This window comes from Ochrobactrum sp. P6BSIII (genome assembly GCF_014138065.1).
Lineage (GTDB): Bacteria > Pseudomonadota > Alphaproteobacteria > Rhizobiales > Rhizobiaceae > Brucella.
This window is the reverse complement of sequence record NZ_JACGXB010000005.1, coordinates 286,547-344,217: the sequence shown is the minus strand read 5'-3', so window position 1 is coordinate 344,217 and position 57,671 is coordinate 286,547. Positions and strand designations below refer to the sequence as shown.

Sequence of the window (57,671 nt, the reverse complement as noted above, 5' to 3'; positions counted from 1 at the left end):
CCATCGGCTTGCCCATAGCATCTGCAACCTCGGCCAGCGCCGTGACGATGCGGGTGTTGCGTTCGGTAAACAGCCCCAGCCCTTCGGCATTGTCGCGGTTCAGGCGGCCTTCGCCACCCGCACGATATTTGCCTGACAGAAGCCCCATGGCCAGCGGGCTCCATGCGGTGATGCCAAGGCCGAGATTTTGACCGAGCGGCACGAATTCCTGCTCGATGCTGCGCTCGACCAGCGAATAGGGCAGTTGAAGGCTGATCGGCTGCGAAAGCGCATGCGCTTCCGCCCAGGTTTGCGCCCGCGCCGCATACCAGGCAGGTACGTCGGAAAGGCCGCAGTAGCGGATTTTACCCGCACGGATCAAATCATCGAAGCCGCGCATTACCTCTTCCACGGGGGTCATCCCGTCCCAGGTATGCACCATATAGAGATCGATATAATCGGTCTTCAGTCGCTTTAGCGACTGGTCGACCGCCCGCATCATGTTCTTGCGGCCATTGCCGCCGGCATTGGGATTGCCCGGCTGCAGATTGTTCGAATATTTGGTCGCAATGACCACGCGATCCCGTGCGCCAGCTTCCTCGACAAACTTGCCGACCAGTGTTTCGCTGAGACCCGCGCCATAGGAATCCGCCGTGTCGATGAAATTACCACCCGCTTCCAGATAGCGGTCGAAAATGGCCCGCGCATTGTCCTCGTCGGTGCCCCACGACCCGCCGATCCCCCTGATCCCGGCATTGCCGAATGTCATCGTGCCAAGCGCCAGACGGCTGACACGAAGACCGGAACGACCGAGAAGGAAATAGTGATCGAGCGCCATGGCGGCACCTCCGCAAAATGCCATTATGCAGGTGGTTGCGGATGCGGCGGTCAGCCGCCGCATCCGGTCATGATGATGGGATTACTCGATGAGCTTCGGCGCACCGGTGTCACCGGCGCTTTCATCGAGACCGTAGGACTTCAGGATTTTGGCAATCGTGCCGTCCTTGTGCATTTCCTCGATATTGGCATCGAGTGCCGCACCGAAATCCGTCGCGCTCTTGGCATAAGGCAGGCTTGCCTGCGCCGCTTCCTTGGTGGCGCGGATGCGCGGATCAGGCTGCGCAACCTCGACCTTGATATCCTTGAGCGTGCCATTCTTGGCCGCATAAGCGCCGGTCGAATAGCCATCGATGCCGATGTCGATGCGCCCCGATGCGAGATCCTGATGCATGTTCACGGAGTTCGGATAAAGGCGCAGTTTCGCACCCAGAAGTTTCTTGGCATCGGTGACCCAGAGATAGCCCTGAACGGTGCCAACATTCTTGCCGACCAGTTCCTCGACAGTCTTGGCGCCATCCTTGGAATAAAGACCCATCTGGTCCTTATAGAGCGGATAGGAAAGGTTCATGACCTTGGCGCGTTCGGCGGTGCGATACCAGTCGCCGGTGGTGATATCGGCCTGACCCGACAGCACATACTGGATGGCCGCAGCCGGATCGACGGCGACCGGCTTGACGGTCAGGCATTCGCGCTTGGCGAATTCGGTTGCGATATCGCCATCGAGACCCTTCAGCTTGCCGCTCTCATCCATGAAGGAATGCGGTGCATAGGTGGTGACAGCAATCGTCAGCGTGCCCGGCGTGATGGTCTTGAACTCATGCTTCGGCTTGCAATCCTCTGCGAACGCTGCCGAAGACAGGCCCATAAGCAATGCGGCGCCGAGAACACCTTTACGTATCATCCCATTTTTCATCTGCTACTCCCCTTTATTGTTGTGGGCATTTATTGTTGCGTTGGGTTTTATCGGGTGGCGTAAGCGGATGAGCGCTTCTCCACATAGGAAACGATCCATGCTGCCGGAATGCAGATCGTGGCATAGAGCAAGCCGGCCAGCAGCAAGGCAGGCATATAGCGGAACGTGTTGGACCCGATTTCGTAGGCATTGCTGACGAGTTCCGGCAGGGCAATCGTGAAGCAGAGCGACGTGCCCTGAAAAATCAGGATCGCGAAGCCCAGGAGAGCCGGAAGCGCCACGCGCAGAGCCTGTGGCAGCAGGACAAAGCGCAGTTCGTCAAGCGCATTGAAGCCCATCGCCTCTGCCGCCTCGCGCTGGCCGTGATGGATCGATTGCAGGCTCGCGCGGATGATCTCGCTCGTGTAAGCGCCTGTATTCCAGGCCAGTGCCACCACGGCAGCTGAAAACGAGGTCATCGTCAGACCGGTCGCAGGCAGGCCGAAATACATGAACTGCAACAGCACCAGCGCGGGAGCCCCGCGCCCGATCTCGACCAGAAACAGGCTCAGATAGCGATTGAAGCGCGATTTTGCACCGACGCCCAGCGCCAGCAACAGCCCGAGCGGAATGCCGATGGCGAGGCTCAGCGCCGCCACCTGCAAGCTGACTTGCAACCCGCCGAGCAGCGCGGGCATCCATTCGTAGAATTCTTCAGAGGTCGGGAACATCAGCGCGCCACCTTTGCTCTCAGATAGCTGTCGGCAGAGCGCGACAGCCACGCGACGGGGAGGCTCAGGAAAATGTAGAACAGGCCGACCAGCGCGAAGACCTCGATGCCCTTGAAGGTAAGCTGCGACACCTGATTGCCCCGGAAGGCGAGGTCCGCGACACCGATCGTTGAGGCAACGGCTGTTTCCTTCATCAGCCCGATCAGATAGCTCGCCGCCGATGGCAGTGCGACACGAAAGGCCTGCGGCGCGACCACATCGACCAGCGTATGGCGGGTGCCGAAATTCAACGCCGTCGCCGCTTCCCACTGGCCATGATGAAGAGAGGCCAGCGCGCCGCGATAGATTTCAGCCATATTGGCCGATGCGATCAGCCCAAGACCGATCAGCGCCGCCACAAACGGATTGATCGGCATGATGCCCATGCCAATGCCGAAGAAGATGATGAACAGCCAGAGAATCGGCGGCAGGGCGCGCACGATCTGGATCAGCACGGCCGCGATCCACAGTACCGGCGCGAGACGCGCCTGACGCGCGGCGAGAAGCGGGACGCCGAGAATGCAGCCGATTGCGAAGGAACCCAGCGTCAGCGCTATGGTCCATGGCAGGCCGCTCAGGATGAGGAGAACATTGTCCGCTGTCATCGGTCATGCACCGCACGAAGAAACCGCTTCGTGCGTTCCTCTTGCGGATTGCGCATGACATCCTTCGATGCTCCCTTCTCGATGATGCGCCCATCGGCCATGATCATGACCGTATCGGAGACATTTTCCGCGAAACCCATTTCATGGGTCACCACGAGCATGGTCATGCCGCTTTCGGCAAGCTCGCGCATGACGGCAAGCACTTCAAGCCCCAGTTCAGGATCGAGCGCCGAGGTCGGCTCGTCAAACAGCATCACCTGCGGATTGAGCGCCAGCGAGCGCGCGATGGCGATGCGCTGCTGCTGACCACCGGAGCAACGGCCGGGATATTGTGTTGCCTTGTCAGCAAGACCGACGCGTTCGAGAAGCTGGATCGCCCGCTCCTCGGCTTCTGCGCGGCTGCGACCCAGCACACGTTCCTGCGGCAGGCTGACATTGCGCAGAACACTCATATGCGGGAACAGATTGAACGACTGGAACACCATGCCAACCGTATTGCGCAATTCTTTCAGCTGCGCAGTACGCGGCGCCTGCGTGGCGTCGAGCTTCACCTTGCCGACCGTCAGGAGACCGCCATCCGGCCTTTCCAGATAATTGATGCAACGCAGAAGTGTGCTCTTGCCCGAGCCGCTGGGACCGATGATTGCCAGCACTTCGCCTTGCGCAACTTCCAGATCGATATTCTCAAGGACGAGATGCGCCCCGAAATGTTTACTCAACCCCTCAAGGCGTATGAGTTTCGATGCGGAGGCAGGCGCATTTTCCACGCCAGCAGACCCTGACACCAAAGTCGGTCGCATTGCGTTCAATAACCGCACTCCCCTTTTTTATCGTTCATCGCGACAGTCCCATCTTTACGCGGATGCAGGCCGGAAATGCCTGCAAGACACGCTGGATCTATGCTCGTTCTGGCGGAACCTTGATTATTTATTATGCCGCCGACGTTCCCTTTATCTTCATCACGATAGTGACCGCTGGAAAGAATACAAAGGCAAAAAATGTCTACGACTTCATAACTCTTAGTTATGAGGTCATGCCTCTGACTACAGATCCTTGCCCAGCCTCAACCCGTCATAAATGGCCGCATGGGTGTTACGGGCCGCAACGGCATCGCCAATCCGATAAAGCTCGAAAGCGCCTTGCGCATTTCTGACGACGGCCTGCCTGCGCCCCTCGATCAGGGCTTCGTAATCCACCGCGCCGAGGTTGCGAGACAGGGGTTTCAGCTCAAAATACAGCGCATCCATCGGACGTGTACCGTCATTGACGACGATCTGGTCAAATTCGCGCTCGCTGACAGGCGCGCCATAATCGCTGCCGATCCGAGCAACGAACCTGTTACCGTCGCGGTGAATACCTTCCAGTCGATAGCCGACGGTGAAGGTGACATCCTTCTTTTGCAGGCTGCGCATATAGGGCACGAGGTTCATGCCCATAACTTCCGGTGCGAATGTGCGGTCGGCAGTCATGATTTCTACCTTGCCGCCCGCATTGGCGATAAATTCCGCGGCCTGAAGCCCGGCATGATCTCCCGCCTCGTCAAAGACCAGCGCATTGGTTCCCGGGCGCACATCGCCGGAAATGATGTCCCAGGCGGAAACGGCAAGCTCGTTGCCCGCGCCAAGCAGGCTCATTTCCGGCATGCCGCCGGTCGCGATGATCGCCACATCCGGCGCTTCCGCCGTTACCGTGTCGGCCTCGGCCCAGGCATTGAAGCGAAAATCGACGCCGAGCTTTTCACACTGCGCCATGCGCCAGTCGATGACGCCCATCATCTCGCGCCGGCGCGGGCTCTGCGCTGTCAGCCGCACCTGACCGCCCGGCTGGCTCGCCGCCTCGAAGACAACGACCTTATGGCCGCGCTCGGCGCTGACGCGCGCAACTTCCAGCCCGGCGGGACCGGCACCGACCACCACGATGCGGCGGCTTTGTTCAGCCTTGTTGACGACATGCGGCATCGAGGTCTCGCGGCCCGTGGCGGGATTATGGATGCAATAGGCTGCACCGCCCTGATAAATCCGGTCGAGGCAGTAATTCGCGCCGACGCAGGGGCGGATTTCCTCTTCCCGCTTTTCAAGGATTTTGCGCACGATATGCGGGTCGGTCATATGGGCACGCGTCATGCCGACCATGTCGAGTTTGCCGGATGCAATCGCATGGCGCGCTGTTGCCACATCCTGAATCTTGGAGGCATGGAACGTCGCCATTCCGGTGCTGGACCGGATCTCGCCCGCGAAATCCAGATGCGGCGCACTCGGCATGCCCTGAATGGGAATGACGTCGGTCAAACCGGCATCGGTTTCAATATGGCCGCGAATGACATTGAGAAAATCGACCAGACCGCTGTCCTTCAGCCTGCGGGAAATCTCCAGTCCATCCGCACGCGTCAGGCCGCCTTCAAGCGTCTCATCGGCCACATAACGGATGCCGACCAGAAAATCCGGCCCGACCCGCTCGCGAATGGCGCTCAAAACCTGAAAGGAAAACCGCAGCCGGTTGTCGAGCGAACCGCCGTAATCTCCATCAAGCTCATTGGTCAGCGGCGACCAGAACTGGTCGAGCAGGTGGCCATAGGCCTCCAGTTCCAGACCGTCGAGACCGGCAGCTTTCATCCGCTCCGCCGCATCGGCATAATCGCGGATGATACGCTCGATATCCCAGTCTTCGGCCCGCTTGGGGTAAGCGCGATGGGCCGGTTCGTGCTTTGCCGTTGACGAGACGGAGGGCAGCCAGTCGCCCTTGTCCCAACGGGTGCGGCGACCGAGATGGGTAAGCTGGATCATCACCGCCGCGCCGTGCTCATGGCACTCATCCGCCAGCATCCGCAACCAGGGCACAACCTCGTCCTTATAGGCCAGCACATTGTTGAAGGCAGGCGGACTGTCCTTCGACACCGAGGCGGAGCCCGCCGTCATCGTCAGTGCGATACCGGCCTTGGCCCGTTCGACGTGATAGGCGCGATAGCGTTCCTTCGGCATGCCGTCATCGGCATAGGCTGGCTCATGCGAGGTGAGCATGATGCGGTTACGAAGCGTCAGATGCTTGATGGTAAGCGGCTGCAACAGCGGATCGGCTGACATTTCGATCGTTCCCATTTGTTGTTTTCAGCAAGGCTAGCTAGAAATGTACATAACTGTCAATTTAATAATCACATATGTCATTTTACCGTACAAAACTGTTTAGTCTTCTTGCCAAATGCCGACTGTCTGGTAGAACTGACGCCATGGAACAACCGGTGACAAACGAAACGGGGTGGCGCGGATCGCCCGACCTCTGGCTTGAAGCGGCTTATGATGCGCTGATCGAAAGCGGCGTGGAGGCCGTGCGCATTTTACCGCTGGCCAAGCGGCTCGATCTGTCACGCACCAGTTTCTACTGGTTCTTCAAGGACCGCGAAGAGCTGCTTGATGCGCTGGTCAGCCGCTGGCGCGACAAGAACACCGGCGCGCTTCTCAAACAGACGGAAGCCTATGCAGAGACGCTTGAGGAAGCGGTTCTCAATGTTTTCGACTGCTGGCTCGATCGGGATATTTTCGATCCGGCATTCGAATTTGCGGTGCGCAGCTGGGCGCTGCAATCGGTGCAGGTGGAAGAGGAAGTGCGCGCCGCTGATGCAAGCCGTCTGGCCGGTCTGGCGCGCCTGTTCGAACGGTTTGGTTTTGAGCCAGTGGTTGCCGATGTTCGCGCCCGCACGCTTTATCTGGTGCAGATCGGCTATATCTCGATGCGCACGCAGGAAAACACCGCATTGCGGCTGGCACGCATTCCGCATTATGTGGCGGCCTTCACCGGCAAAGCCCCCTTGCAAAAAGAGATGGATCGCTTTCTGGCGCGCCACGTCGCGCCCCGGTAAGTATCTCCTGATCCGGCTAACTTCGATGGGCCATTTCAGGCTTTTACCCGGCGAATAGTCTTAGCAATTCCGGTTGGTCACAGGCCCGATTATCTGTCAACTTCCTGTCATACACACGTCATGCAATCCGAATAGAAGCGGCGAAACCGTTCAGATTGCAGGCAGATGTTACATAGTCGTCCACTATCCGCAGATATCGCCGTTCAGACAGCTGGCCTCAGCCTCGCTTATGGTCCGGCGACCATTCTGAACGACATCAGCCTCACGCTTCCCAAGGGCCAGACCCTTGCGTTGCTCGGGCCGTCCGGCTGTGGAAAAACGACACTTCTGCGTCTCGTGGCAGGCCTGCTCGAACCGACCAAGGGTTCCGTCACCATCAATGGCGTCACGGTTGCGGATGCCGACAGCCGCAGCTTCATTCCGCCGGAAAAGCGGCATCTCGGCATGGTGTTTCAGGATTATGCGCTCTGGCCGCATATGACCGTCTTCGGTAATGTCTCCTTTCCGCTCGAAATGCGCGGCGTCAATCGTGCCGAGCGGGAAAAGCGCGTCGCTGCCGCGCTGGATCGTGTTGGCCTTTCGGGCTTTGGCAATCGCTCCATCAGCGACATGTCCGGCGGGCAGCAACAGCGCGTGGCGATTGCCCGCGCCATTGTCGCGGAGCCGGGACTGGTTCTGTTCGACGAACCGCTGTCCAATCTCGACCGTGAATTGCGTGAGAACATGGTCACCGAAATCGGCCAGCTGGTTTCCAATCTCGGTCTGACGGCCATCTATGTCACCCACGACCAGAGCGAGGCTTTTTCGCTGGCCGATCAGGTTGCCGTCATGCGCGGCGGCGTGATCGAACAGCTCGCAGCGCCCGAACAGCTGGTTGCCCAGCCGAAGACGCCAGAAGTCGCCGATTTCCTGCGTCTGGGATGTGTCGTGCCCGTCGAACGTTATAACGACGCCTATCGCATCACCCGCACCGATATCCGCATCGCTCACAATACGGGAGCGGATGCCGCCCAGAATGCAGTCACGCATGTGCTTTTGCCGTCGCGATCCGTGCGCAGCGTGCCGCTCAATGACGAGGCAATCCCGGCCACCGTATTGCGCAGCCAGTTTCGCGGTGACGGACATCTGACGACGGTTCGGATCGGCATGGAAGATGCCGGACATGAACTGACCTATCTCGACGGTATTCGCCTGTCGCCGGGTGTTCCCGTCGGCATCGCCATCGATCCGGGCCAGCTGCGCTGGTTCTCGAAGTAAGACCCATTACAGGCAACATCTCAGGAGCTACAGATGAAGAAATCGATCCTCGGTGCCAAAGTCGCGGCAGGCTTTGCGCTCATGACCGCACTCTTCGCGAGCACGGCGGCTTATGCCGATATCACCGTCTATTCCGCCGGTCCCGGCAGCCTGATTGAAAAGCTCGCCACGGGCTTTACCGCCAAGACCGGCGCGAAGGTCAATGTCTTCCAGGCGACGACCGGCAAGATCATGGCCCGCATCGAGGCCGAAGCCGCCAATCCGGTGGTGGACGTGCTGATTTCGGCATCCTGGGACACGGCGACGGATTTCGCCAAGCGCGACTGGCTGGTCGCCTATACCAGCCCCAATGCCGAAAAAGTGCCGGATTTCCTGAAGAACGAAACCGCTGTCGCACAGGGTGTTTCGGCGCTTGGTATCGCATGGAACCCGGCCAGCAAGACCCCGAAGCCGACCGAATGGGCCGATCTCGCCAAGCCTGAATATAAGGATCTGGTGAACCTGCCCGATCCGGCACAGTCGGGCGCAAGCTTTGAACTGGTGGCCGCGCTTCAGTCGACACAGGGCTGGGATCTGTTCAAGAATCTGCACGCCAATGGCGCAACCGTTGCCGGCGCCAATGCCGAAGCGCTGAACCCTGTACTTCAGGGCGCCAAAGCAGCCGTGTTCGGCGCTGTCGATTACATCTCGCTTGCAGGCAAGGCCAAGGGTGAATCGATCGATGTGATCTTCCCGGCTTCCGGCACGGTTGTTGCGCCGCGCCCGGCCATGATCCTGAAATGGTCGAAGAACCAGGACGAAGCCAAGCAGTTCATCGATTACATGCTGTCCGACGAAGGCCAGAAACTGGTTGCTGCAACCTATCTGATGCCATCGCGCACCGACATTCCGGCCAATCGTCCGCTGATCAACGACCTCAAGGTCCTGACCATCGACGCCAAGGAAGTCTATGGCAAGCGCAATGAAACGCTGAAGGAATTCGGCGCGATTTTCGCAGCCAGCAACTAAGAAGCATCGTCATGAAGACAAATAGCAGCGCTGGCGCAAACCCGCTCGGACTTGTCGCCACCGCCGGACTGGCGCTGGTTGTGGCCGTCCCCTTTGTCTTCATCGTGCTTCAGGCTGTCTTTCCAAAACTGGGACAGGGCTCGCTGGCCGAGCCCTTCCTGCATCTTCCAGCCTTGTTCGGCGATCCGAAGCTCTTGCGCATGAGCGCCAATACGGTGCTGCTCGGCCTTTGTGTGGTCGTGCTGTCAGCACTGATCGCGGTGCCGCTCGCAGTGTTTCGCGCACTTTACAAGGTGCCCTTTGCGGTCGTCTGGGACGTGCTGATGCTCGTTCCCTTCATGATCCCACCCTATATCGCGACGCTTGGCTGGATCATGACCTTGCAGCCGCGCGGCTATCTCGAACAGCTGACCGGATTTCATCTCGCACCATTTCTGTTCTCGCTCGCGGGCATGACCTTCGTGATGGCGCTCAACACCTTCCCACTGGTCTATTTCGCCGTATCGCGGACCATCGAAGCGGTCGGCGCGCGCTATTCCGATGTGGGCCGCGTCTTCGGCGCATCGCCATGGCGGTCCTTCTTCCGCATCACCCTGCCGCTCGCCACACCGGGACTGGCGGCAAGCCTGCTTCTCGTCTTCGCCGCGGCAATCGAAGAATATGGCACCCCCGCAGCGCTTGGACGCCGCTCGGGCTTTGAAGTGCTGGTGACGGAAATCGACTTGCGCATTTCCGACTGGCCGATTGATCTGGCCGGGGCTTCCGTCTTTTCGCTCACGCTGGTCTGCCTGTCGCTGGCGGCCTTTCTGTTCCAGCGCTGGATCTTGACCCGCCGCTCCTATGAGACCACAGGCGGCAAGCCGCAATCGAAAGACAAGCGCCCGCTTGGCGCAATGACCGCGCCAGTGGTGGCGCTGTTTGCGCTGGTCGCTTTTGCGGCCACCGGTGTTCCGCTGCTGGCGATCCTCGCAACGGCGCTGTCCAAAACCGTATCCGGCGGACTGACGCCCGCCAATCTTGGCTTCGACAACTTCGCAGCCATCGCCGAAAACAGTGCTGGCGGCATGCGCGCCTTGTTCAACAGCCTGTCGCTCGGTCTCGGCAGCGCGCTGTTGACCGGGTTTCTCGGTGCCGTCGCTGCCTATGCCGTAGTGAAAATGCGGTTTCGCGGCCGCTTCTGGCTCGATGTGCTGACCGTTCTGCCCAACGCCCTGCCCGGCGTCGTCGTGGCGGTCGGCCTCATTCTGGCGTGGAACCAGCCGTCTTTGCCGATCTCGCCCTATAATACGCCGCTCATCCTGCTGCTCGCCTATTGCTGCATTCTGCTGCCGCAGCCGATCCGCTATGCGACCGCCGCTTTTCACCAGATCGGCGACAATCTGGAAGCCGCTGCCCGTGTTTGCGGCGCTAACAGCTTCACGGCTTTCCGTCGCATCATGCTGCCGCTGATCGCGCCAAGCCTGATCACCGCCATGCTGCTGGTATTTGCGGTCGCAACACGTGAACTGGTCGCCTCGGTTCTGGTTGCGCCTGTCGGCATGCAGACCATATCCATCTTCATCTGGCGTCAGTTCGAACAAGGTTCGGTCGGGCTTGGCATGGCGATGGCCTTCATCGCCATCGTGATTACGACATTCGTGCCGCTGGTGCTGCTGGGCGTGCTCAAGCGCTTTGAGCGCACGGGCGCTTAGACCCTAGAAGCCACTTCGCCAAGACCGCCGCGAACGCGCGTGATCACTGTCACCGCCAGAAGCAGGCACAGCAACGGTTGAACCCAGAAGGCCCAGCCTGGCAATCCACCGTCAATGGCGATCCATGCACCAAGAACGCCGAAGACCACCGCGCGGTCGCTCTTGCCCATCGGCCCGTCATAGCGTCTGCTCGCGCCCAGTGCAGCACCTGTGACGCCGACAAATTCGGTCAGAACTGCAAGCAGAACGATGGCGAACATCCACGCACCGGAGAACGGCGCGACAAGGACGAATGGCGCATAGAGTGCGGCATCGGAAACGACATCGCCAACCTCGTTCAGATAAGCGCCGAGTGTACTCTTCTGATTGTGCTCCCGCGCCAGCATTCCGTCCACCGCATTCAGCGCCATGCGCAGGAAAAGCCAGACCGGCACCAGCGCGAACCAGACCGCGCTACCGCTCCAGAAAAGCAGTGCGCCAAGTATGACCGACCCCAACGCCGCGCCTATCGTGACTTGATTGGCCGTTACTCCGGCACGGGCAAGTCGCACGACAACAGGCCTCAGTAAATTCTGGAATTGTGACTTAAGCTGATAGACGGACATCGAGAATCTCTTGGGAAATGGACAATATCGGACAAACAGCTATTTGCGGTTCGCATTTGCTCGTTTATTCAAACATTCTACTGCACTCAATACTAATTGGGATTAATTGAGTGCGGGCAGCTTAGAGCGCATCCCGAAAAGTGTGAAACGGTTTTCGGAACAGATGCGCGTTAAAATAGGGAACTAGAGCGCCGATCTGATCCAATCAGATCAAAGAGCGCTCTAGGCAATTGGGGAGGAAACGGATGAGCCAGCACGCTGAAATGCCGACGCACAAGACGGCACATCGCGAAGCGACAGAAGCCCAGTTTACAACCCATGACGGTACATCGCTGTTCTATCGTGTCTGGCCAGCCGCCTCGCCCTGCCCGAAAGGCGTGATCGTCCTGCTGCATCGCGGCCACGAACATAGCGGACGTGTTGCACATCTGGTCGATGAACTCGGCCTTCATGATTTCGCTTTCTATGCCTGGGATGCACGCGGCCACGGACGTTCGCCCGGCGAGCGCGGCTTCTCACCGTCCTTCGGCGCTTCAATCCGCGATCTCGACAGCTTTGTCGCGCATATACGCGAAGAAACCGGTGCTGCCATTGAAGATGTCGCCATTGTCGCGCAGAGCGTGGGCGCGGTGCTTGCCGCCGCATGGGTGCATGACTATGCGCCGAATATTCGTGCGCTGGTGCTGGCCTCGCCTGCCTTCGACATCAAGCTCTATGTGCCTTTCGCCAAGGAAGGCATTGCGCTTTGGCAGAAGCTGAAAGGCACGTTCTACGTCAATTCCTACGTCAAGCCGCAGTTTTTGACCCATGATCCCGAGCGGATCGAATCCTATCGCACCGACCCGCTGATCACCCGCCCCATCGCCTCGCATATTCTGCTGCAACTTTATGAAGCGGCCAAGCGCGTGGTGGACGACGCCCGCGCCATCACCGTGCCGACGCAGCTTCTGATTTCCGGCAGCGATTTCGTGGTGCGCCCCACGCCACAGCATCGCTTCTTTGAAAATCTCGGCAGCCGCATCAAGGAGCGGCATGTGCTGAAGGGCTTCTATCACGATACGCTGGGCGAGAAGGACCGCAAGCAGGCCATCGACAAGATCAAGACCTTCATCGACCAGCGCTTTGCCGAAGAGCCGCAGCGCGCCGACCTGACCGAAGCGCATATTGCGGGCTATACCCGCGACGAAGCCGACAGGCTTTCCAGTCCATTGCCGCTGTTGTCGCCGCGCGGGCTATACTGGGCGTCGACCCGCTCCTCCATCGCCTTCGGCGCGCTTTTCTCCGAAGGGCTCAAAGTGGGGCAGCGCACCGGTTTCGATTCCGGCTCGACGCTCGATTATGTCTATGAAAACGAGACACGCGGGTTCGGCCCGGGCGGCAAACTGATCGACCGCCAGTTCCTCGACGCCATTGGCTGGCGCGGCATCCGCCAGCGCAAGGTGCATCTGGAAGAGCTGATCGGCAAGGCGCTGACCCGCCTGAAAAGCGAAGGCCGCCCCACCAATATCCTCGATATTGCCTGCGGCCATGGTCGCTATGTGATTGATGCGGTGGCGCGTGCGGGCATCATGCCCGACAGCATTCATCTGCGCGATTATTCGCCTATCAATGTGGTTGCCGGGCGCAAGCTGATTGCCGATCGCGGGCTGGAAGCCATTGCCCATATGGAAGAAGGCGATGCCTTCGACGCGGAAAGCCTCGCCACCGTCGACCCCCGGCCCAATCTGGCAATCGTATCGGGCCTCTATGAGCTTTTTGCCGACAATGCGCTGATTAATCGCTCGCTATCGGGACTGGCGCGTGCGCAAAAGCCCGGCTCCCTGCTGATCTACACCAACCAGCCATGGCATCCGCAGCTTGAGATGATCGCCCGCGCACTGACCTCGCATCGCGGCGGCGAGGCCTGGATCATGCGCCGCCGCACGCAGGGCGAAATGGATCAGCTGGTGGAAAAGGCCGGTTATCGCAAGCTGGAACAGCGCATTGACCAATGGGGCATTTTCACCGTTTCAATCGCCGAGCGCATCGGAGAGCCGGAAGCGTGACAGCAGCATTGGGGGGAATCGATGGGTCATCGCGGCGTCCGGTCATCCGGCGCGCCATTCTGTGGCTGTTGTTTCTCGGTCCCTTTTTCTACCTGACCTATGGCACCGCCAACTGGCTCGCTTCGCTGCGCGGCGACGTTCCCAATCTGGCGCTTGGTTGGGAAAGCCACGTGCCGTTCATCGCCTGGAGCATCGTGCCCTATTGGTCGGTCAACCTGTTCTACGCCATTGCGCTTTTCGTCAATGAAAGCCCCGAACAGGTGGACCGTCTGGCAAAACGCTATCTGACAGCGCAGATTATCGCCGTCATCTGCTTCGTTGCATTTCCGCTGACCGCGACTTTCGTAAAGCCCGAGACTTCAGGGCTGCCGGGCTTCATGTTCGATGTGCTGGGCGGTTTCGACAAGCCGTTCAATCAGGCGCCTTCGCTGCATATTGCACTGTTGATTGTCATCTGGGACCAGATGCGCCGCATCATGAGCAGCGGTGTCCGCATCGTCTGGCATATCTGGTGCCTGCTGATCGGCCTGTCGGTGCTGACGACCTATCAGCACCATGCGGTCGATATTCCGGCGGGTGCATTGCTTGGATTTTTCGTGCTCTGGCTGTTTCCGCGCACCGGCTCTTCGCCGCTTGCCACGTTTCATCTGACAGACAATCCAAAAGCACGGCGTCTCGGCAGTTATTATCTGGCGGGCGCGCTTTTGTTGCTCGCGCTTGGCATCCATGGTCTCAGCCTGACCGGCTATGCGATTTTCTGGTTCTGGCCAGCCCTTGCTCTCGCCATCGTGGCGGCAGGCTATTTCGGTGCCGGTCCCGACATTTTCCAGAAACGAACTGACGGCACTGTCACCCTCGCGAGCCGCTGGCTGCTCGCACCCTACCGGCTGTTTGCACGCCTCAATATCCGTTTCTGGACGCGGAAACTGCCGCCCAATGTTGCTTTGACCGACACTGTGTTTCTCGGTCGCTTCCCCTCGAAGAGCGAAGCCCGCGCTTTCATCACCGTCATTGATCTCGCCGCCGAAATGGTCGCCCCGCGCGGTGTGGAAGACTGGAAGAGCTTCTGTGCCATGGACCTGCTGCTGCCGTCACCGGAAAAGCTTCGGCTCGCAGCCGATGCTGTCGAAGCCGCCCGACATAGCGGCCCGGTCCTGATCTGCTGTGCGCTTGGTTTCCAGCGAAGCGCTACGGTCGCCGTTGACTGGCTGGTGCAATCAGGTCATGCAACCAGCGCCCGTGAGGCCGAAAACCTCATCCGCGCCAAGGGCTGGCCACTCCGCCTGCACTCGCATGAGGTGCGGGAATGACCTCTCCAGCCGCAGATAGCGCCAAAGCCTTGCGCAGCCACGCCTTTATCGGGCTTGGCATCGCGATTGTTCTGGTCGGTGTCGCGCCGTTTGCGCGCGCGCAACACGACCTTGTCTTCTGGCTGATCTGGCCGGCGCTACTGGCAAGCACCCTGATTGTACTGGGCATTGCCGCGCATCTTCTGTTCGACGCCGCCTTATTTCGAATGATCGCCGCGGGCGACGATGAAAAGGCAGCCCTTGCGGAGGTCGATTCCATTCTGGAAAGAATGGGCCTGCGCGCAAAACAACCGACCGTGCGCCCGCTCTCGGGCCGCATTGCGGGATCGCGCCGCATTGCCCGCCGTCTCCATCTTTTTCTCGGACTGGCTATCGTCCTTTTCAGCCTGCTGGCGCTTTTGCCGCCGGGCGCGGAGTTCTGACATGCGCACCATCATTCGTCATCAGGTGCAATCTTTGTTCGGCTCGTTGCTCGCCATCCTGTCCCGCGGCATCACCGGCGTGCGACCGATCTGGAGCGGTACGGGGCCATCGCGCAACCAGCGCATCTATTATGCCAACCACACCAGCCATGGCGATTTCATCCTGCTCGCCTCCTGTCTCAATCAGGAGGAACGGGCGCGCACCCGCGCCGTGGCGGGCGCAGACTATTGGCGCGCCAATCGCGTGCGGCAATTCATGGCCGAAGTGCTGCTGCGCACGGTTCTGGTTGAACGGAACTGGGTGGAACGCACGCAAGACCCGATGGAAGTGATGCTGACCGCGCTGGCCGATGGGCATTCGCTGATCATCTTCCCGGAAGGCACACGCAACATGACGGACGAACCGCTGCTGCGTTTTCGCTCCGGTCTCTACAATCTCGCGCTGGCGCGGCCCGATGTCGAGTTCGTCCCCTGCTGGATCGAGAACATGTCGCGCGTGCTGCCGAAGGGCGCCGCCCTGCCGGTGCCTTTGCTGTGCCGCGTCGTTTTCGGTGCGCCGGTGCAGCTTGGCGACGGCGAGGACCGCAAGGAATTTCTGACGCGAGCCCGCCAGCAACTTCTTGATATACAGCCCAGAAACGGTAACTGCCCATGAGTGAAACAACTCAATTATTCATCGGCCTCATGGGCGTTCTGGGAACGGCGAGCCTCGTCGCCGCCGTTCTGTCCTGGCGCGCGCCGAAGCCGCTTTCATCCACACTGGTCAACCTCAATGCCCGTATCAAGGCATGGTGGATCATGGTCGCGGCCATGTGCATTGCCTTCCTGTTTGGCAAAGGCGGCGTGATCATTCTGTTCGCGCTCGTATCCTTCGCATCGCTGCGCGAATATGTGACGCTGACCCAGACCCGCCGCAGCGACCACCGCATCCTGCTCGGCATGTTCCTGCTGGTCATTCCGGTGCAATATTATCTGATCTGGATCGAATGGTATGGGCTCTATTCGATCTTCATCCCGGTCTATTGCTTCCTCGCCATGCCGGTGCTGACCGCGCTTTCCGGCGATACGTCGCGCTTTCTCGAACGCATCAGCGAACAGCAATGGGGCATCATGCTGTCGGTCTATTGCATCAGCCATGTTCCGGCGCTGATGACGCTGGATATCCCCGGCTATGACAGTGAAAAACTGCTGCTGATCGCCTTTCTGGTCGCAACTGTGCAGGGCAGCGACGTGCTGCAATATGTGTTCGGCAAACTGTTCGGCAAACATCGCATCGCGCCGAATATCTCGCCATCCAAGACATGGGAAGGCTTTGTCGGCGGCGTGGCCAGCGCATCGCTGCTGGGCGCAGGACTTGCCTGGCTTACGCCTTTCTCACCGCTTCAGGCGGGCGCGCTGGCGGCGGTCTCTTGCGTCATGGGCTTTTTTGGCGGGCTGGTGGCCTCGGCCATCAAGCGCGACCGGGGCGTCAAGGATTGGGGCCACATGATCGAGGGCCATGGCGGCATGCTCGACCGCGCCGACAGCCTTGTCTTTTCAGCGCCGGTGTTCTTTCACTTCGTGCGTTATTTCTGGACGTGAGGGCTAGAGCATTTCCAGCAAAAGTGCGAAGCGGTTTTGCGTAGGATAATGCGTAAAAACAAATGGATAGAGCGGTTCCGACAATTCCGTTAAACAGGAACCGCTCTAAGCGGATTGCCGGCTCAGCCATTCGTTGAGCTCGGCTTCCGCACGCTCCAGCGCGCTGTAATTCAACAATTTGCGCAACAGCGCTACGGTCACGGCACGGGCGCGAAAATTGAACCGCCCCTCGTCGGTATCGCTTTTTTCCTGATAAACGCCGAGCTTTTCATAAAGCTGCTGCAGGCGGTTCTGAACGCTGCGCAGCGACAGATTGCGACGGCGCGCAATCATCTTGTCCGTCAGGCCCAGCGCGATATCAATCAGGATTTCATATTCGCTCTCGGTAAAACCGCTGGCATGGCTGAGGCTCTTCTGCTGCAGGCCGCGCACTTCCCGGTCGACGACACATTGCGCCTCGACGAAAATGCTGCGCAGAGCCAGCCGCAGCTTGTCGTCGGAAGCCGATTTCAGCACATAGCCATAGGCCGCACCTTCCGGCACGATGCGCGACACCCCGCGCACATAAGCCTCATCGGCATAGTTCGACCAGAACAGAATGCGGGTTTCGGGGTTTTCTTTCCAGATGGTGCGCGCCGCCTCGATGCCGTTGCGACCGTTCATCTGCAAATCCATAACGATATGTGCATCGCGATGCTGGCGCGCCAGTTTCTCGCCCGCCGACCCGTTTCCAGCCTCGAATATGTCGCTGCATTCCGGCAGTGCCGCCCGTACCGCCTCGCCCAGATAAGTGCGATGCAGCGGGTCATCCTCAACGATCAGAACCTGCATCACTCTCTCCATTCATCGGTTTGCACATTTCCGGCGGCAAAAGCACCGTTACACTGGTTCCCGGGCCTGTCGCATTTTTTCGGATGGCGAAGCCTGCTGAAATCAGCCGCGCACGGGTACGCATATTGTCGATGCCGTGACCCAATGTGAGTTCGGGGGTGAGTTCGGGCGTCAGTTCCGCAGCCGAACCGGAACGCTGGGCCGGACGGTCGGTGCCGATACCGTTATCGATCACTTCCACCAGAAGCCGCCCGCTCCGGTCGCTCAGCTTCACCCGCAATTCGCTGGCATGGGCATGGCGGATGACATTGTTGATCGCTTCCTGAACGATGCGAAACAGCGATGTCGCGACCGTTTCTTCCAGCCTGTCGGCCATGCCGTCGCTCTGGTCATCCAGCGTCCATTCAATCGCCGCATCGCTGTCGCGCACCGAACGGTCGAGATGGTTTTCCGTGGCCTGAACGAAACCGAATAGCTGGAGAATGGAGGGCTTGGCCTCCTCGATGATCTGCCGCAGATCGCGCATGCAATGCTGGAGACCGCGAAACAGCGGCTCCAGCTGTTCACCGGAAAGATCCGGTGCGCGGGTGAGCCGCTCGACGTGGCGAGCAAGCCGGGTCAGATCGGCCAGTGTCTGGTCATGCAAATCCATGCCGATGCGGTGTCGTTCTGTCTCCAATGCCTCGGTCAGTTTCAGCGCGCCGGACCGCAAGCCCTCCTCGCGGGCGCGGGCTTCCGTTTCCACAATGGCCGAACGCTTGGCCTGCTCCGCGGCGCGAATGGCAAAAAAGTAAGGCGCCAGAAGATCGGCGATCGATTGCCCGTTCTCCACGTCGCGCATGGAATAGCAGGCAGGCGTCAGGCTGGAACAGCTCAGTGCACCGATGATATCGCCCTGCGCCTTCAGCGGAACATGGACCCGGCCCTTCAGATCGTGCTCGATGATCGGGCTGGAGAAGGAGCCTTCGAAATGAAAGCGCGGATCAACGCGCGCATCGTCGGTCAGGAGATATCCCGCCTCGCCGGACAGCAAGGTGCGGATCGGGCTGCCGGACAGAAGCGCTGGCGGATTGCGGCTCCAGGCGGTCGCAATACCGGCCTCATAGGCAATGTGGAACTTGCCATCGAGCATCTTGATGCAGACGTCGAGATGATCATAGGGCAGGATGCAGGCAATCTCGGCCGCCACCGCCTGAATGATGGAATCGAAATCGAGCTGCCCCGCCAGAAGCCGGGAAATATTCAGGTAGTGATCCAGAAGGCTTTCGGCCTGCCCGTGATCGTGCTTGCTATCCTGCTGTCTGGGCGCGAGTTCGGCCAAGCGTTTCTCCTCCAAACGCAAGTTACGCTCATCTGTACGAGACCTATGATACGCCGCGTTCTCCATGGCGCGTCTTGCGGGAAACCGCAATTTTGCTGCGGGAACCCGCAGCTCAGTTGCTGCATTCGGCCTTCACAGACCGCGCCGCTTCTTCCATCTTCGCTTCACCAGAAAATTGCCCGCAAGACAAGAGTGAAATCACGTCAATTGCGGTTGGTGCCGTTGAGGAGCGGCGGTGCGGGAGGCTTCGCACCAATTTCGAGTTTGAACGAACCGAAGCGCCGGGGCGCTGCGGGGCGGAATATTTGCAACCGGGAGGAAAGAATGAAGCTTGGGAAAATCCTTTTTGCGTCTGCGGCACTGGCAGGCGTTCTTGCGGCAGGCAGCGCGCTTGCCGACACTTCGTCGAAGAAGATTGCATTCTCGAACAACTATGCAGGCAATTCCTGGCGTCAGGCCATGCTGCAAAGCTGGGACAAGATCACCAAGGAAGCCGTGAAGGCTGGTGTGGTGGCCGCTGCCGACCCGTTCACGACCGCTGAAAATCAGGCAACTGAACAGGCTGCCCAGATCCAGAACATGATCTTGCAGGGCTATGACGCCATCGTCATCAACGCCGCTTCGCCGACCGCTCTGAACGGTGCCGTCAAGGAAGCCTGCGATGCAGGCATCACCGTTGTTTCCTTCGACGGCATTGTCACCGAGCCTTGCGCATGGCGCATCGCAGTCGATTTCAAAGCCATGGGCGAAGGCCAGATCGATTATCTCGCAAAGCGTTACCCCGATGGCGGTAACCTGCTTGAAATCCGCGGCCTCGCCGGCGTTTCGGTCGATGACAATATTCATGCCGGTATCGAAGAAGGCGTGAAGAAGCATCCGAAGTTCAAGGTTGTCGGTTCGGTCAACGGTGACTGGGCTGCCGACGTTGCGCAGCGTGCGGTTGCCGGTATCCTGCCGAGCCTGCCGAAAGTCGATGCTGTGGTAACGCAGGGCGGCGACGGCTACGGCGCTGCACAGGCTTTCGCTGCCGCCAAGCGCGAAACGCCGACCATCATCATGGGCAACCGTGAAGACGAACTGCAGTGGTGGAAGCAGCAGAAGGACGCCAACGGCTACGAAACCATGTCGGTTTCGATTGCACCGGGCGTGTCCACGCTGGCTTTCTGGGTCGCACAGCAGATTCTCGACGGCAAGGAAGTGAAGAAAGACCTCGTCGTTCCATTCCTCAGCGTCAGCCAGGAATCGCTCGACAAGGATCTGGCCAACACCCAGAAGGGTGGCGTTGCCAATGTCGAATATGCGCTTGAAGACGCGCAGAAAGTCATCGACGCCGCGAAATAAGCGGATCGGCCCAAAACATGAGGGGCGAGTTCATCCTCGCCCCTTCTTTGTCCCTTTACTTTGACGCTTTTCCGACGGCCAAGCCCTTTGCTGGCTTCGCCGGAAACGTCCAATCGTTAGTTGAGTGTATGACAGAAACAGCAGAGAAACAGGAGGTCGTCGCCGCGCGCAATATTCGCGTGCAGTTCGGTGCGGTAAAAGCACTGGATGGCGCCGAACTCGTGATCCGCGAAGGCGAATGTGTGGGGCTGGTCGGCCATAATGGCGCTGGCAAATCCACCATCGTCAATGTCATCAATGGCGGGCTTTCCCCGCATGAGGGCAGCATCTCCTATCATGGCGAAGCGGGACATGGCGTGGCAACGGCACGCAAGCATGGCATTCGCTGCGTGTTTCAGGAATTGTCGCTGTTTCCAAACCTCACCATTGCCGAAAATGTCCGCATCATGCAGCGCGACCTGACCGGCGCGAGCTGGCGCGGCAAGGCCATCGAACTGATTGCAAAAAAACTCGACGAGATTTTCCCCGGTCACAAGATCGACTGCGCCGCGACTATCGATGAGCTTTCCATTGCCGAGCGCCAGATGGTCGAAATCGCCATCAACTTCACCGCGCCCGGCACTGCGCCAAAGCTTGTCATTCTCGATGAGCCCACCTCCTCGCTCGACGCTGGCATTGCTGCGCAGCTTATGGCCTATGTGCGCCGTTTCGTCGGCACCGGAGGCTCCGTTATCCTGATTTCGCATATGCTGGGCGAAATCCTCACGACGTCTGACCGCATCGTCGTGATGAAGGACGGCAAGGTCGTCGCCAACCGTGCGGCCAGCGACTTCACCAATCGCAGCCTCGTTGAAGCCATGGGCAGCGTCGAGCGCGAGAAGACGGCGCGCCGCGTTGCAAAGACCGATGCGAGCGGCACACCCGTTCTGTCCTTTGCCAAGCGTGCCAGCGACATCAAGCCATTTCAGGCATTCAAGGGCGAAGTCATCGGTCTCGCCGGTCTGGCCGGACACGGGCAGACCAAGATGCTGCTTGATCTTTACTATGCGCGGCGGCCGAACTGGGTTCCGGCCCGCACATGCGAAATCGCATTCGTGGCAGGTGACCGCAGCCTCAACGGTACTTTCCCGCTGTGGAGCATTTTGCACAATCTTACCATCGGCTCGCTGGACCGGCTGTCCTCGGCAAAGCTCGTTGACCAGAAGCGCGAAGACACGCTTGGCAGCCAGTGGAAAGACCGCATCCAGATCCGCACGCCGGATATGGGCAACCGCATCCTGTCGCTTTCGGGCGGCAACCAGCAGAAGGTGCTTTTTGCCCGCGCGCTGGCAACCAGCGCCAACGCCATTTTGATGGACGATCCGATGCGTGGCGTCGATGTCGGCACCAAGCAGGAAGTCTATGAAATCCTGCGTCATGAAGCCGAAAACGGACGCACCTTTGTCTGGTACTCCACCGAAATGGATGAAATCGAACTTTGTGACCGCGTCTATGTTTTCCGCGACGGCGCTATCGTTGCGGAACTGACCGGCGAAGACATTACGGAAAAGAACGTGCTTGCAGCATCTTTTGAGGGAGGTCACGAATAATGCGCCTTTCCTCTTCTTCCATCCGCCTGCTGACACCGGTATTCTCGCTGGTCCTGCTGCTTGCCGCCGTCTTCTACATGCAGCCGCGCGCCATGAGCTATACGGGGCTGAACCTGCTGTTCAATCTGGCAGTGCCTATCGCTCTGGCGACCATCGCCCAGATGCTGATCATGGCCGTCAACGATCTCGACCTTTCGATGGGAACCTTTGTGAGCTTTGTTGTCTGCGTTGCGGCGACCTATCTCAACACGGCTCCCCTTATCGGTGTGCTGATCCTCGCAGCCGCAATTGCCGCTTATGCGGCGCTCGGCGCAATCATCCATCTGCGCAATCTGCCTTCCATCGTCGTCACGCTAGGCATGAGCTTCGTCTGGGGCGGTCTGGCCGTGTTGCTGTTGCCCTCGCCGGGTGGACAGGCGCCGGACTGGGCGCGCTGGATCATGACAGCCAAGCCGCCTTTCATCCCCATGGCGATCGTCGCCAGCATCGTGATTGCCATCGTTACGCATTTCATCGTCATGCGCTCGACCTTCGGCGTGCTGATGCGTGGTGCGGGCGGCAATACCCGCTCCATCGATCGCGCAGGCTGGTCGGTCACCGCAATTCGCGCCGCAACCTATGCGCTGGCCGCCTTCTTCGCCGTACTCGCCGGGATCGCACTGGTCGGCCTCACCACCTCGGCGGACGCCAATATCGCGTTGCGTTATACGCTCCTTTCCATCGCGGGCGTCATTCTGGGCGGCGGTGAATTCGTCGGCGGACGCGTTTCCCCCATCGGTGCCGTCATCGGCGCGCTGACGCTGACGCTTGCAGGTTCGTTCCTCTCCTTCATGCGCATTTCGCCGGACTGGCAGATTGGCGCGCAGGGCGGCATTCTCATCGTGGTGCTGGCATTGCGCCTCTTCCTCAACCGCCTCGAAAAGAGGGAGAAAAAGCAATGAACGCCATGTCTGTACTCACCAGCCGTCCGTGGATATGGTCGTTTATAGCGACCGCTGCGGTGTGGATCATTACCATCCTGTTCACCGGTGGAGCAGGCGCGCACGGGCTTTCCCATGCAGCCTTCACGTTCGCATCCTTTTCGGTGATCGTCGGGCTGGGCCAGATGTTCGTCATCACGCTCGGACCCGGCAATATCGACCTGTCAGTCCCGGCCAACATGACGCTCGCCGCCACACTGGCGCTGAAGCTCATGGATACGCAGGACGGCATGGTGCTGGCAGGCCTCGCCGTCGCCATACTGATCGGCCTTGCCATCGGCATCTGCAACTACGCGCTGATCAAGCTCCTGCGCATTCCGCCCATCATCGCCACCTTGTCGATGAGCTTCCTGATCCAGTCGACCGCCATCTGGAGCAATCGCGGCCTGCGCGTGAAACCGCCGGAAAGCCTTTCGCAATTCACCACATCCTCCACGCTCGGCATTCCCAATGTCGCCATCGTGGCGCTGATCCTCTCGCTGATCGGCTGGGTGCTTTTGAAAAAGAGTATCTATGGACGCTGGATTTCCGCAATCGGCCAGAACCCCTTCGCAGCGCGCATGGCAGGCGTTCCGGTCGATGGCACCCGCTTCGTCACCTATCTGCTCTGCGCGGTGCTCGCCTCTCTCTGCGGCTTCCTGCTGGCCTGTTTCTCGGGCGGCGCGGCGCTGAACATGGGCGCGGAATATCTCCTGATGTCGATTGCTGTCGTCATCATCGGCGGTACGGCGGTTGCAGGCGGCGATTCCAACATCCCCGGTATTTGGGGTGCCGCTCTCTTCATGTTCCTCATAGTCTCGATGCTCAACACCTACGGCTTCGGCGCCGGTGTTCGCCTCGTGCTGACTGGCCTCACCATCATCGCGGTGATCTTCCTCGCCAGCAGCCGTCGGGCAGAGCGTTAAAATTTCTCGGAGTATCTTCCTTGTCTCAGACTGTTTCGATCTACGAAATCCACGACGAACGTTTCAAGCAGATGATCGTGCCGAGCGCCGATCTGGACGAACTTTACAGCGGCTGCCGCTGGGCGGAAGGCCCGGTCTGGTTCAACGACCTGAACTGCCTGCTGTGGAGCGATATCCCGAACCAGCGCATCCTGCGCTGGGTGCCGGGAAGCGAAATTGAAGGCGAAACCGGCGGCGGCGTTTCAGTGTTCCGCAACCCGTCCAATTTCTCCAATGGCAATACGCGTGACCGCGAAGGGCGTCTCGTCACCTGCGAGCATGGCGGCCGTCGCGTCACGCGCACAGAGCCTGATGGCAGCATCACCGTGCTCGCCGACAGCTATCAGGGCAAGAAGCTGAATGCGCCAAACGATGTCATCGTGCGCTCGGATGGCACCGTGTGGTTCACAGACCCGACCTACGGCATTCTGGCGGATTATGAAGGCTATAAGGCCGACCCGGAGCAGCCATCGCGGAATGTCTACCGTCTCGATCCGAAGACCGGTGAAATCGATGCCGTCGTCACCGACTTCCACCAGCCGAACGGACTGGCCTTTTCGCCGGACGAAACCAAGCTCTATGTTGCCGACAGCGCCTATAGCCACGACGAGAACGCACCGCGCCATATCCGCGTCTTCGACGTTGTGGATGGCGGCAAGCGCCTGTCGGGCGGCAGTGTGTTCTGCACCATCGACAACGGCCTGCCGGACGGCTTCCGCTTCGATACGGACGGCAATCTGTGGACCAGCGCGGGCGATGGCGTGCATTGCTTCTCGCCGGAAGGCACGCTTCTCGGCAAGATCAAGACGCCGCAGACGGTCGCTAATCTGACCTTCGGCGGTCCACGCCGCAACCGCCTGTTCATCGCCGCCACGAAATCGCTTTACGCGGTCTATCTCACCGTGACCGGCGCACAATACCCCTGATCTGATTGTTGTCAGCCCATTAAAACAAAACCGCCGGAGTTTTGAACTCCGGCGGTTTTGTTTTGGACTATTGCGGGATTATTCCCACTCGATGGTGCCGGGCGGCTTCGAGGTCACGTCGTAGACGACGCGGTTGATGCCGCGGACTTCATTGATGATGCGGGTGGCCGCATTGCCAAGGAAGTTCATGTCGTAGTGGTAGAAATCCGCCGTCATGCCGTCGACCGAAGTCACCGCGCGCAGTGCGCAGACGAATTCGTAGGTGCGGCCATCGCCCATCACGCCCACAGTCTGAACCGGCAGCAGAACGGCGAAAGCCTGCCAGATGGCATCATAGAGGCCAGCCTTGCGGATTTCATCGAGATAGATCGCATCGGCTTCGCGCAGGATTTCCAGCTTGTCGCGGGTGATGCCGCCCGGGCAGCGGATGGCAAGGCCCGGACCCGGGAACGGGTGACGGCCAATGAAGCTGTCCGGCAGGCCGAGTTCCTTGCCGAGCATACGCACTTCGTCCTTGAACAATTCGCGCAGCGGCTCGACGAGCTGCATCTTCATGCGCTCGGGCAGGCCACCCACATTGTGGTGCGACTTGATCGTGACCGAAGGGCCGCCTGTGAACGAAACGCTTTCGATGACGTCCGGATAAAGCGTGCCCTGCACGAGAAAATCCGCGCCGCCGAGCTTCTTGGCTTCTTCTTCGAACACTTCGATGAAGAGACGGCCAATCGTCTTGCGCTTCTTTTCCGGATCGCTTTCGCCTTCCAGCTCGCCGATGAAACGGTCGGCTGCATCCACGAGGATCAGCGGAAGATTATAATGTTCGCGGAACATTTCCACGACCTGTTGCGCTTCGTTTTTGCGCATCAGACCATGATCGACGAGAATGCAGGTCAGCTGGTCGCCGATGGCTTCATGCGCCAGAAGCGCTGCAACAGACGAATCCACGCCGCCGGAAAGCGCGCAGATAACCTTGCCGCTGCCAACCTGCTTGCGGATTGCCTCGACGGCCTGCTCACGATAGGCGCCCATCGTCCAGCCCGGCTTTACGCCGACAATGCGATGAACGAAGTTCTGCAACAGCTTTGCGCCGTCCGGCGTGTGCACGACTTCCGGATGGAACTGCACGCCATAATATTTGCGCTTTTCATCGGCAATGGCCGCGAAAGGTGCATTCGGCGAGGTGCCGATGATGGTAAAACCGTCCGGGAGCGAGGTGACGCGGTCACCATGGCTCATCCAGACCTGATGGCGGGTGCCCTTGGCCCAGATGCCGGCGAAAAGCGGGCTGTCTTCCTGCACGTCGAGGAAGGCGCGCCCGAATTCGCGGTCATGGCCGCTTTCAACCTTGCCGCCCAGCTGGGCGCACATGGTCTGTTCGCCGTAGCAGATGCCGAGAACCGGAATGCCTTGGTCGAAGACCGCCTGCGGCGCGCGCGGCGAGCCGATGTCGGTTGTCGAATGCGGGCTGCCCGAGAGGATGACGCCTTTCGGCTTCAACCGCTGGAATGCCTCTTCCGCAGACTGGAACGGGACGATTTCGCAATAGACATTGGCTTCGCGTACACGTCGCGCAATCAGCTGCGTGACCTGGCTGCCAAAGTCGATGATCAGGATTGTGTCAGGATGTGCCGTGGTGCTCATGTGCAGCATCTATTTAAAAAGTGGTGAGGATGCAATGTTTATGTGGTGGGCATATACGGATTATATGCGCTTCCCTCAACAGCGCAGTGACAGGAATGAGGCCTATCCTGACACACCATTGTCAGGAGGTGGCAAAAGTCCACCGGCAATCGCCGCTTCCAGTTCTTCCACCGCAACAGCCATTTTCTCGTCGATGACATGCAGATATTGCGTCCAGTCGCCGACATGATGCAGCTCGTCCGCACCATCGGAAATGCCGCGCAGGCCGTAAAGCGGCACGCCATGAATCTGGCAGGCGCGCAGGCAGGCGAATGTTTCCATATCCACCATATCCGCGTCGATGGTTTCATAGACCTTGCCGGACACCACATTGGCGCCAGTCGACAGCGTTGCGCTGGCGAGGCCTTCCACCTGATACGGCAGCTTGATCATCTTCGGCAGATCGAGAAATGGCGTCAGTCCCTTCTCGAAGCCAAGCGGCGAAGCGTCCATGTCGCGATAGGAAACCGAGGAGACCTGAAACACTTCCGCCTGCGGCAGTTTCGCGGAACCCGCCGAGCCGAGCGAGACCACGAGATCGGGCTGCTCGCCGTCACGTTCCATGCGGAACAATGCACGGGAGAGGTTGATCGCCGCCTCAACCGGGCCGACGCCGATCATCAGCGGATCGAAGAGCTTGGCCAGATGACGCCCATATTCGGCGTCGGCAGCCATCACATAAAGCAGGCGTCGTCCGGCAACGGTCTTCAACATCCCTGTAGCCCTATCCTTGCAAACCTTTGCGATCCTGCACGACCATCATCGTGCCTGTCATTGTGGCAATGAGACGAACTTCCGTATCGGTTACGGCAAAAGCCTGCCCGTCGCTGACCATGATCGTGCGGCCGGGCTTGGTGACCTCGCCGCGAAACAGGAAGCGTTCGCCCTTACCGGGCGCCAGCAGATTGACCTTGAATTCGATGGTCAGCACCGCCGCCTCGGCGGGCATCAGCGTCAGCGCCGCATAGCCGCAGGCAGAATCGAGCGCGGCGGAAATCATGCCCGCGTGCAGAATGCCGTGCTGCTGGGTGAGTTCCTCCCGGAACGGCATTTCCACTTCAACAATCCCGGGTTCGCATCGCGTCAGCTCTGCGCCGATCAGTTTCATGGCGGCCTGCCGCCCGAAACTTTCCTCGACGCGTTCCTTGAAATCCGGTTCGGCTATGCGATGCGCTGACATTTATTCCCCGATTTAAGAAGCTTTCTTCATGACACTTACATAAAACCCGTCCGTGCCGGTGGACAATGGGGAAAACACACTGCCATGCTTCGGAAATACCGGTTCTGCGCCATCGGCATCCGTCACAACCGACTGCCACAGCGCTTGCGCGGGCATTTCCGTGAAATCGGGATTGTCGGTCAGAAAGCGCGCAACCTGCCGCGTGTTTTCTTCTGCAAACAGCGAACAGGTGACATAGGCCAGACGCCCGCCCGGCTTCACATAATGCTTGGCCGATTCGAGCACTTCTTGCTGGTCCTGAACCCGGCGTTCGAGCTGCTGGTCGTTGAGACGCCATTTCGCATCCGGCCTGCGCCGCCATGTGCCGGAGCCTGTGCAAGGCGCATCGGTCAGCACAAGGTCCATATGACCCGTGAGCGGGTCAAGCGCATCCAGATTGCCATGCACCTGCGTGTTGCGCACGCCAGCCCGCTGCAAGCGCTCATGCATAGGCGAAAGGCGCGCACGCTCCGCATCATAGGCGTGCACCTGACCCTTGTTCTGCATGGCTGCCGCTAGTGCCAGCGTCTTGCCGCCCGCACCGGCGCAATAATCGAGAACCTGCTCGCCGGGCTTGGCTCCGGCAAAAAGCGCCGCGAGCTGTGAACCCAGATCCTGCACTTCGAACCAGCCATCGAGAAAGGCCTGTTCGCCCTGCACATTCGGATGACGACCCAGCGCTTCAATCGGCGGAATGCGCAATGCCTGCGCCAGAAATGGTGCGGGAGCCGCACCAGCCTTTTCCAGGGCTGCGAGCGTCTGTTCAGGCTTCGCCTTCAGGCTGTTGACGCGCAGATCAACCGGCGGACGGGTGGCAAGCGCCTTGCCTTCCTCGACCCAGCGTTCACCGAAAAGCTCCCGAAGCGAAGCAGCGCACCATTCCGGCACATCGGCCTGAACATAATCGGGTGCGGCAGCGCTATCGCGGCTTTCCCAGGCGATACGGCGTGCCTGTTCCAGCGTTTCGGGCGCGAACTTGTCGCCATCCAGTGCCGCGTCGATGGCTGCAATTTCCATGCCGCCATCGGCCAGCAAAGCGCCAAAGGCCAGTGCGCGCGCATCGTCGGCGTCCATGCGCCATGCGATGGAGAGCTTACGGCGCAGTGCGTCATAGACGATGTTGCCGATCACCGCGCGGTCCCCCGCGCCTGCGAAACGATGAGCGGAACCCCAGTCCTTCAGCACATCGGAAGCCGGGCGTTTGCCTGCTTCGATATCGCCCAGAACCTCGATTGCCGCCTGCAGGCGTCCACCAAGCCGCATTGCTTCTCCTTAATAATTAGCTTTCACGGCATAGCCTTCCTTACAGGCAAAAGGCAATCGCCAAATCAAAACAAAAGCCGGAGCACGAGGCTCCGGCTTTCATCGGCTTCAATTGAAGCGAATTTATCTTACATGCCGCCCGGATAGTTCGGGCTTTCACGGGTGATGGCGACGCCATGCGAATGGCTTTCACGCAGGCCCGCATTGGAAATGCGCACGAAGGTTGCCTTTTCGCGGAACTCTTCCAGCGTCTTGGCGCCGACATAACCCATCGAGGCGCGCAAGCCGCCAGCGAGCTGGTGCAGCACAGCCGAGATGGGACCCTTATAGGCAACCTGACCTTCGATGCCTTCCGGCACGAGCTTCAGCTCGTCACGCACTTCCGCCTGGAAGTAACGGTCTGCCGAACCGCGCGCCATAGCGCCAACCGAGCCCATACCGCGATAGGATTTGAAAGAACGACCCTGATGCAGATAGACCTCGCCCGGGCTTTCTTCCGTACCGGCCAGAAGCGAACCAGCCATGGCAGCGACAGCACCGGCAGCAAGCGCCTTGGCAAAATCGCCCGAGAACTTGATGCCGCCATCAGCGATGACCGGAATGTTCTGCTTGTGGGCTACTTCCACTGCCGACATGATTGCCGAAAGCTGCGGCACGCCAACACCTGCAACGATACGCGTGGTGCAGATCGAGCCCGGTCCGATACCGACCTTGACGGCATCCGCGCCGGCATCGATCAATGCCTGCGTGCCGCCCGCAGTGGCGACATTACCAGCCAGAATGGCGACATTCGGATAGGCCTTCTTGATGCGGGCGACGGCGTCGAGAACGCGCTGCGAATGACCATGCGCCGTATCGACAACCAGAAGATCGACGCCTGCTTCGATCAGGCGTTCGGCGCGTTCATAACCGTCTTCGCCAACGCTCGTGGCGGCAGCGGCGCGCAGACGGCCCTGCGCATCCTTGGCGGCATTCGGGTTAAGCTGCGACTTTTCGATATCCTTGACGGTGACGAGACCGACGCAGCGGCCCTTGTCGTCAACGACGAGCAGCTTTTCGATGCGGTGTGCGTGCAGAAGGCGCTTGGCTTCGTCCTGATTGACATTCTCGCGAACCGTGATGAGGTTTTCGCGGGTCATCAGTTCGTGGATCTTCTGTGCCGGGTCCGACGCGAAACGCACGTCGCGGTTGGTCAGGATGCCGACGAGACGGCCCGGACCCTTGGTGGCGTTTTCAACGACCGGAATGCCGGAAATGCCATGCGCCTTCATCAGCGCCTGTGCATCGGCCAGCGTTGCATCCGGGCCGATGGTCACCGGATTGACGACCATGCCGGATTCGAACTTCTTGACCTGACGAACTTCTTCGGCCTGACGTTCCGGGGTGAGATTGCGGTGGATGACGCCGATGCCGCCTGCCTGCGCCATGGCGATGGCGAGACGCGATTCCGTCACCGTGTCCATGGCGGCGGAGAGAAGCGGCAGGTTGAGTTCGATATCCTTGGCGATGCGGGTGCGCAGGTCGACCTGACCCGGCATGACTTCGGAATGGCCCGGCTGCAAGAGCACATCGTCGAATGTGAGAGCGAGAGCACCGGTGGGCGATTCCACGATTTTAGCCATTGCCAATTCCTTTGAATAAGAAAAGCCGCCTCTCCGGGATGTGTCCGGGAGCAGCGACAATCAGGGTTTACTTGGTTGAATTGGCACTGGCTGGTAACACGGTTATGACCAAATGGAAAGCCTTTTGCTTACAAGTTTCAGTTACCGCTAAGAATTAGCGTGATAGACCACAAATCGATTTCAATCCCACCCCGAGGGGAGACAATGCGAAAGTCGTATAAGCGCGTTCGGTTGATCCGTCGTTCCAGAGTGATGTGGATGTCGCCACGGCTCTGGAAACCGCGGCTCGTTTTCTGGTGCGGCGCGCTTGCCATCGGGATTATCAGCGTCGGCTTTGCAGAGGCGGCCGACATTGCACAAAACTGGTTCAAGGCGCTGACAGATGGCACCGGGGGCAGCTTCTGGCGCGCCTGGCTACCGCTTGTCATCACGCCGCTCGGCTTCATGGCCTGTTCGTGGATCGCCATCGCCTGGTTCCCGAATTCCGGCGGCAGCGGTATCCCGCAAGCCATCGCTGCGCGGCATCTCGACGACCATCAGGATCGCTCGATGCTTCTGTCGATCCGGATTGCCATCGGCAAGATCGTGCTCACTGTCGTGGGCCTGTTTTGCGGTGCATCCATCGGGCGCGAAGGCCCCACCGTGCAGATCGGCGCGTCGATCATGCTGCAATCGGCGCGGATCGGCGGCATGGAACAGGCGCGCGGATTGATCCTCGCCGGATCAGCCGCCGGTATCGCTGCGGCCTTCAACACGCCGCTTGCCGGGATTGTTTTCGCGATTGAGGAAATGGGCCGCGCTTATGCGGCGCGCACCAACGGGCTGGTGCTGTCGGCGGTCATTCTGGCCGGTCTCGCCTCGCTCGGTCTGGTCGGTAACTACAATTATTTCGGCATGACAACCATCACGGCCACGACCGGCAAGGACTGGGTTCTGGTGGTCGCCTGCGGCGTGATCGGCGGCGCTTTCGGCGCGGCTTTCAGCGCGCTGGCGCTCGATCTCGGACGTCGCGTGCGCCGCCATGTGCAGAAAGTTCCGCTGCGCAACGCAGTGTTGTTTGCCGGCATTTGCGGGCTATTGGTTGCGATCATCGGCATCGCTTCGGGCGGTTCGACTTTCGGCACCGGCTATGATCAGGCCCGTGGCGCGGTCGAGGGATTGGCGTTACCGCCATTCTACTTCGTTGAAAAATTTGTTGCCGGTCTGCTCTCGATGATATCGGGCATTCCGGGCGGTATTTTCGCACCGTCGCTCTCGGTCGGCGCAGGACTTGGCAGCACAATCGGCCTTGTGCTCGGCACCAGCGCGAGCCTCGCCGCCGTGCTCGGCATGGCCGGTTATTTTGCCGGCGTCGTTCAGGCGCCGATGACGGCTTTCGTCATCATTCTCGAAATGACCGGCAATCATAACAATGTCATTCCGCTGATGTGCGCCTCGATGCTCGGTTACGGTACGGCGCGGCTTATTTCCAATGAGCCGCTCTACCACGCCCTGTCGCGCAACTTCGTGGCGGATGTGCTGCGCCAGCGGCGCGCACGCGAAAAAAATGCGCTTTCGGAGTGAAGCGTCAGATGGAGGAGAAAACTGTTTATGGATCGCAGAACATTCGGCAAATCGCTTGCAGGGCTGGGAGCAATGCCCTTTGTCGTTAGCGCGGCAGCGGCAGCGAGCACGGGAGGAAAGAGCATGCTGGAACTTATGGGCGGAAGCATTTCGGATGTACCGGGGATCAAGCTCGGCCATCACACACTGACCAAGCGCCCCACCGGCTGCACCGTTCTTCTGTGCGAAGAAGGCGCCTCGGCTGGCGTCGATGTGCGCGGTTCCGCGCCCGGCACCCGCGAGACCGACCTTCTCGATCCCATCAATTATGTGCAGCAGGTGCAGGCTATTCTCCTGTCCGGCGGCAGCGCCTATGGCCTTAGCGCCGCAACCGGCGTGATGCGCTATCTGGAAGAAAACAAGCTCGGCTTCAAGATCGGCAACGGCGTGGTGCCCATCGTGCCCGCAGCGATCCTGATGGATCTCGGCGTCGGCGATTTTTCGATCCGTCCCGATGAGGAAGCCGGTTATCTCGCCTGTAAGGCGGCCAAGGCGGAAGCTTCCGGCGAAGGCAATATCGGCGCTGGCGCTGGCGCGACGGTCGGCAAGATGTTCGGCAAGGATTTCGCCATGAAGGGTGGCCTCGGCACGGCAAGTTACAAGGTGCCCGGCACGGAAATCGTGGTTGGCGCAATCGTCGCCGTCAACGCGGTTGGCGATGTCTATGCGCCCAACTCGCGCCAGATCCTGGCCGGTGCGCGCAGCGAAGACGGCAAGGGCTTCCGCAATACGATGCAGGCCATCATGCAAGGCCACGGCGTGGTCAAATCCGGTGGCGCCAACACGACCATCGGGGCGATTGCCACCAATGTGCCGTTCAACAAGGCTGAACTGAAAAAGATCGCAGGCATGGCTCATGACGGCTTTGCGCGCACCATCAATCCGATCCACACCATGTGGGACGGCGATACGATTTTCGCGCTCTCGACCGGCAAGGCCAAGGATGTGGAAGCGGACGTGACCGCCATCGGCGCAATCGCTGCAACCGTCATGGCGGATGCTGTCGCGCGGGCGGTCGTTAACGCAGATAGCCTTAACGATTTGAATTTGCCCGCCTATAAGGATTATCACCCGCAATAGGATGCACATCTTGCACCATTGAAGGGATCGGTCCTGTATCGAAATAAGGTTATAAGATATCTGACCATCCCTGATGGTGCAGTTTCGCAAGAAGGCAGAGTGAAGGCATGAGTGGCAGTTCCCTTAAATTCGGCACCAGCGGTCTCAGGGGATTGGCGGACGAGCTGAACGGCTTGCCCGCCTATGCTTATTCGCTCGCCTTCGTGCGCATGCTCGTCGAAAGCGGCAAGCTGAAAAATGGAGCGGAGGTCTTCGTCGGACGGGACCTCCGCCCATCCAGTCCCGACATTGCCGCCCTTTGCATGGCGGCCATAGAAGACGGCGGCTTTACGCCGGTCAATTGCGGTGTGCTGCCCACCCCGGCGCTCAGCTTCCACGCCATGGCGAAAGGTGCACCTTCCATCATGGTCACAGGAAGCCATATCCCCGATGATCGCAATGGTCTGAAATTCTATCGGGCCGATGGCGAAATCGACAAGAACGACGAGCAGGCGATCAATGCGGCCTATACCGCCCTGCCCACCGACCTCACCGCAAGGCACTCCGGCAACATCGCGGAAAGCGCCACAGCGACCAGCGCCTATGAGAAACGTTATATCGATTATCTGGGGCGCGGCGCCCTCAAAGGCCTGCGCGTCGGCGTCTACCAGCACTCGTCTGTCGCCCGCGATGTTATAACGGATATTCTGACCGCGCTTGGCGCGGAAACCCTCGCGCTTGGGCGCTCCGACATTTTCGTGCCGGTGGATACCGAGGCGTTGCGCCCGGAAGATATCCGGCTTCTCGACCAGTGGGCTAAGGAAAACCGCCTTGACGCCATCGTTTCCACGGATGGCGATGCGGACCGACCTTTGATTGCCGATGCGCGCGGCCAATTCGTGCGCGGTGATCTCGTCGGCGCAATTACCGCGAGCTGGATCGGCGCGGACACCATCGTCACGCCAGTGACCTCCAATGCAGCGCTGGAAGAATGCGGGCGTTTCGACCGCGTTGTCAGAACCCGCGTCGGTTCTCCTTATGTCATCGAAGGCATGGCACGCGCCAAGGCCGAGGGCGCAAAGATTGTCGTCGGCTTCGAAGCCAATGGCGGCGTGCTTTTGGGCAGCGACAGCACCCGCAATGGCCACACGCTTTCCGCACTGCCGACCCGCGATGCGCTGCTGCCGATCCTCGCCTGCCTGAGCATGATCAAAGAGCAGGGCAAGCCGCTTGCGGAAATTGGCGCGGCTTTCAACTTCCGCATCGCGCTTAGCGATCGGTTACAGAACGTCCCGCAGGAAAAGAGCGGTGCATTTCTCGCCATCCTCAAGGATGAAGCCGGGCGCAAGGCGCTGTTTCCGGCAACGGATGCGATCATCCGGTCGGAGGCCATTGACGGCGTCAAACTGTTCTTCCATTCCGGCAATGCCGTCCACTATCGCGCTTCCGGCAATGCACCGGAATTACGCTGCTATGTGGAAGCGGCCAATGAAAACCAGGCCGTTAAACTTCTGGCCATGGGCCTCGATATCGCCCGCAACGCAACAAAGGATGCCTGAGCAATGAGCTTTATTCCTGTCATCATCAGCGGCGGTTCCGGTTCAAGGCTCTGGCCGCTTTCGCGCGATGCCCACCCGAAGCCCTTCATCGAACTGCCAGACGGCAGCACGTTGATCGGCAAGACCTATAACCGGGCGGCACGGCTTGAAGGCGTCGATCACATCCTGACCGTTACCAATCGCGATTTTCTGTTTCTGACGCTCGACGCCTATGCGGACGCCAAGGCGCCCAAGACCGATAATGCGTTTCTGCTGGAACCCTTGGGGCGCGATACCGCGCCTGCGGTGGCGCTTGCGGCCATGCATGCCGCCGCGACCTACGGCCCGGACGCCACGCTTCTGGTGATGCCTGCCGACCACCTGATCGAAGACGAACCCGCCTTTGCGGAAGCGGTTCAAAAGGCGCGGCAGCTTGCCGAAACCGGTCGCATCGTGACATTCGGCATTGTGCCCGATCATCCGGAAACAGGTTTTGGCTATATCGAGGCGGATGGCGTGGATGTTCTGCGCTTTGTCGAAAAGCCCGATGCCGAAACCGCGCAGGCCTATGTCGAGAGCGGACGCTATTTCTGGAATTCGGGCATGTTCTGCTTTACCGCGCGAACCATGCTGGAAGCGATGCGCGCCCACGCGCCGGAGATTTTCAACGGCGTGCAGGCTTCGCTCGAACATGCGCGCCGCGGCGTCAATGGCGACACCACGACTATCGAGATTCCGAAAGAAGATTTTGCGGCGACACCGGCCATTTCCATCGATTATGCCATCATGGAAAAGGCCGACAATATTGCCTGCATTCCCGTTTCATGCGGCTGGTCGGATATCGGTTCCTGGGCAGCCATGGCCGACCTGATTAATCCGGATGCCGATGGCAATCGTCTGCGCGGCGAGACCGTTCTGGAAGACACGACCAACAGTTTTGTCCTGTCGGAAACCCGACTGGTCAGCCTTGTCGGTGTGCACGACCTTCTGGTCGTCGATACGCCGGACGCGCTGCTTGTCGCCCATCGCGACAAGGCGCAGGATGTGCGCAAGGTTTTCAACCGTCTGCGCGCTGACGGCCACGAAGCCGCGAAACTGCACCGCACCGCCCACCGACCATGGGGCACCTATACCGTGCTGGAAGAAGGCGACGGCTTCAAGATCAAGCGCATTGAGGTCAAGCCCGGACGACGCCTGAGCCTACAGGCGCATCATCACCGTTCCGAACACTGGATCGTCGTGTCCGGCACGGCCAAAGTGACCAATGGCGACCGGGAAATTCTGCTGACCAACAACCAGTCGACCTATATTCCCTGCGGCTTCAAGCACCGTCTGGAAAATCCGGGCATTCTGCCCTTGGTTCTGATCGAAGTGCAGAGCGGCGAATATCTCGGCGAAGACGATATCGTGCGTTTCGACGATATTTACGGTCGGGTATAAAAGACCAGCGCCGACGAAGAAAACTTCGCCGGCGCTGTATTTCACGTCATTCAGTGTGTCAATTGAAAGCGCCGCTGTCGCTTTTGCTTTCCGGGCGTTCCGCTGCGACCTTCTGGCGATAACCGCTGGCGCGATAGGCGGCAATCGGTTCGATCGCCCCGCCAGTGCGGCGACGGGCTTCGGCCAAAATCGGTTCAACATCGGTGCGATAGGCGCGTTTCAGCGTGTCGGATGCCATCAGCGCATCGTTTTCCTGCTGATAGGTTTCCAGCGCCTCGCGGTCCACCAGCAGCGCCTGCGCATAAGCGCGGCGGATTTCATTTGCCGACGAAATGAGGCTCTCCAGCGGATCAGTCACATTGTGCGACTGGTCGATCATATGCGCCGGATTAAAGTCCTTCACGCCGCGATATTCGGCATCCACCAGCTCGTTGAATACCAGAAACAGGCGATAGGGATCGATGGAACCGGCATCGAGATCGTCATCGCCATATTTGCTGTCGTTGAAATGGAAACCGCCGAGTTTGCCGAACTGCATCAGCCGCGCCACGATCATTTCGATATTGGTGTTGGGCGCATGGTGGCCGAGATCGACCAGACATTGCGCCTTGGGACCAAGCGTCGAGGCGATGAGATAATTTGTGCCCCAGTCCTGAACCACCGTCGAATAGAAGGCCGGTTCATACATTTTATGCTCGGAGAACAAGCGCCAGTCATCGGGCAGCGCTTTATAGATTTCGCCCATCGAGACCAGATAGCGCTCGAAAGCACGGGTGAAATTCTGCTGGCCGGGGAAATTGGACCCGTCGCCGAGCCAGACCGTCAGCGCCTTGGAGCCAATGGCATTGCCGATTTCGATACATTCGAGATTGTGGTCAACAGCCTGCGCCCGCACCGCCGCATCGACATGGGTGAGCGATCCGTATTTGTAGGACAGTTTCTGATCAGCCGCGTCCGAAAACGTGTTGGAATTCATGGCGTCGAAGCCGAGACCCAGCGCTGAGGCATGGGCATTCAGCTTCTTCGGGTCTGCCTTGTCCCACGGAATATGCAGCGAGACATTCGGCGTTGCGCGCGAAAGCTCGTTGATAACGGCGCAATCGTCCAGCTTGTCGAAAATGCCACGCGGCTCGCCGCCGCCCGGAAAGCGACCAAAACGGGTGCCGCCCGTGCCCGTGCCCCACGAAGGCACGGCGACGAAATAGCTTGCCACCTTGTCGGTGACGGTATCGATCTCGATGCCGCGACGCGCCAGCTGCGCGCCCAGTGCCTGATAATCGCTATTCAGCGCCTTTTCGAAACCGGAATTATGCTCGGCGATGAAATCCGCCGAAATACGTTGATCGGACATGGTTCCTCCCAGAACATTCCAGATTATAGGGTCAACGTGGGAAACTCTGCTGGTTCCCGGCATCGACATTGATGATGTTGCCGGTGGATTTAGCCGAAGCGTCGCTGGCGAGGAAATAGATCGCCTCGGCAATATCTTCCGGCAGGACATTGAGCTTCAGCAGCGACCGCTTGCGATAATGCTCCTCCAGCTCCGAAACATCGATCTTGGAGGATGCCGCGCGCTGTTCGCGCCACTCGCCGTCCCAGATCTTGGATCCGCGCAGAACTGCATCGGGGTTGACGACATTGACGCGGATGCCGGCATCAGCGCCTTCCAGCGCCAGACAACGGGCCAGATGGATTTCAGCAGCCTTGGCCGTGCAATAGGCGGATGCATTGGGTGAAGCAGCCAGACCATTCTTGGAAGCGACGAACACCACATTGCCGCCGATCTTCTGGCGGCGGAACAGGCGGAAGGCCTCCCGCGACACGAGGAAATAGCCGGTCGCCAGAATGTCGATATTACGGTTCCACATCGACAATTCGGTCGCTTCGACCGGAGCCGATGACGCGATGCCTGCATTGGAGACCAGAATGTCGATGCCGCCCAGCTCGACGCTGGCTTCGACAAAGGCGTTTGCGACGCCCTTTTCATCGGTCACGTTCAACTCGACGCTGCGAACCTGATCGGCGCCATAACGCTTTGACAGATTGGCGTGAGCGGATTTGAGCGATTCTGCGTCAATATCCGCCAGAACCACGCATGCGCCCTCGCCCGCCAGCCGCTCGGCGGTAGCATAGCCGATGCCGCCAGCGCCGCCGGTGATAAGCGCGATGCGCCCGGCAAGGCTTTTCGGCTTTGGCATGCGTTGCAGCTTGGCTTCCTCAAGCAGCCAATATTCGATGTCGAAGGCTTCCTGTTCCGGTAGACCCTGATATTCGGATACAGCGGATGCGCCGCGCATGACGTTGATCGCGTTGACATAGAATTCGCCAGCGATGCGTGCCGTCGCCTTGTCGCGAGCAAAAGACAGCATGCCGACGCCGGGGATCAGGAAAATCACCGGATTGGGATCGCGCATCTTCGGCGAATTGTCGTGCTTGCAGGCTTCATAATAGCGCTTGTAATCGGCGCGATAGGCTTCCAGCGCATCTTCAAGCCCGGCAACGATAGCGTCGACATCCGGCTTGGCCGGATCAAAATTGACGACCAGCGGGCGGATCTTGGTGCGCAGGAAATGATCCGGGCAGGATGTGCCCAAAGCGGCCAGCGGGCGCAATTCCTTCGCATTCACGAATTCCAGCACCGCATCCTGATCATCGAAATGGCCGAGCTTGCGCTCTTCCTTGCCGATGAGCCCGCGAATTTCCGGCATCAGACGCGCCGCAATGGCGCGACGCTCCGCAGCAGCCAGGCTTTGTGTGACAGCACCGCCGAATGCGGCCTTGCCCGCCGTCTTCCGGTCCAGCCATTCAATGGCCTTGTTGATGATAGCGAGCGTGGTTTCGTAGCACGTCTTCGCATCATTGGCCCAGGTGAAAAGCCCATGACTTTCAAGGACAACGCCCTTGGCCTGCGGATGCGCCTTGACGAAAGCTTCGAGATCGAGACCGAGCTGGAAGCCCGGGCGACGCCACGGCAGCCAGCCAATATCGTCACCGAAAATCTCGGCCGTCAGCTCGCGGGAATTCCTGGAGGCAGCAATCGCAATGATCGCATCGGGATGCATGTGATCGACATGGCTGAAAGCGACGAAACCATGCAGCGGCGTATCGATGGATGCCGCGCGCGGATTGAGGTTGAAGGTGCAGTGCGGCAGGAAGCCGACCATGCGGTCCTCATCCTCAACGCCCTTATAGATGCCCTTCAGCGCATCCAGCTTGTCCTGATAAAGCGTGGCAAAACCGTCGAGCTTTATGGTGCCGACATCGCCGCCCGAACCCTTGACCCAGAGAACCTGAACCTTTTCGCCGGTCAGCGGATCAATTTCCTCGACCTTGGCAGAGGTGTTGCCGCCGCCGTAATTGGTGATGCGCTTGTCAGACCCGAGCAGATTGGAGCGGTAAAGCAGCTTTCCCGGCTCATCCAGCGTTGCCGCCTTGGCGTCGTCCCAGCGATTATCGAGCAGCTGATTGCTGACCACCATATCATCCTCCCAAGTCAGTTATGCCAGGTTATGGCCAATCGCAGCGCGCATATCCTTCCCATGCGCGAGCGATCATGTTGGCGGCAGATATGACGCATGAAACGAAATACTGTCAATCATAAACAATCATAACCGATCAAATATTTCACACATGTGCGAATTATTGATTGTTTGTGATTGACATGCGCCAGCAATATGAGAATAGATGGAAGCAGGAGGAGCGATGCACGAAAGAGAGCGCCACCGCATCATCCTGAGCGCTGTTCAGGAGAAACCGGTGATCACCATTCAGGATCTGGTGGAATTGACGGAGGCGTCCGAAGCGACCCTTCGGCGCGATATCGCATCGTTACATATGCAGGGCCGTATCAAGCGCGTGCGCGGTGGGGCCGAAGCCATCCATCCGCCGCAGTTCGGCAGTCTGGCAGGGCGTCCGTTCAAGGTTTCCGAGTCTGAAAATGGTGATCGCAAGCGCGCCATCGCCCGCGAAGCTGTGGCGCTTTGCGATGAAGGCGACAGCATCATCATCAACGGCGGCTCCACGACATTCCAGATGGTGCATTATCTGACGGCACGCCGCCTTCAGGTGCTGACCAACTCCTTCGCTATTGCCGAACATCTGTTGCGGCAGTCGAAAAGCACGGTGATCGTGCCCGGCGGCGCGATCTATCGCGACCAGAGCCTGATCCTTTCGCCTTTCGACAATGACGTCATCCGTAATTTTTACGGTCGGCGCATGTTCATGGGCTGTCAGGGTGTGAGCCCGCTCGGCGTGATGGAATCCGACGCGCTGATCATCCAGAGCGAACAGAAACTGATGGGCCAGGCGGACGAACTTGTCCTGATGGTCGATTCATCGAAATTCACCCGCCGTTCCAGCCTCATCCTTTGCCCGCTCGACCGTGTCAGCACGCTGATCACCGATGACGGCATTTCCGATGAGGCGCGGCGGATGGTCGAAAATGCGGGTATCCGGCTGATTGTAGCGCAGGTTTCCGCAAATGCCGGCAAGGGCGGCGAACAGGGGGATTCCGCCGAGGTTGCCTGAGCCAACTCTATTATCATCCCGGCCAATGCCGGGATCATCGTGAAACATATGTCTTTATACTGGGAGGAATGAGACATGAAGCTTTTCAAGAAACTCGCACTTGGTACCGCACTGGCTGTCGCCTTCATGGCAAGTCAGGCGCAGGCCGCCGACATCAAGATCGCGCTCGTCGCGAAGTCGCTCGGCAATGGCTTCTTTGAAGCCGCCAACAAGGGTGCGCAGGAAGCCGCCAAGGAACTTGGCGGCGTCGAGGTCATCTATACCGGCCCGACCACCACAACCGCCGAAGGCCAGATTGAAGTCATCAATTCGCTGATTGCCCAGGGCGTCAACGCCATCGCCATTTCCGCCAACGACCCGGATGCGGTCGTACCGGCGCTGAAAAAGGCTGCCCAGCGCGGCATCAAGGTGATTTCGTGGGATTCGGGTGTGGCTCCAGCTGGCCGTATCGTGCATCTCAACCCATCGTCCAACGAGCTGATCGGGAAGATGTGCCTGAAGCTTGCAGCCGATCACCTGCCGGACGGCAAGGGCGATTTCGCGATCCTGTCCGCCACCACCACCTCGACCAACCAGAATATCTGGATCGGCGAGATGAAGAAGCAGCTCAAGGACTTCCCGGGCCTCAATCTGGTCACGACCGTCTATGGCGACGATCTGGCCGACAAGAGCTATCGTGAAGCACAGGGCCTCCTGAAGTCGAACCCGAACGTCAAGGTCATCGTGGCGCCGACGACCGTGGGCGTTCTGGCCGCTTCGCAGGCCGTAAAGGATGCCGGCAAGATCGGCGATGTCTATGTGACGGGCCTCGGCCTGCCGTCCGAAATGGCTGGCGCCATCAAGTCCGGCGCGACCAAGGAATTCGCCATCTGGAACCCGATCGATCTCGGCTATTCCGCAACCCAGATCGCCTATCACCTCGTGAAGGGTGATGCTGATGGCAAGCCGGGCTCCGAAATCGATGCCGGACGCATGGGCAAGATCAAGATCGGCGAAAACGGCGAAGCCGCGATGAGCGATCCTTTCGTCTATGACGAGAAGAACATCGACCAGTTCTCCAAGGTCTTCTGATCGGAAAGCGCATCCCGAAAAGTGTGAAACGGTTTTCGGACACGATGCGCATTTTAAAAAGAGGCGGCATTCGCTGAACGGGTGCCGCCTCCCGTTCCCCAGAATCGATTTCAGGTGTCTGCAATGAATGCAGCTTTTCTCTCAAGCGGCGATTCCAGCGGTGAGCAGACGGTGCTTGCCATGACGGACCAGCCCATTCTGGAAATGCGCGGCATTGCCAAGACATTTCCCGGTGTGCGTGCGCTCGATGACGTCAATATCGCGCTCTATCCCGGTAAGGTGACCGCACTGATCGGCGAGAACGGCGCGGGCAAATCCACGCTCGTGAAAATCCTCACCGGCATTTACCAGCCCGATGAAGGTGAAATCCTCATCGACGGCAAGCCGGTGCATCTGGCGACGGCGCAGGATGCGACCGATCACGGCGTCACGGCCATTCATCAGGAAACCGTGCTCTTCGACGAATTGTCGGTGGGCGAAAACATCTATCTCGGCCATGCGCCGCGCACGAAATTCGGCTTCGTCAACTGGAAGGCCGTCTATGCCCGTTCGCAAGCCTTGCTGTCCTCGCTGGAAACGACCGTCGACGCGCGCATCAAGCTGAAGGAACTGTCCATCGCCCAGCGCCATCTGGTCGCCATTGCCCGCGCGCTGTCGGTGGATTCGCGCATCGTCATCATGGACGAGCCGACTGCAGCCCTGTCGCGCAAGGAAGTGGACGACCTGTTTCGCATCGTGGCGCGCCTGAAGGCGCAGGGCAAAGCCATCCTGTTCATCAGCCACAAATTCGATGAAGTTTACGAAATCGCCGATAATTATGCGGTTTTCCGCGACGGGCACGCCGTCGGCCACGGTACGCTTGCCGATACGCGGCAAAACGATATCGTGCGGATGATGGTCGGGCGGTCTGTCGATCAGGCCTTTCCCAAGCAGGATGTCGCCATCGGCAAGCCGGTGCTGAAGGTTGAAAACTATTCGCACCCGACCGAGTTTCGCGACATTTCCTTTGAACTGCGCAAGGGCGAAATCCTCGGCGTTTACGGTCTTGTCGGCGCCGGGCGCTCGGAGTTTGCACAATCGCTGTTCGGCATCACCAAGCCATCGCGTGGCCGTGTGACGCTTGAAAATCGCGAGATCAGCATCCGCCGCCCCGGCGACGCGGTAGCGCATGGCATCGTTTATGTGCCGGAAGAGCGCGGACGTCACGGCGCGGTGCTGCAACTGCCGATCTTTCAGAATGTTTCGCTGCCGTCGCTCGCCCGCACCTCGCGCAATGGTTTTCTGCGCATGGCGGAAGAGCTGGCGCTGGCGCGCAAATATGCCGAGCGCTTCGACCTGCGTGCTGCCGCCCTTTCCGTACCGGTCGGAACGCTATCCGGCGGTAATCAGCAGAAGGTCGTCATCGGCAAGTGGCTCGCCACCAATCCGAAGGTCATCATTCTCGACGAGCCGACCAAGGGCATCGATATCGGCTCCAAGGCCGCGGTTCACGCCTTTATCAGCGAGCTCGCCGCCGAGGGACTCAGCATCATCATGATCTCGTCGGAACTGCCGGAAATCATCGGCATGTCGGACCGTGTGATGGTTATGCGCGAAGGCCTTATGGAAGGCGTCTTCGAACGCGCAAGCCTCGACGCGGAAGTGCTGGTGCGCGCCGCCACAGGCAATGCCGAGCAGGCTGCGGAGTAGATCATGAAACAATTGCTGAAACAGCGGGAACTCCTGCTCCTCGTCATCATCGCGCTTCTGGTGGGCCTGTTTGCAAGCCGCGCGCCGGGCTTTGCCAGCGTCGGCAATCTGGCGGGCATCTTCAACGACACGTCGATCCTGATCATCATCGCGCTTGGACAGATGGCGGTGATCCTGACCAAATCCATCGATCTATCGGTTGCTGCCAATCTCGCCTTTACCGGCATGGCCGTGGCAATGCTCAACGCCACCTATCCGGGCCTGCCTCTGGTGCTGCTGATCGTGCTTGCCATCGGCATCGGTGCGGTTTTGGGCGCGATCAACGGCATTCTCGTCTGGAAGCTCAATATTCCGGCAATTGTCGTCACGCTTGGCACACTCACCATCTATCGCGGCATGGCCTTTGTGCTGTCCGGCGGCGCATGGGTGAATGCGCATCAGATGACAGCGCCCTTCCTCAACACGCCACGCACGCCTTTTCTCGGCCTGCCGCTCCTCGGCTGGACGGCGATCCTGATCGTGGCGCTCGTCTATGTGTTGCTGACGCGGACATTCTTCGGTCGCGCCCTTTATGCTTCCGGCGGCAATCCGACCGCCGCCGTCTATACCGGCATCGATGTTGGTCGCACACGCTTCTTCGCCTTTGTGCTTTCGGGTGCGCTCGCCGGACTGTGCGGCTATCTCTGGGTGTCGCGCTATGCCGTCGCCTATGTGGATGTGGCCGCCGGTTTCGAACTCGACAGCGTTGCGGCCTGCGTCATCGGCGGCATCTCGACACTTGGCGGCATCGGCACAGTTGCCGGTGCCGTTCTGGGCGCGCTGTTTCTCGGCGTCATCAAGAACGCTTTGCCGGTCATCGACATATCGCCCTTCTGGCAGATGGCGATCTCCGGTTCCGTGATCATTCTGGCGGTGATTTTCAATGCGCGGCAGGAAAAGCGGCGTGGACGCATCATCCTGCGCGACAAGGCCGCGAAGACTTATGAGGAGGTTGCGGCATGAGCCAGACGGACATGAACGACCAGCGCCGTCATATTCCCGACCGCCTCGGAACACCCTTCTCGCGCATCTTTGCAAGCTGGGAAATGTTGCTGCTTGGCGTGGCAATTGCGATCTTCATCGCGAATTCTTTCGCCTCGCCCTATTTCCTCGATGCGTGGAACCTCTCCGACGCCACATTCAACTTCACCGAAAAGGCGCTGATCGCCTTTGCGATGACGCTTCTGATCATTTCCGGTGAAATCGACCTCTCGGTCGCCGCCATCATTGCGCTTTCCTCGACCGCGATGGGTGCGGCTGCGCAGGCTGGTGTCGGCACGCCGGGTCTGGTCTGCATCGGCATCGGCACCGGCCTTGTCTGCGGCGCAATCAATGGTGGGCTGGTGGCCGGGCTGAAACTGCCATCCATCGTCGTAACCATCGGCACGATGAGCCTTTTCCGCGGCATTTCCTATATCGTGCTCGGCGATCAGGCCTTTGGCGGCTATCCGGAGAGCTTTGCCTATTTCGGGCAAGGCTATGTGTTCTGGGTCTTCTCGTTCGAATTCGCGCTGTTCATTCTGTTCGCTGTGCTGTTTGGCGTTCTGCTGCATGCCACCAGCTTTGGACGCCGCATCTATGCCATCGGCAATAATGAGTTCGCGGCCCGCTTTTCCGGCATTCCGGTTGAAAAAACCAAATTCGTGCTTTTCCTGATGACCGGCGTGATGAGTGGCATCGCCGCCGTCTGCCTGACCTCGCGCCTCGGCTCCACGCGCCCATCCATCGCGCAAGGCTGGGAACTGGAAATCGTCACCATGGTCGTGCTGGGCGGCGTATCGATCCTCGGCGGATCGGGCACCATTGTCGGCGTGGTGATTGCGGCTTTCGTGATGGGCCTTGTGACCTTCGGGCTAGGCCTTCTCAACGTGCCGGGCATCGTCATGTCGATCTTTATCGGCCTCCTGCTCATCGTCACCATTTCGCTGCCGATCCTCATCCGGCAGCTCAAGGGGAGGCGCGCGACATGACGGCCGAACGCTATGCATTTCGCATGACGCTTAATCCGGGCATGGAAGCGGAATATCGCCGCCGCCATGACGAGATCTGGCCCGAACTGGTCGAACTTCTGCACACGGCTGGCGTGTCGGACTATGCGATCTATCTCGATGAAGAAACCAACATTTTGTTCGGCGTGCTGACGCGCAGCGCCGGACACGGCATGGCGGCCCTGCCCGACCATCCCGTCATGAAGAAATGGTGGGCGCATATGGCCGACATCATGGCGACGAACCCCGACAATTCACCGGTTTCTGTCGATCTCAAGCCAGTGTTTCACATGTCATGAAGCGCATAGCCATTCTCGATATCGGCAAGACCAATGCCAAAGTCGTCGTGATCGATGCGGCAGGCGGTGAGGAAATTGCCGCGCGCCGCATGCCGAACACCGTTCTGCGCGACGGTCCCTATCCGCATTATGATATCGAGGCGCTGTGGCGCTTCTTTCTGGCAAGCCTGGCGGAATTTGCGCAAGAGCCGGGCTTCGATGCCATTTCCATCACCACGCATGGCGCGTCAGCAGTCCTTGTCGCTAGAGACGGCACACTGGCCATGCCGGTTCTCGACTACGAACTCGAATATCCAGCCGAAATCCGCGCCGCCTATGCGGCCATAAAGCCGGATTTTCGCGATACATTTTCGCCGACCCTGTCGCTCGGCCTCAATCTCGGTGCGCAGCTTCACTATCTGAAAACGGTCTTTCCTGCCGATTTCGCGCGCGCGCATTTCATATTCACCTACCCGCAATATTGGGCATGGCGTCTGACCGGCATTGCCGCATCGGAAGTGACATCGCTTGGCTGCCACACGGATTTGTGGCTGCCGAAGCAATCGGCTTTTTCGGCGCTTGTCGACCTACTGAACATTCGCGAAAAATTCCCGCCGCTGCGCTCCGCCTTCGATGCGCTAGGGCCGCTACTGCCGGAGATCGCGACCAATATCGGACTGCCCTCGCCTGTTCCGGTGCATTGCGGCATTCACGATTCCAACGCATCGCTGCTCGCACATTTGATGGATCGCAAAGGCCCGTTTTCGGTGGTTTCGACGGGCACATGGGTGGTGAGCTTCGCCGTCGGCGGCAATCTCGACCAGCTGGACCCGAAACGCGATACGCTCGCCAATGTTGACGCCTATGGGCGGGCCGTGCCTTCGGCGCGCTATATGGGCGGGCGCGAATTCGATCTGATGACCGAAGGGCTGCAAAAGCCCTCGCCTGCTGAATACGACAGGCTTGCCGTACAGGTTCTGCATCGCAGGATTATGGCTCAGCCTTCAGCTGTTCCGGGCTGCGGCCCTTTCCCTGACACGCATCTGCGCTGGCGCAATGCGGATCAGGCAAGCGATGCCGAACGCTATGCAGCTGCGTGCATCTATGCCGCGCTGATGACGGAAAGCTGTCTTGGCCTATTGGGCGCCAAGGGACCAATTGTGGTCGAAGGTCCATTTTCTGAAAATGCTATTTATCTGAAAGCATTGGCGAATTTCTCCGGGCGCGAGGTTGAGGCCATTGCCGGATCAACCGGTACGGCCACTGGTGCTGGGCTTCTGGCCGGTGCTGCGCCCCAGGAAAAGCACGGCAGAACCTATCATCCCGACGATGATGCTTCCGGCAACACCTATGCCGCCTATCGCGCACAGTGGCTGGAAGTTGTCGCGCCGCAACCAGCGCACTGATCGTCAGCGCCCTCTCCCAACAAGTTGTCACGTGATTGTGACATCGCTGGCGCAAGCCGGCGGTCCAATTCGCTTGCCATGTTCAAGACATTTGTCATAAGCTGCAAATAATAAGGTAGCTTATAAATAAGTGGGCATACAAGTGGCGGACACCCGCGTTCTCGGTTTTCTGTTGCATGATGTTGCCCGCCTTCTTCGCAAACGTTTTGAACAGCGCGCCCGCGGAACTGGCCTGACACGGGCCCAGTGGCAAACGCTGGCATTCCTCTCGAAGAATGACGGGATCATGCAACGCAGTCTGGCTGATCTGCTGGACGTGGAGGCTATAACCCTTACGCGCATTCTCGACCGGCTCGTCGAACAGGGATTTGTCGAAAGACGGCCCCATCCGACCGATCGGCGTGCGCATTTGATTTACATATGCGAGGCGGCGATGCCGCTTCTGGAAGATATGCGCGAACTCGGCGGCCAGACGCGGGCCGAGGCGCTTGAAGGTGTTTCGCAGGCGGAACAGGAACAGCTGATCCAGACCCTCCTGTCGATGAAAGACAATCTCTCCCGGGCTTGCCGGTCTCCCGCAAGTCCTGAAATCGTCAACGAAGATACAGATCATGACTGATACGTCCAATATCGTAAAACATCCCGCCGCTATCGAACGGGATGAGCCTGAAGCACGTCAGGAAACCCACGCCGAAAGCACCGGTCCGGCCGCGCAGCCGCAAAGCTCCATCGACGCGACCCTGAAGCCGAGCGCGAGCGACATCGCCGCACGTCGCCGGTTGAAGCGCCGCCGCATGATGTTTTCGCTTCTGCCGCTGGCGCTTGTTGTCGGCGGCTATTTCTACGTCACTGGCGGGCGCTATGTTTCGACAGATAATGCCTATGTACAGGCCGATATGGTGGGCATCTCGACCGATGTTTCGGGACTTGTTGCCGGCATTGATGTGCATGAAAACGAGCTGGTCAAAGCCGGTCAGGTGCTGTTTCGCCTGAAGCCGGATTCCTTTGCCATTGCGCTTGAAGGTGCGCAGGCCGAACTCGGCCAGGTGCGCAACCAGATATTGGGTCTTCAGGCCAGCTATCAGCAGTCGCTTGCCGAAATCACGCAGGCCGAAGCCGATCTGCCTTTCTATCAGGCCACATTCAAGCGGCAGCAGGATCTCGTGGCGACCAGCGCGTCATCGCGCGCGACATTCGATCAGGCAAAGCACGATCTCGATGCTGCCCAGCAGAAGGTTGCCGTGGCCAAGGCGCAGGCCCAGTCGGCGCTGGCTCAGCTTGGCGGCAATGCTGACCAGCCTGTGGAACAGAACCCGCTTTACCTGCAAGCCAAGGCCAAGGTGGATGAGGCCCAGCGCCAGCTCAATGACGCCACCATTCGCGCGCCGTTTGACGGCATCGTCACCAATGTGAACAGCCTGCAGGTCGGCTCCTATCTGCAAGCCGCGCAACAGGCATTCTCGCTGGTTTCATCCGATCATCTCTGGATCACCGCCAATCCGAAGGAAACCGAACTGACGGGGATCGAACCCGGCCAGCCCGTAACGATTTCGGTCGATACCTATCCCGATGCGCGCTGGGAAGGCAAAGTCGCCAGCATCAGCCCGGCTTCGGGCTCCAGCTTCTCGCTGCTGCCAGCCCAGAATACGTCTGGCAACTGGGTCAAGGTCGTGCAGCGCATCCCCATGCGTGTCAGCATCGACAATAAGAGCGGCCAGCCGCCGCTGCGTGTCGGCATGAGCGTCAATGTTGAAGTCGATACCGGCCACCCGCGCGGTCTGCCGAGCTTCATTACCAATCTTTTCGGCGGTGGAAACCATGTCTAACGTCGCCATTTCCGGCGCGTCTATCGTCGCACATCGCGGCGCGATCACCGCTTGCGTCATTCTCGCGGTCATCATGCAGGCGCTGGATACGACGATTGCCAATGTCGCCCTGCCCTATATTCAGGGCAGCGTTTCGGCAAGCGCCGACCAGATCAACTGGGTGCTGACCTCCTATATCGTGGCGGCCGCGATCATGACGCCGCCGTCAGGCTTTCTTGCCGCCAAATTCGGCCGCAAGCGGGTGCTGCTGGCGGCCATTGCGGGCTTCGTTGTGGCCTCCGTCCTTTGCGGTCTTGCACAATCCCTGCCGCAGATTGTCGGCTTCCGTCTTTTGCAGGGCCTGTTTGGCGCTTCGCTGGTGCCGCTGTCGCAAGGTATTCTGCTCGATATCTACACGCTGGAAGAACGTGGCTCCGCCATGGCGCTTTTCGGCGTTTCAGTGATGGTTGGGCCGGTTCTCGGACCCGTCATCGGCGGTTGGCTCACCGATAATATGAGCTGGCGCTGGGTTTTCTATATCAATGTTCCGATTGGTGCGCTGGCTTTTGCCGGGATCATGGTCTTCGTGTCCGAAACCAAGATAGATCGAATGGCGCGTCTCGACTGGACCGGCTTCGGTCTCCTCAGTCTCGCCATTGCTTCGCTGCAATTGTTTCTCGATCGCGGCGAGCAGATGGACTGGTTTTCATCGAGCGAAATCATCATCGAGTCGCTGGTTTGTGCGGCAGCGCTTTACCTGCTTGTTGTGCACACATTCACCGCGGAGAATTCTTTCGTCAAACCGCAGCTGTTTCTGGACCGCAATTTCGCGGTGAGTATGCTCTTCATCTTCATTATCGGGGTGACCTATCTGGCGTCGCTGGCATTGATGACGCCTTATCTCCAGACACTGATGGGCTATCCGGTTACCACCGCCGGTATCGTGATGGGTCCGCGCGGCATGGGAACCATGGCCTGCATGTTTCTGGTCGGCAAGCTGATTGGCCGTGTCGATTCACGCTATCTGCTTTTGACCGGTCTCGGACTGACCGCCTGGGCCATGTATGAAATGACCGGCTGGACGCCCAATATTTCGCAATGGACTATCGTGCGGGTTGGCTTCATTCAGGGCGCGGGTCTCGGCTTCCTGTTCGTGCCGCTGACCACGATTGCCTTTTCCACCCTCCCCGCCCATCTGCGCGGTGATGGCACCGGCTTGTACAATCTCTCGCGCAATATCGGATCCAGCGTCGGCATTTCGGTGGTTTCAGCGCTTCTGACAGAAAATGTTCAGGCCAACCACGCGGATATCAGCGCCTATGTCACGCCGTTCAATCATAATTTCGACAGCGCGATTGTTTCGCAATATCTCAACCCGACCACGGCTGCCGGTCGCGCGCTGCTTGATAATATCATCACGCAGCAGGCGACGGTCATCTCGTATATCGATGATTTCAAGCTACTGATGCTGATGTCGCTCATGGCGATGCCGCTCGTTCTTTTGCTCCGCAAGCCGAAGATCGCGCAGGAAGTCGATCACACCATCGCCATGGAATAGAGCAAAGCCTACACCTTGGTAAACTCGATATAGAAATCGTGGACGCCGGAGGCCAGAAACTGCACGGCAATACAGGTCAGGAGAAAGCCCATGATCTTTGTGATCGCCTGCATGCCGTGTTCGCCAAGCATTTTCTCGATGAAAGTCGCCGACGATAGGGCTGCATAAGCAATGCCGACCGTCAACAGAATGGCGACTATAACAATGATATGGCCGATGATCGTATGTTCTGCCGGTATCTGTGACCCGAAGCTCATCACCACGGCAATCGATCCCGGTCCTGCAAGACTGGGCATGGCAAGCGGCGAGAAGGAATAATCGATCTCGGCCTTCTTGATCTCAGAAGGCTCGACATTGACTTCCGAAGACGTGTCTTCACCAGAAAAGATCATTCTCAGCGCCAGGATCATAATGATGATACCGCCTGCCACCCGTATGCCGGGCAGCGAGATATTGAACAGCGCGATAATCCCCTGCCCCAGCAGCAGAAAAGCCGTCAGAATGGAGAATGCGTAGATACAGGCCTTTATGGCTTGCTTTTGCTTGTTCTCCTTGCTCATCCGCTTGGTCAAAGCCATGTAGAGCGGAATGGTGGTGAGCGGGTTCATGATCGGCAGAAGGCCGATGAAGACGATAGAAACATATTTGATGAAATCGATAACCAGACTCACAGCCTTGGTGCTCCAGCCTTGAAATTGAAGTGAACTTATTCCTCACAACGGGTCTGCTGCATATATACAACGCGTTTTGCTGTAAATACACGGATAGATAACTTTCTTTTGTCTCGCTAACGCTCGATGAGCGTTTGTTGAGTTACTGAGACTTACATTGGGTTAACCATAAATCTGACCAGAAAAGTCCAGTGTTGTGTGCGAAAGCCAAGTTCGTGCATTTGATCTAATTGGCGCGGCGTTGTGCATTCAGCGCGGCCATCATCATCGGCTTGATCGAGAAACCACTTTCTGCAGCCTTTTCCGTCAATATACGCAGATATCCGCCTGCTGAACGAATTTGATCGTAACGCTGGAGAATATAGGCAATTGCGATGGCCGTATTATAGTTTCCTAGCGTCTTTTTGGCCAAATCATAGAGCTTGGCGTCAATCCCGATGAAACTGCGTACAGTCTCGGCAGCATTAACCAGTCCATGCCATTGCCGGATAGGGCTCGATGAATAGGCTTCAATCTCCGGGCAGGCCCGCAAAACCATTTCGAGCGATACGGTCGGTTCTGCCTGCGTTTTGTCGATAATCGTCTCGCGCTGGTCGATTTGCGAAACGCTGTCCTTTTCAAAATAGGAATCTGGATTCGATTCAATTTGCTGCCGCTCATTTTGAGACTCATTGCCGCTCAGAATTTCGGTATTTTGGTGAATATTCAACAGCTTATCGATTTCAGCCGACAGTGTCTCCATTGCAGTGACCAACAGAGCAAGTTCATCACGCTCTGCACGGCGTGGAATCGCATCGACTATGGCCCGAAAGCGCTGATTGATGGCTGACCAGTCACCGGACAGTTCCTCGACCATGGCAAATTCAATCAGCTTGGCGATATCACGACGCAGCAAGGTCAAGCGTTCACGCTGCTCGCGCAATGCAGCCTTCTCGGCTTTCACCTGTTCGGCAGATGCTTCAAGTTCATCTGCGCGCAACAGCAAGGGAGCCAGCGAAAACCCAAAGGCAATCTGCAACTCACCGCCTTTGGCGCGACGTGCATAACGTTTGCCGTTCGGGCTATCCTGACGGGTGATGAAACCGGCATCGACCAGCGCGCCAAGATGACGACGCAAGGTTGCGTCTGCCATGCCGTGGGCACGCAGCGCCAACTGCTTGTTGGACGGGAAGACGATCAGGCCTTCATTGGCCTTGAGTTGATTGTCCGGATGAAAGGACAGCAATGCTGACAGGACTGCCAGCGAGCGATCATTCAGACCATAGATCGTCTTTGCTTCACACAACCAACGATGCAGTTGCCACTTATCGACCGTCAGGTCCTGTGGCATTTGCCAGGCATTGCGTTGCGCTGCCAACAAGGCAGCCGTCATCGGTCGACTACCAAACGGCGTCGAAGCCAAATGCATCTCCATTTTCTTTCACCTTCCACAAGGCAAAAGAAATCCACCCGCCTAAATGACGCTAATTACACTTGACAGTGATTCGTGGATTTGCGATTCTCTAGCTGCTAAACCAATGAGAAGGGCTTCCACGCGGCGACGTTTGGGGGCCTTTTTCTTTTGCTATCTCGTTCCTTTTTCCTTGGAGCGAACCGCAATCATCGAGATCGCTGAAACGGCTCCTCTCTTTTTGTCACACATTTTCCAATGCAAAGCCGTTTCAGACTTTGCTGAAAATGCTTTCAATCACGCGATACAGATACGCAGATAATCGTACTCAGATACTGGACCGGGCTGCGGAAACCGCTTTCCAATCCGAATGCTTGTTACTTCTCGTCATTCTGGAATGACGCATAAAGCGTATCCAGATTGCGAGAGAGCCATTCAGCAAAACGTGGTCCATTGGCTGCGCCGAGAGCCAGCGTTGCCGATTTGCCGTTCTGCTTGATTGTGGCGCTGACGGACTTGTCCGAAGCGGTCCATGTCGAACCTGGGCGTAACGCTGCCTTGGTGACGGACTTCTTCTGACGCGCGCCCTTCAGATACCCATAGAGCTGTTCGAAGCGTTCACTGGACGAGGCTGCGTTGAAGGCATCCGTTGCCATCAGTTCCTCGGCAGCATCTTTCTTACCGGGAATCTCGACAAGCTTACGCAATTCAAGCCAGCGATCACGACCGATACCTTTGGCCGGACCGATAGCCAGAAGAATGGCTTCCGGTATGGCCTTGGGAATGGTCAGCATCTTCGAAAGGGTTTGATAATCGATGGTCAGAGCGGCCTGAATAGCCTCACGCTCAAAACCAAGCGCTTCCAGACGCGCTGCAAACAGAACACGCTCGATGAAGCTGAGATTGGCGCGCGCCGAGTTTTCCTGACCCTGGCTCAGAATGTGTTCCAGATCGGCAAGTGGCTTGATAACGGCTTTGACCTTCAGGCCCAGTTCACGGGCCACGCGGGCACGACGATGGCCAAAGACGATCATATAGCGACCGCTAGCCTCAGGGTGCGGTCGCACAAGAATAGGACTGTCCTGCCCGCGATCACGAATGGCTTCGAGAAGCTCCTGATACTCTAGATCGTCGGCTTCAGGCAGGCGGTCGGCTACGAAAGACGCATCGAGACTGTTCGGATCAAGTTCAACGACGGTTTCGCCATCCAGTCTTTGCGAAGCCTGCTTGGCGAGTTCATCGATCGAAGCGGAAAGCGACTTGGCAGCGCCGAACCGACGCGACGTGGCATCGACCGGCTGGGAAGGCTGTTCCGCTGCCGGTTCGTTCCGCATCACGCTGTCAAAAATGTTCTTCCGTGCCATTCTCTATTCCTCAAACCGGTCATAGACCTGATTTTATTGCGTATTTACCGTTTTAGACGGCAGTCTAACGTCCCCATGCTTCGTGGATAAGGCCGCGGATCTCCGAATTGACTGCTTCCATGGCTTCCATCGCGCGATCATAAGTGCCGCGATTCATGGAAGAGCGTTCGACTTCATAAAGTGTTTGTTTGGTAAGGCCGGCATCCGAAATGGCCGTTGATTTCAGCATCTGATGCTTGAGCATATGGGAGGCAAGCATGCTCTGCATGAAGCCAACCATCTGCGCCTGTGGCACGTCGGTCGGCTCATAACGGGTAATCAGATAGCGAAACCAGTCGAGCTGTACTGCACCGCCAGCTTGGCGAACGGTTTTCAGAATATCGCCCAGCATCAGCAGGAACTGCGACATCGACATGAGGTCGAGCATCTGCGGATGAACGGTGATCAGCACTGACGTGGCTGCGGACAGCGCCGTCAGCGTCAGATAGCCAAGCTGGGGAGGGCAGTCGATGACGACGACATCGTAGGAATCGTCAACTTCGGCCAGGACCGACGCGATGCGATTCCAGAACATCTTGCCCTCGCCGCCATTCTGCATGGCCAAAGGCGTATCGTACTCATATTCCTGAAGCTCCAGCATAGCTGGAATAATGTCGAGACCGGGGAAGTTTGTCCGACGAATGACTTCGCGGATAGGCTTCTTTTCGGAATCGTAACGAATGGCTTCATAGAGCGACGGGAATTCATCCAGCTCGGGCTGAATGCCATGCAAAGCCGACAGTGAAGCCTGCGGATCAAGGTCGATGGCAAGCACGCGATGACCGGTCAAGGCGAGATGCTGCGCAAGATGCGCTGCTGTCGTGGTCTTGCCCGACCCGCCCTTGAAGTTCACAACACCGATGACCTGAAGTTTTTCATGGGCCCGGCGGTGCGGAACATAACGCTTCACGTCAGCGCGGCCGTTCTGATCGAGCCACAAACGCAGTTCATGCAGCTGGTCCACGCTATAGGCGCGGCGTCCACCTGTCAGAATGGTCGGCTCGACGCCTTTGCCTTCGAGATGTAGTTTCTTCAGATTGCTGGGGGAGACGCCAAGAAAGTATGCAGCTTCAGCCATGGAAAACTGGCGCAGGTTTTTCCGCGCATCCGGAGGGAAGTTTTCATGGCGCAGCAGATTGAGCTTGCGAGAGATTTCTCTCCCCTGCGTCAATATCATGTCGTCAAACGACAATGCTGCTGTTGAATTTGCGATATTCATTTACTTGGGATCCCTAGTGACGGCATCGGAACTAATACCGCCTAAATACCGTCATTATGTCCGATTCTTCTTGTATCGCAAGTGCTGCCCGGATTAACAAAGGGTTAGCAGGCAATTAAAAATTACAAAGAATTTTATCTTTCCGAATCGAATTCTTTTATCGAATTGTTTTTAAAAGCTTTTATCGAAATTAGACCGCAGTCTACCATCTCATGCAGCATGCTGACGATCATAGGTGGAGTCATTTATTGTCATCGTCCACGCTTTTAGGCGGTGGTTGAGCCGCCCGAATCGTCAATCGCGCTTCCAGCGACCTGATTAACAGAAATGGACAGATTCCAGAGGCTGGAAGACTGGGGCGCTGGTGCTGACGTGAAATGACCCGCACCGGTCCCGGCAAGGGTTCCGGCCAAATCACTTCGGGCGAAGGGAGCTGGATTTGTGTCGGAAAACCTGCTCAACTGTTGTAGTGCACGATCTACGCCTTAGCTGGGGGTTGTGTACGGATTGGCAAGGAACGATGTTTTTTGTGCTTTTATGGGTTGATGCTGTAGATTTTTTAACTTCTTCACGGTACCATCTGAGGCATCGTTACAGAGATTCCTTTTATGAGCTTCCGCCTCGCCTGAACGATAAAATCTCCTCTGAAAGATTGGTTTGAGCACAGTCGCGCTAGGAAAACCTAACGTCGAATTAGCTTTCATTAGCCGAAAAATGTCGTTTAATCTCAGGCTGTTGAATTTTACCATTCCGCACTCGAAACGACCCGCTTTTCAGCCGATTTGACGCCCTACGAATGCGGCTTCGTGTTCTCTGATTTAGCTTAGACCTAGAGGCGAATCTGCCCTGCCGCGCGTGGTGAAAATGGATCGCATGCGGTTGCAGTGATCAACAAATGCGAAACCGTTATACGGACGTCATCTAGCTTGCTTATGGAGGCCTGATACTCTTAGGAAGGGGTTTCTATCATGCGTAAGCTTTTGCTCACTCTTGCATCCGCAACATTTCTTAGCGGCGCTGCCCATGCTGCCGATATCTATCCGCTCGACCGGGCGACCATCCTCGTCGGCTCTCCGTTCGATTTCAAAGTGGAACTCGACAAGGTCGTGAAGCCGGAAGAGGTCAAGGTGACCGTCAACGGTCAGGATTATGAAGCCTTGTTCGGTTCCAAGGCCGAATTCGTCGCAGAAGAGAAGGGGAGCGAGGACAAGGTTCTGGGTTCGGCCCTCATCCTGCGCGATCTGAAGCTCGCAGAGCCGGGCGCTTACAAGGTTGAAGTTTCGGCAGGGGACGAGACGAAGACGGTCACCTGGGATGTTTATCCGACTGCAACTGAAGCGAAAGCCAAGAACATTATCTTCCTCGTCGCGGATGGTCTTTCGGTCGCGCACCGCACCGGAGCGCGCATCATGTCCAAGGGCATGACTGAGGGCAAGGCCAATGGTCGTCTCAATATGGATGACGTCCCGCCGGTGGCCTTTATCGGCACATCGTCGACCCATTCCATCGCAACCGACAGCGCTAACACCATGTCGGCTTACATGACGGGCCACAAATCACGCGTGAATGCGCTTGGCGTTTATGCCGACCGCACTCCGGCGAGCCAGGACGACCCGAAGGTCGAAACCATTGCCGAAGCGCTGCGTCGCCAGACGAAGAAGTCTATCGGCATCGTTTCCACGGCGGAAGTGGAAGACGCAACGCCTGCTGCACTGGTTTCGCATACGCGCAAGCGTTCCGACAAGGCGGACATTGTCGGCATGTTCTACGAGGTCAAGCCCGATGTGCTTCTGGGCGGCGGCTCGGCCTATTTCCTGAGCAAGGAAGTTCCGGGCTCCAAGCGCAAGGACGACAAGGATTATATCCAGCTGTTCCGTGACGCGGGCTATGCTGTCGTCACCGACAAGAACGAGCTTGCCGCTTCCGGTCAGTCCAACCAGCAGAACCTGCTCGGCCTGTTCCACACTGGCAATATGGATGTGACGCTGGATCGCGAGTTTCTGAAGAAGGGAACCGTCGACAAGTTCCCGAACCAGCCGGGTCTGGTCGACATGACCAAGGCCGCGCTCGACAAGCTATCCAAGAACCCGGAAGGCTTCTTCCTGATGGTTGAAGGCGCGTCGATTGACAAGATGAGCCACCCGCTCGACTGGGAGCGCGCGCTGGTCGACACGATCGAGTTCGACAAGGCCGTTGGCGTTGCGCAGGAATTCGCCAAGAACAACCCGGATACGCTGATCGTTGTGACCGGCGACCACACCCATGGCGTGGCGATTATCGGTACGGTCGATGACGACAAGCCGGGCGATGAAATGCGCGCCAAGGTTGGCACCTACGATGCAGCTGGCTTCCCGAACTATGAAGACAAGGACGGCGACGGCTATCCGGATCGCGTGGACGTTTCGCGCCGCCTG

At 58.6% G+C, this 57,671-nt stretch carries 49 protein-coding genes (2 of these 49 running past the window's edge); 29 read left to right on the top strand and 20 right to left on the bottom strand.

Features of this window, described 5'->3' with window-relative positions; all coding sequences use genetic code 11:
* The 6 genes from FHW00_RS09715 to FHW00_RS09690 all read right to left on the bottom strand — a co-directional run.
* Nucleotides 1–817, bottom strand: partial view of an aldo/keto reductase gene (locus tag FHW00_RS09715; protein ID WP_078338138.1) — the 5' portion only. It extends 314 nt beyond the left edge of the window; 817 of the gene's 1,131 nt are visible here — the first part of the coding sequence; its start codon is at nt 815–817; the stop codon falls past the left edge of the window.
* Between the two features lie 81 nt (nt 818–898).
* Nucleotides 899–1,720 (bottom strand): ABC transporter substrate-binding protein, encoded by an 822-nt coding sequence (locus FHW00_RS09710; protein WP_235859045.1) that lies wholly within the window; start codon nt 1,718–1,720, stop codon nt 899–901.
* A 59-nt stretch (nt 1,721–1,779) separates the two neighbouring features.
* Entirely contained in the window at nt 1,780–2,442 is a 663-nt protein-coding gene (locus FHW00_RS09705; protein WP_078338140.1) for an amino acid ABC transporter permease, read from the bottom strand.
* Entirely contained in the window at nt 2,442–3,086 is a 645-nt protein-coding gene (locus tag FHW00_RS09700; protein WP_078338141.1) for an amino acid ABC transporter permease, read from the bottom strand. Before FHW00_RS09700 ends, FHW00_RS09705 begins: the two co-directional genes overlap by 1 nt.
* Nucleotides 3,083–3,886, bottom strand: a complete 804-nt coding sequence (locus FHW00_RS09695; protein ID WP_078338142.1) for an amino acid ABC transporter ATP-binding protein — start codon at nt 3,884–3,886, stop codon at nt 3,083–3,085. The genes FHW00_RS09700 and FHW00_RS09695 overlap by 4 nt, the downstream gene beginning before the upstream one ends.
* 243 nt (nt 3,887–4,129) lie before the next feature.
* A complete protein-coding gene (locus FHW00_RS09690) occupies nt 4,130–6,166 on the bottom strand; it encodes an NADH:flavin oxidoreductase (protein WP_078338403.1) in 2,037 nt (678 codons plus the stop codon).
* A 143-nt stretch (nt 6,167–6,309) separates the two neighbouring features.
* Here FHW00_RS09690 and FHW00_RS09685 point away from each other — a divergent pair, with 143 nt between their 5' ends.
* The 4 genes from FHW00_RS09685 (at nt 6,310) to FHW00_RS09670 (ending at nt 10,895) form a co-directional block, all read left to right on the top strand.
* Entirely contained in the window at nt 6,310–6,939 is a 630-nt protein-coding gene (locus FHW00_RS09685) for a TetR/AcrR family transcriptional regulator (protein ID WP_078338143.1), read from the top strand.
* A gap of 165 nt (nt 6,940–7,104) precedes the next feature.
* Nucleotides 7,105–8,196, top strand: a complete 1,092-nt coding sequence (locus FHW00_RS09680; RefSeq protein ID WP_078338144.1) for an ABC transporter ATP-binding protein — start codon at nt 7,105–7,107, stop codon at nt 8,194–8,196.
* A gap of 33 nt (nt 8,197–8,229) precedes the next feature.
* A complete protein-coding gene (locus FHW00_RS09675; RefSeq protein ID WP_078338145.1) occupies nt 8,230–9,204 on the top strand; it encodes an ABC transporter substrate-binding protein in 975 nt (324 codons plus the stop codon).
* A gap of 11 nt (nt 9,205–9,215) precedes the next feature.
* Complete coding sequence (locus FHW00_RS09670) at nt 9,216–10,895, top strand: ABC transporter permease (RefSeq protein ID WP_182514647.1); 1,680 nt, start codon at nt 9,216–9,218, stop codon at nt 10,893–10,895.
* Here the strand turns inward: FHW00_RS09670 and FHW00_RS09665 are convergent.
* Nucleotides 10,892–11,500 (bottom strand): CDP-alcohol phosphatidyltransferase family protein, encoded by a 609-nt coding sequence (locus FHW00_RS09665; protein ID WP_078338146.1) that lies wholly within the window; start codon nt 11,498–11,500, stop codon nt 10,892–10,894. The genes FHW00_RS09670 and FHW00_RS09665 overlap by 4 nt on opposite strands.
* A 263-nt stretch (nt 11,501–11,763) precedes the next feature.
* On the opposite strand from FHW00_RS09665, the gene FHW00_RS09660 reads away from it, so the two are divergent.
* Genes FHW00_RS09660 through FHW00_RS09640 form a run of 5 tightly spaced genes read left to right on the top strand, consistent with a single transcriptional unit; the run spans nt 11,764 to nt 16,858 of the window.
* Nucleotides 11,764–13,545, top strand: a complete 1,782-nt coding sequence (locus FHW00_RS09660) for a bifunctional alpha/beta hydrolase/class I SAM-dependent methyltransferase (protein WP_445557917.1) — start codon at nt 11,764–11,766, stop codon at nt 13,543–13,545.
* Nucleotides 13,542–14,855: a phosphatase PAP2/dual specificity phosphatase family protein gene (locus FHW00_RS09655; protein WP_445557903.1), complete on the top strand. Its 1,314-nt coding sequence runs from the start codon at nt 13,542–13,544 to the stop codon at nt 14,853–14,855. The genes FHW00_RS09660 and FHW00_RS09655 overlap by 4 nt, the downstream gene beginning before the upstream one ends.
* Nucleotides 14,852–15,277 (top strand): hypothetical protein, encoded by a 426-nt coding sequence (locus FHW00_RS09650; protein ID WP_078338149.1) that lies wholly within the window; start codon nt 14,852–14,854, stop codon nt 15,275–15,277. The genes FHW00_RS09655 and FHW00_RS09650 overlap by 4 nt, the downstream gene beginning before the upstream one ends.
* 1 nt (nt 15,278) lies before the next feature.
* The gene (locus FHW00_RS09645; protein ID WP_078338150.1) at nt 15,279–15,932 is read left to right on the top strand and encodes a lysophospholipid acyltransferase family protein; all 654 of its coding nucleotides are present in this window, start codon (nt 15,279–15,281) and stop codon (nt 15,930–15,932) included.
* Nucleotides 15,929–16,858, top strand: coding sequence for a phosphatidate cytidylyltransferase (locus tag FHW00_RS09640; RefSeq protein WP_078338151.1), 930 nt, complete (start codon nt 15,929–15,931; stop codon nt 16,856–16,858). The genes FHW00_RS09645 and FHW00_RS09640 overlap by 4 nt, the downstream gene beginning before the upstream one ends.
* A 105-nt stretch (nt 16,859–16,963) precedes the next feature.
* Here the strand turns inward: FHW00_RS09640 and FHW00_RS09635 are convergent, their stop codons facing one another.
* Together FHW00_RS09635 and FHW00_RS09630 are read right to left on the bottom strand one after the other, a co-directional pair.
* Complete coding sequence (locus tag FHW00_RS09635; RefSeq protein WP_078338152.1) at nt 16,964–17,689, bottom strand: response regulator transcription factor; 726 nt, start codon at nt 17,687–17,689, stop codon at nt 16,964–16,966.
* Complete coding sequence (locus tag FHW00_RS09630; protein ID WP_445557904.1) at nt 17,670–19,010, bottom strand: GAF domain-containing sensor histidine kinase; 1,341 nt, start codon at nt 19,008–19,010, stop codon at nt 17,670–17,672. Before FHW00_RS09630 ends, FHW00_RS09635 begins: the two co-directional genes overlap by 20 nt.
* 324 nt (nt 19,011–19,334) lie before the next feature.
* Here FHW00_RS09630 and FHW00_RS09625 point away from each other — a divergent pair, with 324 nt between their 5' ends.
* The 5 genes from FHW00_RS09625 to FHW00_RS09605 all read left to right on the top strand — a co-directional run bounded on the left by FHW00_RS09625 (nt 19,335) and on the right by FHW00_RS09605 (nt 24,790).
* Nucleotides 19,335–20,351, top strand: a complete 1,017-nt coding sequence (locus FHW00_RS09625; RefSeq protein ID WP_078338154.1) for an ABC transporter substrate-binding protein — start codon at nt 19,335–19,337, stop codon at nt 20,349–20,351.
* A gap of 128 nt (nt 20,352–20,479) precedes the next feature.
* A complete protein-coding gene (locus FHW00_RS09620; RefSeq protein ID WP_078338155.1) occupies nt 20,480–21,940 on the top strand; it encodes a sugar ABC transporter ATP-binding protein in 1,461 nt (486 codons plus the stop codon).
* Nucleotides 21,940–22,881 (top strand): ABC transporter permease, encoded by a 942-nt coding sequence (locus FHW00_RS09615; protein ID WP_078338156.1) that lies wholly within the window; start codon nt 21,940–21,942, stop codon nt 22,879–22,881. The genes FHW00_RS09620 and FHW00_RS09615 overlap by 1 nt, the downstream gene beginning before the upstream one ends.
* Nucleotides 22,878–23,825 (top strand): ABC transporter permease, encoded by a 948-nt coding sequence (locus FHW00_RS09610; RefSeq protein ID WP_078338157.1) that lies wholly within the window; start codon nt 22,878–22,880, stop codon nt 23,823–23,825. Before FHW00_RS09615 ends, FHW00_RS09610 begins: the two co-directional genes overlap by 4 nt.
* Before the next feature lie 71 nt (nt 23,826–23,896).
* Nucleotides 23,897–24,790, top strand: coding sequence for an SMP-30/gluconolactonase/LRE family protein (locus tag FHW00_RS09605; protein WP_078338404.1), 894 nt, complete (start codon nt 23,897–23,899; stop codon nt 24,788–24,790).
* A 78-nt stretch (nt 24,791–24,868) separates the two neighbouring features.
* Here FHW00_RS09605 and guaA read toward each other — a convergent pair whose 3' ends face one another.
* The 5 genes from guaA to guaB all read right to left on the bottom strand — a co-directional run bounded on the left by guaA (nt 24,869) and on the right by guaB (nt 30,574).
* Entirely contained in the window at nt 24,869–26,431 is a 1,563-nt protein-coding gene (gene guaA / locus FHW00_RS09600) for a glutamine-hydrolyzing GMP synthase (RefSeq protein WP_078338405.1), read from the bottom strand.
* Nucleotides 26,432–26,533: 102 nt separating this feature from the next.
* Nucleotides 26,534–27,184, bottom strand: a complete 651-nt coding sequence (locus tag FHW00_RS09595; RefSeq protein WP_078338158.1) for a 5'-methylthioadenosine/S-adenosylhomocysteine nucleosidase — start codon at nt 27,182–27,184, stop codon at nt 26,534–26,536.
* 10 nt (nt 27,185–27,194) lie between these two features.
* Entirely contained in the window at nt 27,195–27,650 is a 456-nt protein-coding gene (locus FHW00_RS09590) for a PaaI family thioesterase (RefSeq protein WP_078338159.1), read from the bottom strand.
* Nucleotides 27,651–27,662: 12 nt separating this feature from the next.
* Entirely contained in the window at nt 27,663–28,952 is a 1,290-nt protein-coding gene (locus FHW00_RS09585) for an RsmB/NOP family class I SAM-dependent RNA methyltransferase (RefSeq protein ID WP_078338160.1), read from the bottom strand.
* Nucleotides 28,953–29,080: 128 nt separating this feature from the next.
* Nucleotides 29,081–30,574, bottom strand: a complete 1,494-nt coding sequence (guaB, locus tag FHW00_RS09580; protein WP_078338161.1) for an IMP dehydrogenase — start codon at nt 30,572–30,574, stop codon at nt 29,081–29,083.
* A gap of 204 nt (nt 30,575–30,778) precedes the next feature.
* Here guaB and FHW00_RS09575 point away from each other — a divergent pair, with 204 nt between their 5' ends.
* The 4 genes from FHW00_RS09575 to FHW00_RS09560 all read left to right on the top strand — a co-directional run bounded on the left by FHW00_RS09575 (nt 30,779) and on the right by FHW00_RS09560 (nt 36,213).
* Nucleotides 30,779–32,137: a chloride channel protein gene (locus tag FHW00_RS09575; RefSeq protein WP_078338162.1), complete on the top strand. Its 1,359-nt coding sequence runs from the start codon at nt 30,779–30,781 to the stop codon at nt 32,135–32,137.
* 27 nt (nt 32,138–32,164) lie between these two features.
* The gene (locus tag FHW00_RS09570) at nt 32,165–33,256 is read left to right on the top strand and encodes a P1 family peptidase (protein WP_078338163.1); all 1,092 of its coding nucleotides are present in this window, start codon (nt 32,165–32,167) and stop codon (nt 33,254–33,256) included.
* 107 nt (nt 33,257–33,363) lie between these two features.
* The gene (locus tag FHW00_RS09565; RefSeq protein ID WP_182514646.1) at nt 33,364–34,794 is read left to right on the top strand and encodes a phosphomannomutase; all 1,431 of its coding nucleotides are present in this window, start codon (nt 33,364–33,366) and stop codon (nt 34,792–34,794) included.
* A gap of 3 nt (nt 34,795–34,797) precedes the next feature.
* Nucleotides 34,798–36,213: a mannose-1-phosphate guanylyltransferase/mannose-6-phosphate isomerase gene (locus FHW00_RS09560; RefSeq protein ID WP_078338164.1), complete on the top strand. Its 1,416-nt coding sequence runs from the start codon at nt 34,798–34,800 to the stop codon at nt 36,211–36,213.
* A gap of 58 nt (nt 36,214–36,271) precedes the next feature.
* On the opposite strand, the gene rhaI is transcribed toward FHW00_RS09560, so the two are convergent.
* Nucleotides 36,272–37,564, bottom strand: a complete 1,293-nt coding sequence (rhaI, locus tag FHW00_RS09555; protein ID WP_078338165.1) for an L-rhamnose catabolism isomerase — start codon at nt 37,562–37,564, stop codon at nt 36,272–36,274.
* A 31-nt stretch (nt 37,565–37,595) separates the two neighbouring features.
* Entirely contained in the window at nt 37,596–39,692 is a 2,097-nt protein-coding gene (locus FHW00_RS09550; protein WP_078338166.1) for a bifunctional rhamnulose-1-phosphate aldolase/short-chain dehydrogenase, read from the bottom strand.
* 223 nt (nt 39,693–39,915) lie between these two features.
* Here FHW00_RS09550 and FHW00_RS09545 point away from each other — a divergent pair, with 223 nt between their 5' ends.
* The 10 genes from FHW00_RS09545 to FHW00_RS09500 all read left to right on the top strand — a co-directional run bounded on the left by FHW00_RS09545 (nt 39,916) and on the right by FHW00_RS09500 (nt 50,574).
* Nucleotides 39,916–40,740: a DeoR/GlpR family DNA-binding transcription regulator gene (locus FHW00_RS09545; RefSeq protein ID WP_078338167.1), complete on the top strand. Its 825-nt coding sequence runs from the start codon at nt 39,916–39,918 to the stop codon at nt 40,738–40,740.
* A gap of 75 nt (nt 40,741–40,815) precedes the next feature.
* Nucleotides 40,816–41,811: a rhamnose ABC transporter substrate-binding protein gene (gene rhaS / locus FHW00_RS09540; RefSeq protein ID WP_078338168.1), complete on the top strand. Its 996-nt coding sequence runs from the start codon at nt 40,816–40,818 to the stop codon at nt 41,809–41,811.
* A gap of 123 nt (nt 41,812–41,934) precedes the next feature.
* A complete protein-coding gene (locus FHW00_RS09535) occupies nt 41,935–43,500 on the top strand; it encodes a sugar ABC transporter ATP-binding protein (protein ID WP_078338169.1) in 1,566 nt (521 codons plus the stop codon).
* A 3-nt stretch (nt 43,501–43,503) separates the two neighbouring features.
* Entirely contained in the window at nt 43,504–44,502 is a 999-nt protein-coding gene (locus FHW00_RS09530) for an ABC transporter permease (RefSeq protein ID WP_078338170.1), read from the top strand.
* Nucleotides 44,499–45,509 carry an ABC transporter permease gene (locus FHW00_RS09525; RefSeq protein ID WP_078338171.1) on the top strand — a complete coding sequence of 337 codons (1,011 nt, stop codon included), beginning with the start codon at nt 44,499–44,501 and terminating at the stop codon, nt 45,507–45,509. Before FHW00_RS09530 ends, FHW00_RS09525 begins: the two co-directional genes overlap by 4 nt.
* Complete coding sequence (rhaM, locus tag FHW00_RS09520; protein WP_078338172.1) at nt 45,506–45,826, top strand: L-rhamnose mutarotase; 321 nt, start codon at nt 45,506–45,508, stop codon at nt 45,824–45,826. Before FHW00_RS09525 ends, rhaM begins: the two co-directional genes overlap by 4 nt.
* Nucleotides 45,823–47,211: an FGGY-family carbohydrate kinase gene (locus FHW00_RS09515; protein WP_078338173.1), complete on the top strand. Its 1,389-nt coding sequence runs from the start codon at nt 45,823–45,825 to the stop codon at nt 47,209–47,211. Before rhaM ends, FHW00_RS09515 begins: the two co-directional genes overlap by 4 nt.
* 142 nt (nt 47,212–47,353) lie before the next feature.
* The gene (locus FHW00_RS09510) at nt 47,354–47,830 is read left to right on the top strand and encodes a MarR family winged helix-turn-helix transcriptional regulator (protein ID WP_078338174.1); all 477 of its coding nucleotides are present in this window, start codon (nt 47,354–47,356) and stop codon (nt 47,828–47,830) included.
* Entirely contained in the window at nt 47,823–49,037 is a 1,215-nt protein-coding gene (locus FHW00_RS09505) for an HlyD family secretion protein (RefSeq protein ID WP_078338175.1), read from the top strand. Before FHW00_RS09510 ends, FHW00_RS09505 begins: the two co-directional genes overlap by 8 nt.
* Nucleotides 49,030–50,574, top strand: coding sequence for a DHA2 family efflux MFS transporter permease subunit (locus FHW00_RS09500; protein ID WP_078338176.1), 1,545 nt, complete (start codon nt 49,030–49,032; stop codon nt 50,572–50,574). Before FHW00_RS09505 ends, FHW00_RS09500 begins: the two co-directional genes overlap by 8 nt.
* Before the next feature lie 8 nt (nt 50,575–50,582).
* Here the strand turns inward: FHW00_RS09500 and FHW00_RS09495 are convergent, their stop codons facing one another.
* From FHW00_RS09495 to repA, 4 genes are all read right to left on the bottom strand, one after another.
* Nucleotides 50,583–51,245 (bottom strand): MarC family NAAT transporter, encoded by a 663-nt coding sequence (locus FHW00_RS09495; protein ID WP_078338177.1) that lies wholly within the window; start codon nt 51,243–51,245, stop codon nt 50,583–50,585.
* Between the two features lie 226 nt (nt 51,246–51,471).
* Nucleotides 51,472–52,659, bottom strand: a complete 1,188-nt coding sequence (gene repC, locus FHW00_RS09490; RefSeq protein WP_078338178.1) for a plasmid replication protein RepC — start codon at nt 52,657–52,659, stop codon at nt 51,472–51,474.
* A 353-nt stretch (nt 52,660–53,012) separates the two neighbouring features.
* Nucleotides 53,013–53,999 (bottom strand): plasmid partitioning protein RepB, encoded by a 987-nt coding sequence (gene repB / locus FHW00_RS09485; protein WP_078338179.1) that lies wholly within the window; start codon nt 53,997–53,999, stop codon nt 53,013–53,015.
* Between the two features lie 64 nt (nt 54,000–54,063).
* Nucleotides 54,064–55,257 (bottom strand): plasmid partitioning protein RepA, encoded by a 1,194-nt coding sequence (gene repA, locus FHW00_RS09480; RefSeq protein ID WP_078338180.1) that lies wholly within the window; start codon nt 55,255–55,257, stop codon nt 54,064–54,066.
* A 968-nt stretch (nt 55,258–56,225) separates the two neighbouring features.
* Between repA and FHW00_RS09475 the strand changes: the two genes are divergently transcribed.
* On the top strand, nt 56,226–57,671 hold the 5' portion of the coding sequence (locus FHW00_RS09475) for an alkaline phosphatase (protein WP_078338181.1). The gene runs 312 nt beyond the window's last position; only the first 1,446 of its 1,758 coding nucleotides appear in the window; its start codon is at nt 56,226–56,228; its stop codon lies off the right edge, out of view.

What these genes read in the sequence shown, in the direction of transcription:
- FHW00_RS09710 (WP_235859045.1), bottom strand. Translation starts at nt 1,720, where the DNA reads ATGATACGTAAAGGTGTTCTCGGCGCCGCATTGCTTATGGGCCTGTCT.
- FHW00_RS09705 (WP_078338140.1), bottom strand. Translation starts at nt 2,442, where the DNA reads ATGTTCCCGACCTCTGAAGAATTCTACGAATGGATGCCCGCGCTGCTC.
- FHW00_RS09700 (WP_078338141.1), bottom strand. Translation starts at nt 3,086, where the DNA reads ATGACAGCGGACAATGTTCTCCTCATCCTGAGCGGCCTGCCATGGACC.
- FHW00_RS09695 (WP_078338142.1), bottom strand. Translation starts at nt 3,886, where the DNA reads ATGCGACCGACTTTGGTGTCAGGGTCTGCTGGCGTGGAAAATGCGCCT.
- FHW00_RS09690 (WP_078338403.1), bottom strand. Translation starts at nt 6,166, where the DNA reads ATGTCAGCCGATCCGCTGTTGCAGCCGCTTACCATCAAGCATCTGACG.
- FHW00_RS09685 (WP_078338143.1), top strand. Translation starts at nt 6,310, where the DNA reads ATGGAACAACCGGTGACAAACGAAACGGGGTGGCGCGGATCGCCCGAC.
- FHW00_RS09680 (WP_078338144.1), top strand. Translation starts at nt 7,105, where the DNA reads ATGTTACATAGTCGTCCACTATCCGCAGATATCGCCGTTCAGACAGCT.
- FHW00_RS09675 (WP_078338145.1), top strand. Translation starts at nt 8,230, where the DNA reads ATGAAGAAATCGATCCTCGGTGCCAAAGTCGCGGCAGGCTTTGCGCTC.
- FHW00_RS09670 (WP_182514647.1), top strand. Translation starts at nt 9,216, where the DNA reads ATGAAGACAAATAGCAGCGCTGGCGCAAACCCGCTCGGACTTGTCGCC.
- FHW00_RS09665 (WP_078338146.1), bottom strand. Translation starts at nt 11,500, where the DNA reads ATGTCCGTCTATCAGCTTAAGTCACAATTCCAGAATTTACTGAGGCCT.
- FHW00_RS09660 (WP_445557917.1), top strand. Translation starts at nt 11,764, where the DNA reads ATGCCGACGCACAAGACGGCACATCGCGAAGCGACAGAAGCCCAGTTT.
- FHW00_RS09650 (WP_078338149.1), top strand. Translation starts at nt 14,852, where the DNA reads ATGACCTCTCCAGCCGCAGATAGCGCCAAAGCCTTGCGCAGCCACGCC.
- FHW00_RS09645 (WP_078338150.1), top strand. Translation starts at nt 15,279, where the DNA reads ATGCGCACCATCATTCGTCATCAGGTGCAATCTTTGTTCGGCTCGTTG.
- FHW00_RS09640 (WP_078338151.1), top strand. Translation starts at nt 15,929, where the DNA reads ATGAGTGAAACAACTCAATTATTCATCGGCCTCATGGGCGTTCTGGGA.
- FHW00_RS09635 (WP_078338152.1), bottom strand. Translation starts at nt 17,689, where the DNA reads ATGCAGGTTCTGATCGTTGAGGATGACCCGCTGCATCGCACTTATCTG.
- FHW00_RS09625 (WP_078338154.1), top strand. Translation starts at nt 19,335, where the DNA reads ATGAAGCTTGGGAAAATCCTTTTTGCGTCTGCGGCACTGGCAGGCGTT.
- FHW00_RS09620 (WP_078338155.1), top strand. Translation starts at nt 20,480, where the DNA reads ATGACAGAAACAGCAGAGAAACAGGAGGTCGTCGCCGCGCGCAATATT.
- FHW00_RS09615 (WP_078338156.1), top strand. Translation starts at nt 21,940, where the DNA reads ATGCGCCTTTCCTCTTCTTCCATCCGCCTGCTGACACCGGTATTCTCG.
- FHW00_RS09610 (WP_078338157.1), top strand. Translation starts at nt 22,878, where the DNA reads ATGAACGCCATGTCTGTACTCACCAGCCGTCCGTGGATATGGTCGTTT.
- FHW00_RS09605 (WP_078338404.1), top strand. Translation starts at nt 23,897, where the DNA reads ATGATCGTGCCGAGCGCCGATCTGGACGAACTTTACAGCGGCTGCCGC.
- guaA (WP_078338405.1), bottom strand. Translation starts at nt 26,431, where the DNA reads ATGAGCACCACGGCACATCCTGACACAATCCTGATCATCGACTTTGGC.
- FHW00_RS09595 (WP_078338158.1), bottom strand. Translation starts at nt 27,184, where the DNA reads ATGTTGAAGACCGTTGCCGGACGACGCCTGCTTTATGTGATGGCTGCC.
- FHW00_RS09590 (WP_078338159.1), bottom strand. Translation starts at nt 27,650, where the DNA reads ATGTCAGCGCATCGCATAGCCGAACCGGATTTCAAGGAACGCGTCGAG.
- FHW00_RS09585 (WP_078338160.1), bottom strand. Translation starts at nt 28,952, where the DNA reads ATGCGGCTTGGTGGACGCCTGCAGGCGGCAATCGAGGTTCTGGGCGAT.
- guaB (WP_078338161.1), bottom strand. Translation starts at nt 30,574, where the DNA reads ATGGCTAAAATCGTGGAATCGCCCACCGGTGCTCTCGCTCTCACATTC.
- FHW00_RS09575 (WP_078338162.1), top strand. Translation starts at nt 30,779, where the DNA reads ATGCGAAAGTCGTATAAGCGCGTTCGGTTGATCCGTCGTTCCAGAGTG.
- FHW00_RS09570 (WP_078338163.1), top strand. Translation starts at nt 32,165, where the DNA reads ATGGATCGCAGAACATTCGGCAAATCGCTTGCAGGGCTGGGAGCAATG.
- FHW00_RS09565 (WP_182514646.1), top strand. Translation starts at nt 33,364, where the DNA reads ATGAGTGGCAGTTCCCTTAAATTCGGCACCAGCGGTCTCAGGGGATTG.
- FHW00_RS09560 (WP_078338164.1), top strand. Translation starts at nt 34,798, where the DNA reads ATGAGCTTTATTCCTGTCATCATCAGCGGCGGTTCCGGTTCAAGGCTC.
- rhaI (WP_078338165.1), bottom strand. Translation starts at nt 37,564, where the DNA reads ATGTCCGATCAACGTATTTCGGCGGATTTCATCGCCGAGCATAATTCC.
- FHW00_RS09550 (WP_078338166.1), bottom strand. Translation starts at nt 39,692, where the DNA reads ATGGTGGTCAGCAATCAGCTGCTCGATAATCGCTGGGACGACGCCAAG.
- FHW00_RS09545 (WP_078338167.1), top strand. Translation starts at nt 39,916, where the DNA reads ATGCACGAAAGAGAGCGCCACCGCATCATCCTGAGCGCTGTTCAGGAG.
- rhaS (WP_078338168.1), top strand. Translation starts at nt 40,816, where the DNA reads ATGAAGCTTTTCAAGAAACTCGCACTTGGTACCGCACTGGCTGTCGCC.
- FHW00_RS09535 (WP_078338169.1), top strand. Translation starts at nt 41,935, where the DNA reads ATGAATGCAGCTTTTCTCTCAAGCGGCGATTCCAGCGGTGAGCAGACG.
- FHW00_RS09530 (WP_078338170.1), top strand. Translation starts at nt 43,504, where the DNA reads ATGAAACAATTGCTGAAACAGCGGGAACTCCTGCTCCTCGTCATCATC.
- FHW00_RS09525 (WP_078338171.1), top strand. Translation starts at nt 44,499, where the DNA reads ATGAGCCAGACGGACATGAACGACCAGCGCCGTCATATTCCCGACCGC.
- rhaM (WP_078338172.1), top strand. Translation starts at nt 45,506, where the DNA reads ATGACGGCCGAACGCTATGCATTTCGCATGACGCTTAATCCGGGCATG.
- FHW00_RS09515 (WP_078338173.1), top strand. Translation starts at nt 45,823, where the DNA reads ATGAAGCGCATAGCCATTCTCGATATCGGCAAGACCAATGCCAAAGTC.
- FHW00_RS09505 (WP_078338175.1), top strand. Translation starts at nt 47,823, where the DNA reads ATGACTGATACGTCCAATATCGTAAAACATCCCGCCGCTATCGAACGG.
- FHW00_RS09500 (WP_078338176.1), top strand. Translation starts at nt 49,030, where the DNA reads ATGTCTAACGTCGCCATTTCCGGCGCGTCTATCGTCGCACATCGCGGC.
- repC (WP_078338178.1), bottom strand. Translation starts at nt 52,659, where the DNA reads ATGGAGATGCATTTGGCTTCGACGCCGTTTGGTAGTCGACCGATGACG.
- repB (WP_078338179.1), bottom strand. Translation starts at nt 53,999, where the DNA reads ATGGCACGGAAGAACATTTTTGACAGCGTGATGCGGAACGAACCGGCA.
- repA (WP_078338180.1), bottom strand. Translation starts at nt 55,257, where the DNA reads ATGAATATCGCAAATTCAACAGCAGCATTGTCGTTTGACGACATGATA.